Genomic DNA, 57,671 nt, shown 5'->3' with positions numbered 1-57,671 from the left:
AGCCTATAAGTTTGGCTATAAGAAAGTCCAGTTTCATAATTTTGATCCTTTTCAGAAGTAGGCCCTAAATAAAATCCATTTGAATATTGTCTATGACTAATAGTTTTAAGCTCAGCCAGCCAATCAGGATCATATTTATAATTTCCAGAATAATAATTATCTAATGCTCTCTTATATTGTTTTACAACAGTCGAGTTATAATAAATACTTTTCATTCTTCCCTCAATTTTTAATGAATCTACCCCTGTTTCAATTATTTTATCAATAAATTCTATCGAACACAAGTCTTTAGCATTAAACATGTATGTTCCTTCTTCATTTTCCACAATATCATGAGCTCCAGTTTCCTCATGCCCTTCTGCAATAACCTTATAGTTCCAACGACAATCCTGTGCACAAATTCCACGGTTCGCATCACGATTTGTAAAATAGTTGCTTAAAAGACATCTTCCAGAATAAGCCATACACATTGCTCCATGAATAAATACCTCTATTTCCACATCAGGCACTTTTTCACGTATAGTCTTGATTTCTTTAAGTGACATTTCCCTTGCCAAAATGACTCTTTTTGCTCCCATATCCTTCCAAGTTTTTACACTCATCCAGTTTGTATTGTTCGCCTGAGTACTTACATGAATCTTCATATTTGGAGCATGTTCCCTAACCATCTGAAAAACTCCCAGATCAGCTACAATTACTGCATCTACGCCAAATTCATCAAGTTTCTTTATAAATCTTGGCATATATTCAATTTCTGTATTATGTGCAAAAATATTTAAAGTTACATATATTTTTTTCCCCAGACTATGAACATAATCCACAGCTTCCTTTAACTCCTTATTTTTAAAATTTGAAGACATTCCCCTTAAATTAAATGCACTTCCTCCAACAAAACACGCATCAGCTCCAAAATGAAAGGCTGTCTTTAACTTTTCCATATTTCCAGCTGGTGCTAATAATTCTACTCTTTTTTTTGTTTCCATTCTTTAACTTTTTCTCCTTAATTCTTTTCTTATTTATAGCCATTCATAAAAGTATAAAAATTCCAATAGCCACAGTATTTTTAAATTTTTAACTTTATTATTTTTCTCCATACTTTGGCAAGAGGTATTGACCCTTTGTGATTATAATAAATACTGCTACTATTCAATCTTTATCACCTTTATTTTTATAATCGCCTATCTTTTTTTATTTATTTTACTCTGCAGACGGTGCAAATTCATCGTCCACAACATTTACAAATTGCTGATAATTCGGGAAAAATCCCAATTCTATCGTACCAGTCGGTCCACTTCTGTGCTTTCCAATTATCAGTTCAACTTTTTCCATTTCTTGTTTTTCTCCAGTCTTTGGCAAGTCCTGCGGTTTTTTAACATATTTTTCTGGAATATTTACATTGTTTACTTCTGTTGCAGTATCCTTGTTATAATAGCTTTCACGGTATAAAAACATTACCATATCCGCATCCTGTTCAATTGCTCCCGATTCTCGCAAATCTGATAAAATTGGTCTTTTATCAACTCTCTGCTCCACTCCACGGGATAATTGTGAAAGTGTCACAATTGGAATATTCAGCTCTTTTGCAAGTATTTTTAGTGAACGTGAAATTTCAGATATTTCCTGCTCACGACTTTTTCTCGAATTTGTCGAAGGGCTTATTAACTGCAAATAGTCAATTAGCATAAAATCCAGCTTCCCTTCAGCCTTTAACCGTCTTGCATTAGCCTTTATTTCCAGCATTGTCACACTTGCAGAATCTGAAATATAAATTGGCATCTCAGAAAGCCGCCCAAGCCCATCTCCCAAAGTTACAAGCTCTTCTGAAGTCAATGTTCCATCCTTTATTCCCTTTAACCTAACTCTCGACTCACTTGCCACAAGCCTGTCAAACAACTGCTCATTTCCCATTTCCAAACTGTATATAAGCACTCCTTTTCCTTGCTTTGCAACATTTATTGCAAGATTCAATGCAAAAGCAGTTTTTCCCATTGCAGGACGTGCCGCAAGAATTATCAGGTCAGACCCGTGAAACCCGCTTGTTATACTGTCATATCTACTAAATCCTGAAGAAATGCCAGTTATTTTTCCTTTAGCTTCCGAACCATCATCTAGCCGTTTTACTTTAGATTGAACTAATTCAGATAATTTTACAATTTCTTTTTTCTGTTTAGATTCTGCAATTTTAAAAATCATGCTTTCTGATTTATCAAGCATCGCATCTGTTTCCTCATACCCACGTGTAGCCATTCTTACAATTTTTTCCCCAATGGCTATTAATTGGCGCTGAACAGACTTATCCTTTATAATTTGGGCATAATTAACAGCATTTGCAGCAGTTGGCACAACTTCAGTCAAATCATAAATAACTTCTTCATCTCCAACCTCATCCATTAATTCCTTTTTTTTCAAGGATTCAATTATCAAAAGCACGTCAATTATTTTCCCAGAATTATAGGCATTTATCATTTCAGAAAAAATCAGTTTATAATTATTTTTATAAAAATCTTCAGCTGTTATAATATCAACAACATCTCCTATAACATTAGGATTTATAAAAACAGACCCAAGAAGTGCTTCTTCAGCTTCTATGCTATACGGTTCGCTATTTTTCCCATCTTCATCGTATAACCCCATTTTTTAATTTTCTCACTTTCCAATCTCAAATTTTATAATAAACCTGCTATTTAGCCTCAACCCTAACTTTTAAGTTAGCCTTTACTTCCGAATGAAGCTTCAATTCCACATTATGCACTCCAATTTCTTTCACTTTAGAATCTGCTGAAACTTTCTTTTTATCAATATCAATATTTAACTGCTCTTTTATAGCCTGCACAATTTCCTTGGCCCCAATTGAACCAAACACTTTATTATTTTCCCCAGCCTTCACTTTTAGCACGATTTCCTTTGAAGCCAAAGTTTCCTTCAACGCTTTAGCATTTTTTACATCTCTATCATGATTTTTTTGGAGTTTTTCATTTTTTGCCTTTAATTTATTAACATTTTCAGGCGTTGCAAGTATCGCCTTATTTTTACTTAACAAAAAGTTATTTGCATATCCATCTTTTACTTCTACAATTTCATCTTTTTTCCCTACACCTTTTATGTTTTCCTTCAAAATTACTTTAATTTTCATATTTACCATTCCTTTCTTTTTTTATTAATAAGTCATTATTAATAAATTTATTTTTTTTCTAAAATTTCACCATCAAAAAACTTTACTGCATCCTTCAAAAATTTATCCTCTCCATTTTTAGTATCATCATTTTCAAAAAAAGTTTTTATTTCAATATCTGAATTACAAATTTGATTAATAACTTTTTCAACTTTTACTTTCTTTTCTGGTATCATAAGCTGTTCACTATGAAATTTCTGATTACTTGGAAATCTTATAAAAAGCACTCCTTCTTCCACTCTATCTGGCTTGCATTCTATTGATAATGCCCCTAGCATTACACTTTCCTTTTTTATTCCAGATAAAATTTTTCTCCATTTTTCAGAAAAAACTGAAATATCGTAATTTTTGTCAGCTTTTTCCATGTTTTCTAATTCTTCTGCTCTTTTTATTTTTTTTACATCAGTCATTTCCACTGTAACAGCTGGATTTACAATTTCTGAGTTTTCTGAAATTTGACTCATAACTTTTTTATAAATATGATCTGACACATCTTTAATATAATTTTTATCAATAACAGATCTATTTGAAGTGAAATCTTCAGTTTTCAAAATTTTATTTTTATTTGAATTTTTCTTCTGATTTTTATAAAGTTCATACACAAGCACATACCCGAGCAATCTTTTATCCTCTTCATACTTAAATTCATTCAAAGTAAAAAAAATCGCACTTATTGTGTCCAGTAAAAAATCCACTGATAAATCTGTTTGCTTTTTAAACTGCTCTTTCAAATAATAGGAAAAATCCTTTAAAAAAGTTTCGATTACAAGTCCATCTTCCCAAATCTTGTCAATAAAATCAACAAGTTTTTCCTTATCACTTTTTTTTATCAAATTCAGAAATTCCTCTAAAATCACATAAGGCACCACTCCCAAGGCTTTCTGAGTCTTTTCAAGATTAATTTCCTCATTATTAAAATTTGATACAACTTGCTCAAAAATAGAAAAACTATCCCTTGCACTTCCTTCAGACTTCCGATAAATTAAATCCAGACTTGCATCATCAATCTTAATGTTCTCCTTTTTTGCCACATTTTGAAGCAATTTTTTTATATCCTTCTTATCAATTGGTAAAAAATCATAACGCTGACATCTGGAAATAACAGTATCTGGAATCTTATCAATCTCTGTTGTCGCAAGAATAAATATAACGTGTGCCGGCGGTTCTTCCAATGTTTTTAAAAGTGCATTAAATGCCTCCTTTGTAAGCATATGAACTTCATCAATTATATATATTTTTTTTCTTCCTTTAACAGGCTGATAATTTATCTTTTCCTTTAATTCACGAATTTCATCAATCCCACGATTAGAAGCTGCATCAATTTCAATCATATCCATCGAGATCCCAGAAGAAATTTCACGACAATTTTCACATTTTCCACAAGGATTATCCGTCACATTTTCACTATTCAAACAATTCACACCTTTAGCAATAAGCCTAGCAATAGTAGTTTTCCCAACACCACGTGGCCCTGTGAATAAATACGCGTGTGACAGCTTATTCTCCCTAAGGGAATTTTTTATAGCCCTCAACACAAATTCCTGCCCCGCAATTTCATCAAAATTCTGCGGTCGATATTTTCTATATAATGTAATATTCAACATTCTCTCCCTTTTTTCATAAACACATTGACTAAAATTCTAATTACCAGACATCATTAATAATCAGAATAACAAAACAAATTTGAATACATTTGATATTATAACATTTTTACTATGATTTGTGAACTGCCCCAAAACTTTTTTCAACATATAATTAATTTTTTCAAACATCAAATTATTTTAGATCAAATATATTATTTTATTTATTTGCTGACATGAAAATTTAATCCCTAATCAAAAACTTGGAATTTCAATCAAAATAAACTAGAGATAAAAAAATACACCTAAATAATATACTTTGGTGTACTTTTATCAGAATTACTCTACAATTATAACCTTACAATACAAAATCCTATTCTCAATTTTACTTAATAACAAAAATTCTCACCTTTGCTAAATAAAAAATAGCATTAATTAATGTAAAAACAAAAGATTTATAATTTTTTCAACATAAGGAATTTTAAATTCCTTTTCCAAAATTGATGAAATAGTTGCAATAATTTGCAATATAGCCAACACAATAAAAATTATAAAATATAAAATATTTCCAATAATTATAATAAAATTTAACACTCCTGAAACAATTAATAAAACCCATATAGCCATAGTTTGTTTTGCGTATGATCTCACAAAACTATTCTTATCTTCTAAAATCAATGCAAAAATTGGAACTATTAAGCCTCCAATTATTGTAAAAAAACTCAAATTTACAAGAAAAGCGGCAGCATTAGCCCTTAAACCTGCAATAGACTTCTGTTCGCTAATTCTATTATTATCCATAAACTCCTCCCAACATATTTTTAATACCATTAAATTGCTTATATTTATTTTTTTTAGTATATCATATATAATTATTTATTTCAAATTTTTTATTTCAAATCATTAGCACTAAAAAATAGAAATTCTATCTCACTTATTTACTGACAAGATTCAAGTACTCTTGTTAAGAAATTACTGTTCAAACAGGAAATAATGCAAAAAAAGCTATTTTATAAGAAGAATTCTAATTCCTACAAAATAACTTTTTTATTTTCATTCTTAACTTTTTAAAAAATAAACTCCAAAAACTTTTTATAAAGGATATTCTCCATCTCCTAAAGTTGCCACCATCACAGCCTTTATTGTATGCATCCGATTTTCCGCCTCATCGAATACAACAGAATTTTTACTTCTAAAAACTTCATCGGTAACTTCCATTTCCTTAATTCCGTACTTCTTCTCAATTTCCTTTGCAACTTTTGTATTCAAGTCATGAAATGCAGGCAGACAGTGCATAAACAAGTAATCATCCTTTGCGTGTTTTATAAGCTCGCTATTTACCTGATAATATGAAAGCCGATCTATTCTTTCTTCCCACACATCATAAGATTCTCCCATCGACACCCACACATCCGTATAAACAATATCCGCATCCTTCACTCCGCCAATTCTATCATCCGTAAATGAAATACGTCCTCCATTTTCCTCAGCCAGTTTCAAAGCAGTTTCAGCTAGTTCTTTATCTGGAAAATATTCTTTTGGAGCAACAATCGTAAAATCCATCCCAAATTTTGCTGCACCAATCATAAGTGAACTTGCCATATTATTTTTCCCATCCCCAAGATATGCAAACTTAATTCCTTTCAAAGTTCCCTTTTTTTCCAAAATAGTCAAAAAATCCGCTAAAACCTGTGTCGGATGAAACTCAGTTGTAAGCCCATTCCACACAGGTACACTAGAATGTTCCGCCAAAGTTTCGACCAATTCCTGTCCATATCCTCGGTACTCAATTCCATCATAAAATCTTCCTAAAACTTTCGCAGTATCTTCCATAGACTCCTTGTCCCCAATTTGTGACACAGAAGGTCCAATATAAGTAACATTTGCACCTTGATCATAAGCTCCCACTTCAAAAGCACATCTCGTTCTAGTAGAAGTTTTCTCAAAAATCAAAGCAATATTTTTTCCAGACATCATTTTTTTCTCAGTTCCATTTTTCTTATCTGCCTTCAATTTTTTTGATAAATCCAGTAAATACTGCAACTCCTCCGTTGTAAAATCTAATAATTTTAAAAATGATTTTCCTTTTAACATAATTTCTCCTTAATTTTTATTTTTTTAAGACATTTGTAAAAATACAAAAATTTCATTAAATATAGTATTTGTTAATATTTAATTTTCTTGTTTTTCTCTATTCTCTGACAAGGAATTTCAATCCTTGTGATTATAAATACTGCTGTTATTCAATTTTCATCAATTTTACTTTTACAGTTGCCTATTTTATTTTTTTATTCTAAAATATTCCTTCAACATATTTTTCTCAGTTTCCCTTAATTTTTTCCCATTCTCAACAATCTTTTTATTCTCATCAATATACCGAATTAATTTTTCATTTTCATCAAAATAGTATCGTTTTTCAAAAAAATTCGATTTTCTTTTATCAAAGATTTCTCCATTTTTTATCTCATTTTCTTTATACCATTTAGAATCCACATAATACGGCACATTATATTTTTCAGTCTTATCAAAAATAAAATAAACTTTCCCATTTTTTATATAATATTCTGTCAAGTTATTTCCACTTTCTCCAAAATATTCAGCCACAATTTTTTTAACAACTCCATCTTGCAAATAATATTTCACAACTCCACTATCTGTGCTTTGTTCTGAATCTTCAACTTCTTTAATCACATAATTTTTTACAGCATTAGTACTCGAAAAATCCTTCCTAATTTGAGCAATTTTCCCTTCAATATCCGATGCACCAAAATTTATTAAATCAGTTAGAATAAAAAGTACTGCAATATTTCTTAAAGTTTTCATGGAAATCTCTACTCTAAATTCTTTATTCTTTCGATATAATTTTACCTCAATAATTTCTAATTTACAATAATATTCCTAAAACTTTCTCCAAAATGCAAACAGCTTTGTCAATTTCTTCATTTGCCACATTAAATGGTGGAAAAAATCTTACAACATTATTCCCAGCTCCAACTAGCAGCAACCCATTTTCCAATGCTTTTAAAACAATATCTTTCGCCAAAATTTTCTTATCATCAAATTTTATTCCCAAAAGCAGTCCTTTTCCACGAATTTCTTCGATAAAATCGAATTTTTCCTTTAATTTTTCTAATTTTTTCACAGAATATTGTCCCTTTTCTACAACATTTTTTTCAACTAATTTATTGTCAATTAATTCGTGCAAAACAGCATTTGCAACGGCACAAACCAATGGATTTCCACCATAAGTTGAACCGTGATCGCCAGGAACTAGCACATCATTTGCCTTTCCTTTTGTCAGGCAAGCTCCGATTGGAACTCCGCCACCAAGAGATTTTGCAATCGTAATTACATCTGGCACTAAATCAAAATTCTCGTAAGCGAACAATTTTCCAGTTCTTCCCATTCCACATTGAATTTCATCAAAAATCACAAGCGTATCATATTTTTCACTCAATTCTTTTATAGTTCCGATAAATTCAGGTGTAGCACTCTCAAGTCCACTTTCTCCCTGAATTGGCTCCAAGATAATGGCAGCAGTTTTTTCGCTCACTTTCGCTTTTAAATCTTGAACATCATTAAAATTACATTCAGTAACATTTTTCATCAATGGTTTAAACGGTTTTTGGTACTTAGGCTGACCAGTGACTGCCAATGCTCCAGTACTTCTGCCGTGAAACGAATCTTTCATATAAATTATTTCTGTTTTATCAGTGATTTTATTCCCATTTTCATCACATGACAAATTATTCCCGTATTTTCTAGCAATCTTTAATGCCAACTCAATTGCTTCGGTTCCGCTATTTGTGAAAAAAACTCTCTCCATTTCACTATTATCCGTAAGTTTTTTTGCCAAATCCAACTGTGGCTGACTGTAATACAAATTAGAAATATGTACCAATTTTTGACTTTGCTCTATCAAAGCCTTTGTAATCACAGGACTTGCATGTCCCAGGCAATTTACAGAAATTCCCGACACAAAATCTAAATACTCATTCCCTTCATTGTCGTAGATGTATGTTCCTTTTCCCTTTTCAAAAATTACATTATATCGATTATACACATTTAATAACATCTTATCACTTCTTTCTTAATTTTCTATTGCAGATATTTGAAAATTTTCTAATTTTCAACTTTAGAATATTTTCGCTTTCTCAAATAATCTTAGCTTTTTGAATTTTCATGCTTTCTAATTAACGTTCCAGCCCCCTCAACCGTAAACAACTCAAGAATCATAGAATGTTCCAATTTTCCATTTAGAATAACGACGTTTTCCACTCCATTTTCAATTGCATTCAAGCAAGTCATAACTTTTGGCAACATTCCACCACTAATAATTCCTCGCTCGATTAAATCATTCACTTTTTTCACATCAATTTCATCAATAAGTGTCTGCTTATCATGGTAATCAAGCAATATTCCATCAACATCCGTCAAAAATACCAATCTGTCAGCTTGTAATTTCCCAGCAATCGCACCTGCCACATAATCTGCATTAATATTGTATGTCTGACCATTTTTATCAACTCCAATAGACGAAATCACAGGAATCACATCATTCGACTCCAACAATTTTATAACTTCCGTATTAATTTCCTTAATCTCTCCAACGAACCCAATATCAACCTTCTCTCCATCAACTTCAACAAACTTCTTCTCAACAAACAACATATTCCCATCTTTTCCACTAAGTCCAACAGCTTTTCCGCCATATTTATTAATATCCGCAACAATTCCTTTATTTACTTTCCCTGAAAGCACCATTTCCACAATCTCCATAGTTTCCTCATCAGTTACACGATTTCCTGCAACAAATTTGCTCTCTTTCCCAATTTTTTGAAGCATCTCGTTTATCTCAGGCCCGCCACCATGCACAATCACAGGATTTATCCCAACATACTTCATAAGAACTACATCTTGAATAAACTGCTCACGTGCAACAGGATTGACCATCGCACTTCCGCCATATTTAATTACAATCGTTTTACTATGATACTTTTTTATGAACGGCAACGCCTTTACTAAAATTTTTGCTTTATCTAAATTTGAAATCATATTTTTCCTTTCTTTTTATTAAAATTTTTCTCATTTTTTGAGTTTTTCAAAAATTTAATTTTAAAAAATATTAAGTATGATACTCCGCATTAATTTTCACATAATCATAACTCAAATCACATCCCCAAGCAGTCGCTTCAAACTCCCCATCATTTAACTCAATAATTATTTCAACCGTTTCAGCCTTCAAAATTTTCTCAGCCATCGGAACATCAAAATCTTGTGCCATCCCATTTTTCGCAACTTGAACCATATCATTTCCAGCTTTTAGAAAAATATTAACTTTATCAGTTTTTAAATTTGCCTCTGAATATCCGACCGCACACAAAATTCTTCCCCAATTAGGATCACCACCAAAAGCTGCCGCCTTGAAAAGACTTGAAGTGATAACTGATTTTGAAACTTTTTTTGCATCTTTCTGAGTTTCTGCGCCATTTGTCGTAACTTGAATTAATTTTGTAGCACCTTCGCCATCTTTTGCAATTAATTTAGCCAATTCCTCATTTACTTTATGCAATGCCTCTTTAAATTCAATATATCCATCCGTATTTTCATCAACAATTTTCTCATTTCCCGCAAGTCCATTCGCCAAAACACAAGCCATGTCATTTGTACTTGTATCTCCGTCAACTGAAATCATATTAAATGTGCTATCTGTAATTTCGGAAAATATTTTTTGCAGCAACAATTTTTCAATATTTACATCCGTTACTGTAAAAGCAAGCATTGTAGCCATATTTGGATGTATCATCCCAGAACCTTTTGCCATTCCTGCAACTGTTACTGTTTTTCCATCTATTTCAATTTCTGCACAAATTTGTTTTGTAAAAGTATCCGTTGTCATAATCGCAGTTGCCGCATCATTTCCCCCATTTTCCGATATTTCCTTGCAAATTTTACTAATTCCAGTTTCTATCTTTTTCATATCCAGCTGAACCCCAATAATTCCAGTAGACTGTACCAAAATCTCCTCTTTTTTGAGTCCCAGCTCATTTGCTGCAAATTCTGTCATTTTTTTAGCATTTTCAAGTCCAGTTTCTCCAGTACACGAGTTAGCATTCCCGCTATTTACAATAATCGCCTGTGTATTTCCATTTTTTATATTTTCCATATTTAAAATAATCGGAGCCGCCTTTACAAGATTTTTTGTAAAAACCGCAGCTGAAACTGCCTTTTTCTCGCTGTAAATCAATGCCAAGTCTTTTTTCCCGCTTTTTTTCAACTGTGCCGATATTCCTGCCGCCTTTATCCCTTTAACATTAGTAATTGTCCCATCTTTTATTATTTTCATAAACATCACTCCTTTTAAAAATTAACTTATATATACATTGATAAAAATTCCAGTCCCATATTTTCTTCAAGCTCAAACATAATATTCATACTTTGAACAGCTTGACCTCCTGCACCTTTTATAAGGTTATCAATCGCAGAAATTACAATAATATTCCCAGTTTTCGAGTCATAACGGACACCAATTTCACAAATATTGCTATTTTTTACATTTTTTATCTCGGGCAAATTTTCAGTAACCCTTATAAAATACTCATTTTTATAAAACTCATTATAAATTTCATAAATTTTTTCTTCAGTCAACTTCTCCTTCCATTCCTCATTCACTTCCAAATAAATTGTTGAAAGAATCCCTCTATTTATCGGTAATAAATGCGGAGTAAACACTACGTTTATATCGCTTTCTGACAGTTTATCCATTTCCTGCTTTATTTCAGGCGTATGTCTATGCTTTAAAACTCCGTAAGCCTTAAAACTTTCATTTACTTCTGTAAAAATTGTATCTATTTTCGCATTTCTCCCTGCTCCTGAAACCCCAGACTTTGAATCAATTATTATTTTATCTGTTTTTACAACTTTATTTTTCAAAAGTGGTGCTGTCCCTAGTATCGCCGATGTCGGATAACAGCCAGGACAAGCAATGACTTGACTTTTCTTTATTTTTCCCCTATTCAGTTCAGGTAAGCCATAAACTGCACTCTGATTAATTTCAGGAAACTCATGTTTAACATCATACCATTTTTCATAAGTTTCTGAATCATCTAACCTGAAATCTGCTCCCAGATCAAAAACTTTTACATCATTTTCAAGTGCCTTCTTAGTCATTTTTTCCGACAATCCATGTGGCAATGCCAAAAACAGCACATCAATTTTTCCAAAACTCTCTTCAGCCTCTTTCTGCGAAATCAATTTCTTCTCAAAATATTTTTTATAATTTTCATACACCTCGCTTATATTCTCTCCAGCATTTGAATACGAAGAAATAAATTTAATCTCCACTTCTTTATGATTATTCAATATCCATACAAGCTGCTGCCCAGCATACCCAGTCGCTCCAATAACTCCAACTTTTATCATAATTACCATCTCCCTACTTTTTTATAAAAAAAAGCCCTTTTTACAGGCTCTAAATAAAATTATACAAATTGTATATAAAAACAAAGAGCCAACAACCCAAAAGTCATTGGCAAAACTAAAATTTTTATGTAAAACAGGAATCCATTATAAAAATGATTATACACCATCTGACAAGGGTTTATAATTAAATTGTGCAAATTTATTATCCCTTATCCTTCTTATCATTTTCATAATCTTTTCCTCCTATCATTTTAATTTATTTTTTGATAAATCTATTATAGCAGAAAAATAATACAAAATCAATATATCAAATATATAAGTTTTTAATGATACCATTAACAAAATTAATGATTTAGATTTTATGAACAAAAAACTATCTTTTTTCTGATTTTACAATTTCAAAATCAACTAATATTGGCAGATGATCTGAAAGCTGAGTTTGTATAACTTTATAACTTTTTACTTTTATTTCCTCTGAACAAAGTATAAAATCAAGTTCTCGTTTTGGATTCCAGCTTGGAAAAGTAAAATCTTTCCTTATATTTATATTTCGTAAATTTGAAGCTTGCAAAAACATTTCAATCTCCTCTTCACCCCAGAACACATTAAAATCTCCAGCGACTATAACTGGCTTTTTGCAGTTTTTCACAAAATTGTAAAGCTGAACAATCTGTTTCTGTCGTGTTTTTCCCCCAAGTGCCAAATGAACCAGAAACACTACTACATCTTCCGTTTCCACCTCAATAATCAATTTTTTCATTCCAATATCCAGATAATGAAATTCTTCTCGTAAAACAGGATTTTTAGAAAGCAAAGCATTCCCCTGCTTTCTCACCATCGGAAATTTCATATAATTAGAATCTTCCTCATATTTATACTGATAAACATTATTATTTCTCGTAATTCTCCCAAGAAGCGTAGCCTGATTTCTGCTGTACATTCTAAATGAGCCAAGATCAACTTCTACAAGTCCCACAATATCAGGCTTATATTTATTAATAAATTTCCCAATGCGATATATATGCCTTACAGAGCGTCCCAAATACCCTCGCATATGCTTAAACGGCTGATTCAAATATTTTCCAGTCCCATATCGAATATTATACAAAAGAAATTTCATTTCTCCTCACTTCTCTTTCTTGTATCTTCACAAAATTATACAAATCACTTTAACATTAGACCTGTTAGATAACTATACAAACTTAGAATTTAATAAAATAAATATCTTGAAGCAAGGGGTCTTGACCCCTTGTATAGATAAAAAACTTAGGTTATCGAACATATCTATTAAATAAATATATTCGACAACTTTAATACTTTTCTTTTATTTTTGACAAGATGTTTGACTTCTTGAGTAATACTTTCCATATTTAATAATTGCCAAATATGTCTAACAGGATTTATTTTTTTACTATTCCAACTCCATCTCCAAACGGCAGAAGTACAAAATTATACTCTTCATTTAATTTTTCTATAAATTCTTTAAGTCTTTTTACAATTGTCTTATATCTTTTTGGAATTTCTTCCTTGTCTGCCGCAACTAGTCCACGAAACATGAGATTATCAATAAAAATAATTCCATTTTCATTGAGAAGTTCATAACTCATTTCAAAAAACTTCAAATACTGCCCTTTTGAAGCATCAATAAAAATAAAATCATACTTCATATTCTTATCAAGTTTTGGAATTTCTTTTAAAGCATCTCCAAAAACCATTTTATTCTTTTCAAATAATCCAAGTTTCTTAAAATTTTCCACAGCTTTTCCATAACGAATTTCATCAATTTCCATTGTTGTTAAAAATCCATCATTTTCATTAGCGATTTGTGCCAAAAAAAGTCCTGAATATCCTGTCGCCGTGCCAATTTCCAAAACATTTCTCGCTTTTATATTTCTTGCAGTAAAAATCATATACTTTAGCACTTCATCTGTAATAATCGGGACATTTTGTTCTAAACTCTCCTTTTTTATTTCCTGTACGATCTCATTTTTTATTTTAAACAAATTTTGTGTATATTTTGATGATTCTATAAAATTTTCTATCATAAATTTTCCTTTTTTCTTTTATTAGACCTGTTTGATAACTATACAAACTCAGAATTTAGTAAAATAAATATTCTGAAGCAAGGAATATTGATCCCTTGTAAAGATAAAAACTTAGGTTATCGAACATATCTATCGTCTATTAACATCCATTTAAAATTAAACCTATAAAATTTAAGTAACATGCTCATAACTTTTGAGTCTAATTTTAAACTTTACTATAATCCAAATTACTTTAGATAAACCAAACAACTTATTCCTCTTATTAAAAACATATATTATATTTTATTTATTTGCTTATAAGAAATCTTTCTTCCTCTTTACTAATAAAATTCATAATAAATTCTATATTTTAATAATGAAGAATAAAGTTATTTGTGTTAAATCCAAAATTCTAATTTTCAATTTTAATTTTTTATATTTTTCATTTGATATTTACAACATTTCCCCCATTTTAAAAATAGGCAACATAACTGAAAATACGATCAACCCAATAATTATTCCAATAAAAATTATTGAAAGTGGCTCAAACATTTTCAAAATCCATTTTATCTTTTCACTAACTTTTTCGTAATAAATTTCATTTAGGTTAAAAAATGATATTTTCATTTCCCCAGTCTTTTCTCCAATTGTGAGAAAACTTATGTACTCATTGTCAAAAAAAGTTGTATTTTTAAATGATTTTTGAATACTCTCACCTTTTTCTATTTTCAAAATAATTTTTTTCAGCTCTTCATTTAAAACATAGCTTTTAGAATTTGTACACATTTTTAGGGATTGAATTAACGGAACATTAGCATCTGTCAAAGAATACATATTTCTCGTAAAATTTAATATACAAATATTTTTATACATTTTTCCAATAACTTTTATTCCTAAAATTTTTCTTTCAAAAATCTTCTCATTTTGCTCTTTCCATTTTTTTAAACAAAAGAACAAAAAAACTATAGTCATCAATAAAATAATTCCATATTTATCAACTATTTTACTAATATTTATAACAATCTGTGTAACTTTCGGCAATTCCTGCCCAATATCTGAATAAATTAAGACAAATTTAGGTACAACAAACTTTAACAGTATAAATACAATAACTAACGCTGTAATTATAACTGTTAATGGATAAATACTTAAATTTTTTATATCTTTTTTTATTTTCTGATTAAATTCATACTTTTCATACAAATTCTTAAAAACTATTTCTAAATTCCCAGTTTCTTCCCCAATTTTAATCATTTCCATAAATTCTCTATCTAAAGTAATTTTAGAAAAAGCCCTATGAAGTGAAACTCCCTTTTCAATTTGCTGTTTTGTACGAATTATCCTGTTTTTCAAATCTCCATCATAATTCTGAGCAATAATTCCAAGTGTATCAATTAGTGAAATTTTACCATTTAACAAATAATACACGCTTTTAGTAAAAGATAGCAAATCTTTTTCGTTTATTTTGGTTTCGTTGCCCTTTATAATATTTCTCATTTTAATTAATCCCCCCTGATTAATTATCAATTAATTTTTATTTTTTACTATTTTCCAACGCAATTTTTCCTAATGCAATTGAACCAACAAATCCTGCTTCATCTCCAAGTCCAGGATAAACAATATAATCATCAATTTTTTCCAAAATTTCCTCTTTTTGAACATAACCATTCAAAAATTCTAATACGTATTTTCTAATTAATGGGAACAGTTGCTTTTGCTTCATAACTCCTCCACCCATAATTATTTTTTGTGGTGATAAAATCAAAATGTAATTTACTACAGCTTGAGCCAAATAATATGCCTCCATATCCCAAACTTCAGATCTGTCAGCAAGTTCAAATCCTTTTTTACCCCATCTGTCCTCTATTGCAGGACCTGCTGCCATTCCTTCCATACAGTCCTTATGAAAAGGACATCTTCCTTCAAATTTATCATCCTTATGTCTTTTTAAAAATATATGACCCATTTCAGGGTGTGTTAACCCTTGAAGCATTTTTCCATCGACAACTGCTCCAGCACCAATTCCAGTTCCTACTGTAATATACATAACATTTTTAAGATTTTCTCCAGCACCCCACCAGCTTTCCGCAAGTGCCGCTCCATTTACATCAGTATCAAATTCCATTGGAACATCATAATGTTTTTTTAATTCTCCTATTAAATCATAATCACTCCAGTAAGGTTTTGGAGTTTTTGTAATATATCCATAAGTTTTAGAACCTTTTACAGGATCAATTGGTCCAAAACTTCCAACTCCTATTACATCAAATTCCTTGTCCTTAAAATATTCGACGACTTTTTCCATAGTCTCTTTTGGCGTTGTAGTTGGAATACTTATTCTGTCTATAACCTTTCCATCTTCTGTCCCCAATCCACAAATAAATTTAGTTCCCCCAGCTTCAACTGCTGCAATAATTGCCATAACTTCACTTCCTTTTCTTTTTATTTTTATCTTAATTTCTATAACTGTTAATTTTTATATACTTTTTAATATACTATCATTATCCTTATAAAATTCTAATATTTCATCTTGTGTCGCAGCAGCTGTTCCTATTTTTGCAACTACAATTCCAGATGCCATATTTGCAATTACCCCAGCCTCATATAAATCCGCTCCAGCACATATTGAAAGTAAAAATGTTGATATAAATGTATCTCCAGCACCTGTCACATCGTAAACTTCCCTTGCCACAGTCGGTATTCTCTTATGTTTAGTCTTAAATAATGAAACTCCCTCTTCACTTCTAGTAAGCACAACACTATCCAATTTTAGTTCTTCCTTTAATTGTGCCATTTTTTCAGCGATCTGCTCTTCACTTGTAAATTTTTTCATTCCAAAATAATCCAGAATTTCTTTTCTATTTGGAGTCATTGAAGTTGCTCCAACATAATTTTTAAAATTTTGCGGTTTTGGATCAACCATTACCCTTTTATTATGTTTCTTAACTATTTCAATTACTTTTTTAGATAAATTATTCGTAAGCAATCCTTTGTTATAATCTGAAAGCAATACTGCATCAATATTTTCAATATTCTTTTCAAAATTTTCTAAAATCTTATTTTGAATATCTTCTGAAATATCAGTATCCTTTTCCCAATCTAACCTTAACAACTGCTGTCCTTGAGATAAAACTCTGCTTTTAATAATCGTTGGACGTGTATCATCTTTAACAATTCCATCAGAATTTACATTTTTGACTTCAAGTTCTTTAACAAATTTTTCTCCATTAGCATCATTTCCAATAACCCCATAGACATAAGCCTTTCCTCCAAGCGAAGTCAAATTATTTGCTACATTTGAAGCTCCTCCAAGTACAAATCTTTCCTTTTCTATGTTCACAATCGGAACAGGAGCTTCTGGAGAAATTCTGTTTACTTTTCCAATCAAATATTCATCTAACATCATATCACCAATAACAGCTATTCTAATATCATTAAATTTTTTTATTATTTCTTCAATCCTTTGAATTGAAACCATTTTTTTCCTTTCCTAAATTCAAATTAGTTAATTTATAATTATATTCATTAAAAACACGCTTCAAAACTAAATTTAAAAGTTATGACAAATTTGCTATTTTTAAATAAGAAATAATATGACAGTTCAATATTAAATTTAATATTAAAAGAATTCGATTATATTTTTAATTTCATACTCGAACCTATTTAAAATCAAACTATTAAAATTATATAAACTCAGGGTTTGAATAAATAGTCATAACCTTTGTATTCTGTTTTAAAGTAGTTTTACTATAGTCTTTACTTAATATTATACTACATATTTTTGAAATTTCCAGTATAATTTATAAATTTTTTATATGATTTGAAAAAAATCAAAAAAATTATTTTATCTATTAAGTTTTATCTTGTATAATCGCTTCAATTTCAATATAAATATCCCGCACTTCCCTATTATTTCTGCGATACTTAAATAGTGGACCAATTATAGGGATTTTTGATAGAAATGGAACTCTTCTTATTGTCTCCTTACTTACATCCTGCTTTAATCCGCCAATAAAAGTCGAACCTCCATTATTTAATGTAATTGTTGTTTTTGTCTGGTTTTTTTGTTTAGCACCAGAAGAGGCATTGTAACTTGAAGTTAGTCTAAAATTACTTATTTCTGTATCAATTTTAAGCAAAATTTTCTTCACTCCATTAATTTTCCTAATTTCAGGATTTATTCTAAAAACAATTCCGGCTTCAGAAAAAATTGGCTCTACATATTCAGTATCATTTTTCGTAGTTTTCTTTTCTCCAACCAGTACTTCTTCCGTAACCTTCAATTCTCCTTCCTCATTTTCCATAATCATCAGTGTCGGCATAGCCTCAATCCGTATATCCCCATTTTCCTTCAATAAATTAAAATCTATCCCTAAAAACTTTCCTCCTTTAGAAAAAATTGAGGCAATTGAAACTTCTCCATTCAAAAATTTTGCTACTAAATTATCCTTGCTTGTATTTGCATTATCACCATTTATGCTCCAGTCAATACCAAGTCTCTCAAATAAATTAGAACTTGTATCAATTATAGTTCCCTTTATTATAACTTGCTCCTTTTCTTTATCTAGTGATTTTATAATTCTTCTCATCTCTTCGATTTTATTCTCATCTCCGCTAAAGATTACCTTATTATCAATTCCAATCACTTCAAACCCAAAAAAACCATTAAGTGCCTCAGTAATATCCTTCCCATTTCTATATTCCAAATCAACTTCTCCAGTTTTCTTTTTTATTTCCTTCACAGTTTGCTGTACTTGATTTTGAATTTGACTCTGGTTACTTCCTTTATTTTTATTTTCTTCTTTTTTATTGGCAGAATTATTATTTTTATTTACATTCTGACTATTTTTACTATCTTGATTACTATTGTTTTTAGCTTTATTCCCATCATTTGTCTTTTTTTTATTATCAGTTTGCACTTTCTTTGGAACTTCATAAATAAATATTTTTCTAGCATTTTCAACATCACTTTTATTAACATAATCAGCTACTTTTGCTCCAAAAATATTATTTCCTGAAAAATAAAAAAACAAAATTAAAGCAGTTATAAACCTAAATTTTTTCTTTCCCTTCAAAATTTTAATTCCTCCCCTTTTTTCAATTTTGATCTTTTTATTCTTTATAATTTTTTAATAATAAATCGTTCCTCTATATCTAACTTCTACATTTTTTGCAATAAAAAATCTCACTAAATACTAATTTTACTTTTATTTTCAACCTTCTCTATAAATCCCAGTGAGATTTTAAATCCATCGCTCGTAAGTTCCATAAATATTTTAGATGTGTCAATATATTTTTTACTTTTGTTCACAAAATAAATAAATTTTCCAAAATTATTTAAACTTCCATATACTGTAAAATGAATATACTTAAGTCTGTACCCATTTCTTTCCCATATATTCTCAGACTTTGAGATTTCCTTCATTTTCAGTCCACTGTCGTGTGAGAATACATAAATCATTTTCTTAAATTCCGATTCATTTTTTATTGACAAAAACGACAATTTTTCTGCAATTGCGATTATTTCGTTATATTCTCTCATAATTTTGCTTCTTTCGGCATTTTTACTTTCCACCACATTCACAATTTTATTTTCCAAATTCCTTTTATTTTCAATTAAAATTTTTCTATTATTCAAAATTTCCTTATATTTTCCATACTTTTTATTAATACTTACCAACATAAAAACAATTCCAACTATAAGTATCATTATCTTAAAATTTAATTTTATCATTTTTCTCTTCCTATTATTTTTTAATTTTAAAATGGCTCAATCACATATTCAAAAACCGTTGCTGTATCATTATCTTTCAAATACCCCAATTCAGAATTTGGATATCTTCTCAAAATATTATTCTCAAGTTTCTCAAAATTATTAAAATTTTCCATTTCCCCCTGTACAGTCCATTTTGCCTTTTCATAATTAATTTTCGTATAATCAATACCATTTTTACTATTTTCAACTAAAAATTTTATAACTGAATAATACTCCCGCCTCTTTATTCCGTTATCAATTTCACGAAGAGTCGTAAGTTCCTTTGAATAATTAGGAAGTTCTTCAGCCTTTCTTTTCAAATAATCCTTTTCTAGCGACTTTATCTCCTTCTGAATAATTTCATTTTCCACAGTTTTTTTCTGAAGCGGAATTAAATTGTAAATCAGGAAATATGCAAATATAAAAATTCCAGCAATAGCAATATCCAAAACCTTTATACTTTTCACACTTTCCCCATCAAAAACAGCCCTTTTCTTCATAAAATCAACATTATCCGAAAACTCTGCCCCTGAAAATATAATTTTTACATCATTTTCTCCATCTCCGACAACTATCATATCTCCAAAATCAAAATTTTCAACATCATCCACATCTTCAATTTTCAATTCAATTTTTTCAATCTCAATAATTTTCTCGTTCTCGATCAAAATTCTAAGGCTATTTTCTTCCCCCAACTGCAAAATTTCAATTTTATCATTTTCATTCTCTAAGTTATTATTCTCATTTATATCAATTTCTTCAATCTCAGCAAAATCTCTATTCACAGCTTTATTTTCAAAAACTTCCATTTCTTGATTTTTTTTTACATCCTCATTTTTAAAAATCTCTATTTCTTGAATCTCTTCAATATTCCCATTTACATCTTGAAAATTTCCTTCGTTTTTAAAAATATTATTTTCATTTTCAAACTTCTCTCTCTGATTTGCTTCAAAATTTTTATCCTTAAAATAACTATAAACAGTTTCAAAATCAACTTTCAGTTCTGAAACTACTGCCGAATATTTTTTTAAGCAATTTTTTATTTTAAAAATTTCCCTTTTGTCCAAATAAATATCTAAAAACTGCTTTTCAAAATGATTTATAACCATTTTTCTTTTTACAAAATTAATTTTTTTCTTTAAAATTCCTGAAATATCTTCAAATTTTATAGATTTTTTCCCTGAATCTTCAACACTATTTTCCTTCTTGCTAGATTCTGCCACATTTCCATTAAAATTATCAAACAAAAAATACGAATAATGCAAAATTACAGCCAATTTTAAATTTTTTCCAATGTTATTTTCCTCAAAAAACGACTCCAGAGCCATTTCCAACTCTTGATTTTCAAAAAAATATATTTCATTATTAAAATATATATAAACTTTATTTCTGCTTCTTATATATATTTTTATTTTTTCTTCCATCACTCCCCCTTTAATATTTTAATTATTAATCTTTTAAATAATATAGTATTTTTTATTTTTATAATTTTTTAAATTCTATAATTTTACCCAAAAAAACATTGGATACAACCCTATAAAAATTCTGATTCCACAACCCTCATCTCCACCTCCAGCGGACTTCCCCTCCTAAACCCAACTTTTTCCTGAAACAAAATTTCTTCACCTAAAATTTTCCTTGCAAATACAATTTTTAATTCACTATAAACTTTATTTTCCTCAAGCGGTAAAGAATATTCATTATTATTTTCATCACTTATAGATTTAATCCTATAATTTCCAATGCTTTCAGTATCTTTTACTAAAAATATTAAATTTTTAAATTCGATATTCTTTCCATCTTTTTTTAAAATACTATCAAAATACCGTTCTTTCTTCCCCATCAAAATCAAATTTCCATCAAAATTAATCCCTCTTTCCAAAATTTTTTCCACATTCTTATTTTCCATCTGAACCAAAATTTTTTTCTCTATTTTATTTTCTTTATGGCTTTTCAAAAATACCATATCTTTCTTTTGTTGCACATAATACACAAAATTAATTGAAAATGCTGATATTATTGACAAAACCACTAGAACATAAACTAGACTTGCTCCTACATTTCTTTTATTATTTTTTGTTATTTTATTATCTGATTTTGATTTTTTCCTATTCAATTTTTTACTTCTTATCAAACTAAAATATCTATTTTTCATTATCTAAAACCTCAATTTACATTGAATTTAATTATTCAAACACAAAAACTTAACTTTCTTATAAAACTAAATCTTATTTAAAGAATAAAAATTATAACAAAACTATTATTCTTAACGAGAAACAGTGTTAAAGAAAAAAATATAAATAATATTAAATTTTTATAATCCTAATATCTTCATTTTTATTTTCCTTTAATCGAATAATCAGTAATTTCCCTGCCTTTTCAAATTTTACTTCATTAAATTTTCCAATTTCCACTTTACTTCCAAATTTTCCAATATTTTCAGCATCTGAAACGAAAAGTTTTCCTTTGTCATATTCAATTTTATAAAAAATTTCATTTAATTTAAAAACTATCAAATTTTCCCTAACCAAAATATTATTATTTTCTCCTTCATAAGAAAATTTCTGCGAATCCCTATTTTTTATATCCAAAACCATTTTATCCATTGAAAAATACATTTTCTCATATATTTTCTGATTATCTTTCTTAGCCTTTTCTACAATGATTATCCGTTTTAAAAATACAGAGATGACAAAAACAAGCACAGAAAATATAAACATACTTATCAATATTTCTACCAATAAATATCCGCTTCTTCTATTTTTTACCTTTCCAATCATTTTCCCCCTTAATTTTTGTTCTTTTTATAAATTTATACAATCAATACAATATTATTCCATTTTATTTTTTTACATTTTTTCTATTTTTTGATAAAAGATCTAGTTTTATAAATACCATTATTCCCTAATTTTTAAAAATCTACAAAATTCAATTAATGGAAAATTTTTAAAATTAACTCTGTTCATCAAAATCAGGAAAGTAATAATCCTTTACTTTATCAATATTTATTTCAAAAACATACTTCTTATTTCCATATTCATTAATAAAATACCCATCCGTTCTCTTTATTTCCACATTCATTTTATTCTCTTGAATTTTTCCATTTTTATCCTGCCTTTGCTCCAAATTTTTTAAAACTTGATACTTTTTTTCAATTGCAAATCTATCATAAAAATCATCCACTTTTAAAATCTCATATTTTTCACTAAAATTCAATATTTCCTCATATTTTTTTGCCTTTATTATTTCAATCATATTTTCAATATTTACATTTTTTTTATTTAAATCATCTACTTTCACATCTGTTTGAAAAGTTTTTAAAAATAAATTTGAAATTGGAATAATGGCAACTGTAACAAAAAACATTGAAATAAGACTTTCAATTAACGTTTCTCCCCTATTTTTTTCCATTTTTTCACCAGCTTTCACTTTTTAAAAATTACAAAAATAACATAACTTGCGATAATAAACGGTGCAAATGGTATATATTCATATTTCTTCCATTTTTTCAAAAATAAAAATAAAAAAGCAATAATTCCTGAAAAAATATATAGAATCATATAAAAATTCAATATTTTCTCTATCCCAAAATATCCCAAAAGTCCACCAATCCCCATCATTAGCTTCACATCCCCAAAGCCTATCAGCGTTTTTCCAAAATAATCTTCTAAAATATAAAGCACTATCATCGGCATTGAATAGGCACAAATTCCCAAATAATACTTTTCCAAATTATCATTTTGAATTGCCGATATTAATCCTAAAACAATTAAAACAACAACACTCTCTTCAGGAATTATCCTCTTTTTTATATCAACCCAAATTATTCTAAAAAAAATACAATATTTAATAACTTCGACTATACTATTTATTATTTCAAGTTTCATTATTTTCTAATTTCTTCCCCTGCAAATGCCTTGCTTCCTGCAGAAATTTTTGCAAAAATTTCTCCATTCTGATAAACAACATTTCCTTCAATATTCCCAATTTTAAATTTTCCACTACTATCTAACCCAATTCCAAGTTTATTTAAGTTTCCATGTTCTGTCAAAATATCCTGAAGATTTTTAGGCGAATCTCCTCCATGGTCAATACTCCAAGAAGTTGATGTGTTATTAAGCTCTGCAACTGCTCCAATAACTTTACTTCTATTAGCCTTATTCAAATATTTTCCAACTTGAGGTACAGCAATTGCTGATATTATTGTAATAATTGCTACTACTAAAATCACTTCCACAAGTGTAAATCCTTTTTCACGTTCTCGTAATTTTTTATTTCCCTCCCTTCTTTTCATCTTTCCAATCTTTTTTTGATTATTTTTTATAACCTTATCCATAACTACTCACCTCTTTTATTAATTTTTATTTAATTATTTATACTATATTTTTAAAAAAATGTCAATATTAAATTAAATTATTTTTAAAAAATATTAAAAATTTTTATTTTAAATTTATACTTAATACTAAACTTCATTTAAAAATAAAAGTTATATTTTATATTATTTGCAAAAAAATTTATAATCAATTCGCTATTTAAATGGAAAATAGCATATAATATATCAAAAAAAAGACTATACTTAAAAATTCTCTTTTTAAGTCAGTCTTTTTCAATTTACATTATAAATAAAAATTACAAACTTTCTACATTTTCAATATTAATAACTTCTATTTCTTTATTAATCTTTTTAATTAATCCTGCCAATACTTTTCCTGGTCCAATTTCATAAATCTTTGTAACTCCATTTTCAGCTAGCTTATTTATTGTGTCAACCCATTTTACTGGACCGAATGTCTGATTATACAATTCATTTTTTATTTCTTTAGCTGAAGTTAAAATATTTGCTGTAGTATTTGCAATAATTGGAATTGCTGGATCATTCCAAGTATAATTTTCAAATTCTTTTTTTAAAGTTTCGGCAACAGGCTTCATCAATGATGAATGGAAAGGTCCTGAAACTGCTAGTGGCAATGCTCTTCTTGCACCTTTTTCCTTAAATAATTCAAGATTTTTTTCAATTGCTTCTTTTTCTCCAGCAATAACAGTCTGCTTTGGCTCATTATAATTTACTGCTTCCACAGTTCCATCAATTCCATTGCAGATATTTTCAACATCTGCTGCACTAAGTCCTAATATTGCAGCCATTCCCCCGCTAACATTAGCATGGCTCATTATTTCCCCTCTTTTTGCAATCAATTTTAATGTATCAATTTCATTTAAAACTTGAGCCGCATATAAAGAACTGTATTCTCCCAAGCTATGTCCAGCCACAAAATCTGCATTTATACCTTTTTCTTTTAATAATTTAGTTAAAATAACTGAAAATAATGCAATTGCAGGTTGTGCATATTTTGTATTTTTTAATTCTTCGTCAGTTCCTTCAAAAATAACTTTCTTTACATCTTCATTATTTTCAAAAATTTTATCAATTAATTTTTTATTTTCATCATTTACTTCATCGTATAATTTTTTCCCCATTCCAGCATACTGTGTACCTTGTCCTGGAAATACAAAAGCAATTTTTGACATACAACTTCTCCTCTTAATTTTTTCTAAAAATCTTTTCCAAAGTTTAAAAAATTATTTCTTTTCTTCTTCTGCTTCAATTACTTTTTCTTTTGGTTCTTTAGTATTTTTATTACTAAATTTAGTTAATTGTCTTTTATCAACAATTTCTTTTATACCAAGTCCCATAACAGCTAGTCCTAAGAGTAACGGAACTATAAATAGCGGCAAATCTCCCCATACATAGTGAGTAATATACAAATATACCCCTACACCAAGAAAAATCCATCCATGTTTTTTCTTTTTAACCAAGAAATAAACACCCACAAGACTCATTACTACCTGATAATTTACAATATACTTCATGATATCTTCAGGTATGAACTTAAATAAACTTAAAACGACTATTACCAGTCCCCAAAATATTTTTGAATTCATAACTTTCCTCCTTCAATATTTAAAAATTTGTATTTTTTGTATATTTAAACTCTTGTTAAAATCTCTTTGCTTTATAATATTTATTTTATTAAATTCCAAATTTGTATCAAGTTTAAACATCTTCTAGTATATTATACTCCGAAACTTTTAAAATTACAAGTTTTCACCTTATTTTAGATTGTCTATTTCACTAAAAATAAATTATTACTTTGAAATCTCGACCATAATTGAACCATAAGTCAATCCTCCACCAAATCCAGTAGCGACAAATTTATCTCCTTTTTTCAGTTTTCCTTCCTTTATAGCTTCATCGAGTGCTATTGGAATTGAACCAGCTGAAGTATTTCCATATTTATTAAGGTTTACAAAAAATTTATCTAGTGGTTGTTTAAATCTTTTGGCAATTGATTCAATAATTCTGATATTTGCTTGATGCGGAATAAACAAATCAATATCATCTGCAGCAATCCCAGCCTGTTTTAAAACATTTTCCACTGTTTCAGGAAATACTCTTACTGCGAATTTAAATATTTCTCTTCCGTTCATCTTTAAATAAATATCTTTAGCCTCAATCTTTTCCTTTGATACAGGTTCTTTAGTTCCTCCAGATGGTACTAAAAGCTCTTTTGCCCCTGAACCATCAGCTACAAGATGGCTTGCTAAATAACCTCCAGTTTCTACTTCTCCAAGCACAACAGCCCCTGCACCGTCTCCAAATAAAATGCAAGTTCCTCTATCTGTCCAGTCAATTACTCTTGACATAGTTTCTGCCCCAATAACTAGCACCTTTTTATAAAGTCCTGCCTTAACAAAGCTATGACCAGCCGAATAAGCATAAACAAATCCAGTACAAGCCGCACTCAAATCAAATGCTGCCGCATTTATCCCCAATTTATCCTGAACTAACGCTGCAGTTGACGGAGTCCCGTAATCAGGAGTCATAGTTGCAACAATAACCAAATCAATTTCATTTTTATCTATCCCTGCAGTTTCAATTGCTCTTTGTGCAGCTCTAAATGCCAAATCAGATGTAGCTTCATTTTCATCTGCAATCCTTCTTTCTTTGATACCAGTTCTAACTGTTATCCATTCATCATTTGTATCCACAATCTTTGCTAAATCATCATTTGTCATTATCTTTTCAGGTACATAAGATCCTGTTCCTAAAATTCCAACTTTCATATCTCACCTCGGATTTATTTTTATTTTTTTGTATTTATATTTCTTTTTTCTACATAATTTTATACTTTTCAAATTTAAAATTATTCTACTAAAGTCTATCATAAAAAAGTTAAAAATACAACTAAAAACATTCAAAGATATAGTAAAAATTTTATGAGTATAATCTTTTTTCATCCAAGTAAAATTCATCATTTCTTTTCATAATTTTTATTCATAATAGGTCTTTATATAAATTTTTTAAACTTTTACCTTTATCATATTCAAATTAATAAATAGCTAAGAGCAAAAAAAAGCAAGACATAAAAAATCCTGCTTTGACAAACTACTCAGCTTCTGTAGCTTCGTTAGCTATTACTTGTCTGCCTCTGTAAACTCCTGTTTCAAGGTTTAATCTGTGTGGTCTTCTTATTGATCCATCAGCTTCTACAATAATATTTGGAGCTTTAATTGAATCATGTGATCTTCTCATGTTTCTTTTCGCTTTAGAGGTTCTTTTCTTAGGTACTGCCATTATTTATCGACTCCTTTCTAATTTTTATATTTTTAATATTTTAATTTAATATTGTAAAAACAATTATAGAAAATCATAATTTTTTACACTTATACAAATTATTATAATAAATCTAAAGCCATTTGTCAAGGCTTTAATCTATTTTTTACATTTATTCATAAAACTTTTTATTATTTTATCAAATCTTATCACATTTTATTATGCAATTTATGTTACAAAAAAATTATTTTTATTTTATTAAATTCTAAATACATATAGTTGCCAAACAGGTCTAATGTTTAAATTTCTTGTTTTTCTCCACTCTTTGAGAGAAGAAATTCCGCTCCTTATAATTATAAATACTACTGTTAGTCAATTTTTACCTCTTTTACTTTCACAGTCACTTAATTTTTTTCAACAATAATTTTATAATTTTTCTCAGTATTAAACTCAAGATTTTTTATTTTTTCAGCAATTTCATCTGTCATTGTTTCATTTCCAATAATTAAAACAACAAAGTTTTCATTATTATTTGCATCTATCAGTTTCCCAATTTTAACTTCACTAATGTTATTTGAAAAATTTTTATATAAAATATTTTCAACAGTTTTTAAATCATTTTCCAAAATTTCTTGATTTTTATTTTCAATCGGTAATGAAACATCTTCAGCATTTTCTTTTATTTTTTCTTCGTTCAGATATTTTGATAAGTCCTGTGCTGTTAAGTACTTTTCATTGGATAACTGCTGTATTTTTAATTTATAGTTTTTTAATTTATATTTTTCCAGTTTTTTTTCTAATTTTTCAATATCCTGTTTTTTAAAAGCCTCTCCTACAATTTTTAAAGTAACAGTTTTATCTTTTTTATTAACAGAATTATCAAAAACATAATGATTATTTAATTCCTTTGAAATAAATTTTTTTAATGAATTTTCTCTCGCTGTATCTTGAACTAAAGTTATTGCTGTATATATACTTGGAATAATTATGATTAAACTTACTATATAAAATATTATTTGTTTTTTTATTGAAATTTTATGTCCTGCTTCAAAAATATTTCCAGAATAAACTATCAAGCCAACTAATGTTGCTATCATTATAAAAAATACATTTATTATAAACAAATATCCTGCTCCAAGAAAAATTTTCAGATTCCCATGAGCAATCCCAAATCCTACTACACACAAAGGAGGCATTAATGCTGTTGCAATAGCTACTCCAGGAACTACATTTCCACCATCTTCTTTTGTTTTTCCAATTACTCCTGCAGTTCCACCAAAAATTGCGATTAAAACATCCCATAAAGTAGGATAAGTTCTTGCTAGTATCTGTGGTGTTGCATCATTTATAGGGCTTACTAAAAAATAAAAAGTGGAACTTACTACACTTATTAATATAAAAATTCCCAATCTAAAAAGTGACACATAAACTCTTTTTAAATTTCCATTTGATAATCCCAATCCTAGCGACTGAATTGGCGACATTAGTGGCGAAATCAACATTGCTCCAATAATTACTGCAACAGAATTTGTATTTAATCCTATTGAAGCTATAATCATTGCACAAATCAGAATAAACATTGTTTCCTTTGTAAAATCAGAATCTTCAATAATATTTCTTTTTAAAATCTTGTATTTCTCATGTTTTATTTTTTCTATCATTTTACTATATCTCCTTTATATTTTTATAAATTAGTAACTTATTTAATTTCTATTTCAAAAAATTTAATCATCTTCATAAACAGGCTCAATATGAATCAAAAGCCTTTTTATATTTTTATATTTATGCTTAATTTTTTTTGAAATTTTATTTGTAATATCGTGTGCTTCTTCAATCGTCTTATTTTTATCCATTCGTACATCCACAAACATATAAATGTCTTTTCCAGAAGTAGTCATGCGAAAATCGTGTGCATTTTCAATTTCTTCAAATTGTAATATTTCTGAACGAATTTTTTCAATCAGAGCATCATCTTGTGAATCCAGCAATATCAAAGAATTTTCCTTTATCAGTTCATAACCGCTCTTTATAATATACATCGACACAATAAATCCTACAACTGTATCAAATGCAGGATGAATCTTTGACAAAAGAAGTCCAGCAAGAACCGAAATAGAAATCACAATATCTGTCTTATAATCTGTAAGAAGTGAATTTATCAAGGCATTATTATATTTTTTAGCTCTTTTTTTCATAAAAGCTAACTGAAAAATTTTTATTAAAACTGCCAAAACTGTTATAACTATTGGAATAAATGTAACATTCAAATTATTTTCACCGCTAAAGGAAATCAGCTTTGAAAAATTATCTTTTATCAGCTCAAAAGCCGTTATCATTATAAATGTACCAATTATCACACTAAAAACCGACTCTATCTTTCCATGTCCAAACGGATGCTCCTTATCCTCAGGATTGCTTCCAACCTTTAATCCCACAATAACCAGCACATTCGTAATTAAATCAGAAAGTGAATTTAACCCGTCAGAAAGCAGCGACATACTGTAAAAAATCTTCCCAGCCACAATTTTGAGTACAGCCAGAACAATATTTATACAAATCGCAAACTTGGAAAGATATAACATATTTTTTTCCTGCCTTTTAACTTCTCTCAGATTATTTAATATGTACCCGTCTTCTGTTTTAATAAATCTTTGTTTTTCAAGAAAATTGTTCATTTTTTTATGATTTGTTATAATTAGTGAGTCAAAATTTTTCCTTGTAATCCAATTAATTATATATTTTAAAAGAAATGTTCCATATCCGTTATTTCTCAATTTTGAACTAATAAATATTTTTTTTAATTTTGCAGTATCATTCAGAATAAAAACTGCATATCCGTATAGTTTTTTTCCATTGTATAAAAAAAATATATCTTCGTTTTCTTTATCAAAAGAAAATTTCGGATCTATCTCCAATGCATCTATTATATATTTTCTAATATTCTCCTTTCTATCCCATTCGACTACTTTCATTATAAAGCCTCCATTTGTAGCAAAAGAAATTAAAACTTCGAATTTTTAAACTAAAAAATAAAAAGTCATACGTCAAATTCTCGAAAACATTCTACCATCCGTTTCTTAATCTAAAAGCTCAAAAACAGCTACCCTGTAAACCTAAAGAAACTAACTTAGTGCTGCTTCGTTCCCGACCTGACACATTTCGCTAGCCCTCTACAATACAGGACTATTTTCTCAACACTTTTAAAATAAGACGTTGACACTAAAACTTCCCTCAAATTTGACGTCACCTCTACTAAAGCGGGTTGTAGATACAGGGCACCGCTAACTCCCCGGCTAGTATGACTAAATTAGTATATCACTTTTTCTTAAAATTGTCAACATTATAAGAAATTATTTTTTTTATTTTATTAAATAAATTATTTCTCAAAATTCAAAAGTTCCATCAATTCCTTTTCATCCATCTCAAAAATCTCTTTTGAATCTTTATTATTATTTCCATTATTTTTTCCTAAAATATTTTCACTTAAAGTTCGTTTATTTTCCTGAATTTTTATTATTTTTTCCTCAATTGTTCCTTCTATTATAAGTTTAATAACTTGAACACTCTTTTTCTGACCGATTCTGTGAGCTCTATCACTAGCCTGATTTTCTACAGCAAAATTCCACCACGGATCATAGTGAATTACGACATCTGCTCCAATTAAATTTAGTCCTGTTCCTCCAGCTTTTAGGGAAATTAAAACAACTTGCCCTTCGCCTGAATTAAATTTTTTAGAAATTTCCATTCTTTCTTTGGACTTTACACTTCCATCAATGTAAAAATATTCTACTTTTTCTTTTTCCAATTCTTCCTTTATTTCTTCCAATGTTCCTAAAAATTGTGAAAATATAAGTATTCTATGTCCATTTGATAAAATATCAGGCATTAATTCCTTTAACAACTCAATTTTAGCAACTTCCCCAGTATAATTTTCATCAAATAATTGTGGTGAATTACAAATTTGCCGTAATTTTGTCAAAATTGCCAAAACTTTTAAATTGTTATTTTCCTCCTTGTCAAATTCCCTAAGCTCCTTCTTCGCCCTTTTAACATAAGCCATATACAGCTTTTTCTGCTCTTTGCTCAATTCTACAATCATATTATTTTCAACTTTTTCAGGCAATTCTGTTAGCACTTCATCTTTTGTTCTTTGCAGAATAAATGGAGAAACTATATTTTTCAAATTAAATATTTTTTTTGAATCTGGATTATTTAAGGAATTTTTATATTTTTTTCTAAATTTTGTTATATTATCAAGATAACCAGGCAAAATAAAGTCAAAAATTGACCAAAGTTCCATAATGCTATTTTCAATCGGAGTTCCTGTCAAAGCAAAGTTTACAGCACTTTCTAACTTGCTTGTCGCTTTTTTTACAAGAGAAGACACATTTTTTATATTTTGTGCTTCATCCAATATCGCCACATCAAATTTTTTATCCTTATAATTTTTCACATCATTTCTAAAAGTCTGATAAGTGGTTATTAGAATCCCTTTTTCAGTTTTTTTAACTAATTCTTTCCTTGTCTCAGCATTCCCTTCTACAAGAATCGGCTTTATATCCGAAAATTTATAAAATTCCTCCTTCCAGTTATGCAAAAGTGAAGTTGGAACAATAATTATCCCAAGCAAATCTTCATTTTCCAACTGAATTTCCGAAATAAGCGAAATTGCCTGTAAAGTTTTCCCAAGCCCCATATCATCTGCCAAAATTCCGCCAAATCCAATATCATACATATTTTTAAGCCAATTAAACCCAATTTGCTGATAAGGAAAGAGTTTTACTTTTATGATTGACGGCTCTTTATTTTCACGTTTTTTTATTCTTTGAAAAAGTTGCTTAAATTCCTCTATTTCATTCAATTTCTCATTAATACTTCTAGAAACTTGTGCCAGCTGCAGAGCCTTTATTTTAGAAATTTTATTTTCACCAACTCGCAGATCACTCATTACATCAACAATTCCAGCCATTTCTTCAGCACTTCTATTAGCTATTTTTACAAGTTCGCCACTCGACAATGTCACAAATTTTTCTTCATTTCTCACTGATTCTAAAACTGTTTCAACATCATCTTCATCAATTCCTTCAATATTAAAATTCACACTAAAAAGTTCATTTTCAGCAGATCTTATATTAATATCCACACCAATTTTACGAACTTTTTTTATTTTATCACTCACATTAATATTCACCTTTTCTGAATACTTTTCATCAATAATATCAGCCATTGTTAAAAATTCATTTCTATCAATCACTAGCACAATGTCATCTGATTTTAACTGCTTTGCCCTAAATCCAACATACATTCTATACTCTAAATCAATAATCTGAGCATCTGCATATTTTTGAAAATCTTCAGAAATTTCCCTTTGAAGTTTTTTATTTTTTTTAGGAATAAAATAGCCATCATCTGTCCTAATACTTTCCTCAAGGCAGGAAATCGTTACTTGAAGTTTATTTTTCCCATTGCCTTCCTCTACAAAAATATTTACTGCTCCGTACTTTTTCGTAACCTTAGCAATTGGAATTTCATATTTTGATAGCACTTCCTTTATTTCATCAAACAGCTTTCCTGACATTTCATTCAGATATTCTGTCCCCTTCCTAGTTCCATCTGTAAGAGCATTCATTATTTCCCACTCTGCATCACTCATTTTATGAAATTTTTCAATATTTGACACACCGTTTTTTAAGGTAAAATAACGACTTGCTGATGATAAAACTACAAAATCCCTTAGAATTATTTTCTCTTTTCCAAATTTATCTTTTTGAAACGCAAATATTGGCTCGTATTCTCCAGTCACATAAATTGTCTTGCTACCAGATCTTATCGTCTTTTTATTTTCTATGGCTGAAAATATCTGTTCTGCCAGCATTGGATTCATTATTTCACCTTGCGGATTTCCATAATAATAATTATTATTATTATTAAAATTCATTCCAAACTCATTTTTTTTCTTAAAATAGTTGCTAAGGTTTTTTATGACCTTTTTATCTGTTTCATTAAAATAATGCAAATCTGGATTATAAATATTTTTTTTAGTAACTTCATAAAACTGCTCATTTTCTACTGAATAAATAAAAGATTCTAAATCCTTTACATAATGCAAACTTTTTTCTCCTGCCTTTACTCTCAATGCTGATACTGTAGACGATAATTGCTCTATTTCAAGTGCCAGTTTATACTCGTTTTTTTCTGAATCTGAAATCTTAGTTTTATCAATTCTTTTTTTTAATTTTTCCAGCTTTTCGCTAAATTGTTTAATTTCTTCTTCTTCAATCTTCTCATAAATATTTTCTTTTTCTTCTCTTAAAAATTTTTCAGCCTCCTTAAAAATTTCATCATACTCTTCATCTTCTGCAATTTTTATATGATTACTGCAATTCTTACCTTCTTTCTCTCTTTTAAATTCCCTATTTTCCTTAAAATAAATATTCCTAGCCTTAATCTCAGCATCCGCAGCCATCCCAGTCGCAATAATATGCTTACAAGGCTTTTTTTTATCTTTAAAGTTAGGACAATCACAACTATATATAATTCTATTATCTAACTTTCCGTCTTCATAAAAATAAGTTATATTAACATTATAAACATTTTTATAATTTCCATCAACTTGTGATTCCACCTCTATTTTATTACCTTTTTTCATAAACATCATTAATTTTACTTTTTGCTCATTAAAATACTCAACTCCCCTACCCACAATAAACAAAGGAGTTGATTTTCTCAATCTGTCAAATATTCTTTCCAACCTTTACTTTCCTTTCAAAAAATATTCTCAATTCACACTAAATATTATCTTACCAAAGAATTCTGGTTTTTTCAACAAAAAAACAGCAAAACCAAGATTTTGCCGTAATTTTAAAATATTTTATTAAGTTTGAACAAATAATTTTCCATCTTTTATAAACATATTTTTTACTTTAACTTTTTTATCGTCATCATAAGTATAAACTTCATTAGTTTCCAAATAATTTGAAACGAGTGCTTTCAGGGATTTTGCCATAACTGAATCATCTATTTTATTACCTTTTTCATCAGTAATTTTAGTGATGTCCAAATCTACTAAATACAGCTTATTTGTTTTTGGATCAAATTTCACTTGACTGTTTAAAAAGATTGACCCTTTTGCTTTCCCAGCCAGAAGTGAAACATCATAATTAGATGAAAAATAAAGCCTATCTCCCGCAAAATTTATCACAGGACTTTTAAGTCCAACTTTTCCTAACAAAAAATTCTTTTCAATTGGAAATTTTTTATCCAATTCCTTTGTAATCATTGATTTTGGGACTCTTAATGTCTTATTTGCCAAAAAATCGCAAGACACTATTCCAAATACAATTACAAGCATAAATAATACTATTTTTAAAAATAAATTTTTATTTTTCATAACCAACTTACTCTCCTTTTCCTTTTTTACAGTCAGTTGTAAAAATTCATTGATATAATATTTTTAAACTTTTATAACTAGACAATTCTAACTTAATCATACAAAATTTTATTTATTATTTCATATTTTTAAAATTAGTTTTACCTTTTAAATACAAAATTTTATTTTATTTACTTTAAATACTTTCTCAAAAATTTTCCAGTCCAAGATCCCTCATTTTCCGCAATTTCCTCAGGTGTTCCTTCTGCAATTATCTGCCCACCTTTGTAACCACCTTCAGGCCCTATATCAATAATATGATCCGCAACTTTAATTACATCTAAATTATGCTCAATTACTAAGACTGTATTCCCTTTATCAACCAATCTGTTTAACACTTCTAATAATTTTCTGATATCTTCAAAGTGAAGTCCTGTCGTAGGTTCGTCCAAAATGTAAATGGTTTTTCCTCTTGACATTTTTGATAATTCAGTTGCAAGTTTTATCCGTTGAGCTTCCCCTCCTGAAAGAGTTGTCGCAGGTTGTCCTAATTGAATGTAATTCATTCCTACATCCATCAATGTTTGTAATTTTCTCTCAAGTGATGGAATATTCTTGAAAAATTCGTACGCTTCCTCAACAGTCATATCTAGAACATCTGAAATATTTTTCCCCTTGTAATGCACTTCCAGTGTTTCCCTGTTATAACGTTTTCCTTTACAAACTTCACATTCCACATAGACATCTGGCAGGAAATTCATTTCAATTTTATTAATTCCAGCACCACTACACGCTTCACATCTTCCACCTTTCACATTAAACGAAAATCTCCCCTTGCTGTATCCTCTCACTTTTGCATCATTTGTCTGAGCAAATAAATCTCTTATATCGTCAAACAATTTTGTATAAGTTGCAGTATTTGAACGAGGAGTTCTACCAATCGGCGACTGGTCAATATCAATCACTTTTTCCAAGTTTTCAAGTCCATCAATTCCACCATTTTCAAGTGGATACAGTTTTCCTTTATTCAGCCTGTTGTGAAGCTCTGGGAACAATGTCTGATTAATCAATGTCGACTTACCACTTCCTGAAACCCCCGTTACGACTGTCAAAACTTCAAGTGGAATATGTGCTGTCACATTTTTCAAATTATTTCCTTTTGCATTTTTCAAAACAATTTCTTTAGTCGCTTTTCTTCTTTCTTCAGGCACTTCAATTTTAATTTTTCCGTTCAAATATTGTGCTGTCAATGATTTTTTATTTCTCATAACTTGTTTTGGCGTTCCTTGTGCTACAACTTTTCCTCCATTAATTCCAGCACCTGGTCCTATATCAATCAAATAATCAGCTTCTCTCATCGTATCCTCATCATGCTCTACAACTATCAAGCTATTCCCGATATCACGCAAATCCTTCAAAGTTGCAAGTAACTTGTCATTATCCCTTTGATGAAGTCCTATACTCGGCTCATCAAGCACATAAATCACGCCAGTAAGCCTGCTTCCAATCTGAGTTGCAAGCCTAATTCTTTGCGATTCTCCACCAGACAGCGTTTTTGTCATTCTAGCAAGACTCAAGTAATCAAGCCCAACATTTATCATAAATTTTAACCGTTCTTTTATTTCCTTTAGTATTTCAGACGCAATTTGCATCTGCTTTTCTGTAAGCGTAATATTTTCATAAAATTTCAGTGCATCAACAACACTTACTTCTGTCAAGTCAATAATGCTCTTGTCATTTACATTTATCGCCAAAACAACATCTTTCAGTCTTTTTCCCTTACAAGTTTTACAAGTTCTCTCCGTCATATATTTGGCTTCCATCTCTTCCTTTGCCGACTCCGAAGCAGTTTCTCTATATCGACGCTCAATGCCATTCACAATTCCCTCAAAATCCCTATTTCCATTATAACTAAAACTATCTCCGCTCCAAGAAAACTTAAATTTCTTATTACTTCCATAAAAAATTATATCCTTCTCTTTTCGAGTCAATTTAGACACCTTTTTATCCAAATCAATTTTATGCGCCTTTGCCATCGCTATAAATAAATCCCAGTTCCATCCCTTTTTAGTCGTCGCTCCTGGAAAAATTATCCCACCTTCATTAATTGATAAATTTTCATCTACAATTAATTTATTTTCATCCACTTCCAATCTTGAACCAAGCCCATTACAAACTTCACAAGCTCCATACGGTGCGTTAAATGAAAAAAGTCTTGGCACAACATCTGGAAATACAACATCTGGATGGTCTGGACAAGAAAAATTCTCACTAAATTTGTTATCTTCTCCATTAATATTCACAATTATTTTTCCATCAGAAAGCTCACTCGCAGTTTCAATCGCCTCTGTCAATCGACTCAAAAACTCCTTATTATCCGCCTTAAACACAACCCTGTCAACAACAACTTCAATATGATGCCTTTTATTCTTATCCAAAACAATTTCATCACTCAAATCAAGAATATCGCCGTTCACTCGAACCCTTTGAAACCCTTTTTTCTGCAAATTCAAAAACAAATTTTTATGAGTTCCCTTTTTATCAATCACAACTGGCGACAAAATTATCATTTTATCCTTTTCTTTCCGAGAACTCATCAAATTATCAACAATTTCCTGAATTGACTGTTTTTCCACTTTTCTATGACAAATTGGACAATGCGCCTCTCCAATATGTGCCCACAAAAGCCGCATATAGTCATAAATTTCAGTAGTTGTACCAACAGTCGAACGAGGATTTTTTGACACACTTTTCTGCTCAATCGAAATCGCAGGAGAAAGCCCTTCAATACTATCCAATTCAGGCTTCTGCATCTGCCCAATAAACATTCTCGCATAAGCCGACAAGCTCTCAACATACCTTCTCTGCCCTTCTGAATAAATCGTATCAAACGCAAGTGAAGACTTCCCACTCCCAGAAACCCCAGTAATTACAACCAGTTCATTCTTTGGAATCTCAATATCAATATTTTGTAAATTATGCTCTCTAGCTCCAGTAATCTTTATTTTGTTGTCTTTCATTTTCTTCAATGTTCCTCTCTAATTTTTCTCCTCAATTAACTTAAATCCCTCTAAATCAGCTTTTTTAAATTCTTCAATCAATTTTTTTCCATATATCCAAACTTTTTGTTGCCAAGGATGTCCTAAATATCCAAAGTGAAAATTAACATCTATAAAAAAATAATAATCTCCATTTGGACAATATGTTGGAAAATATGCAGTATACCCGCCACCCCAGTAGCGTTCATCTTTAACTTCTATAATTTTAGGCTCATCTTTAATACGAGGATTATATCTAAAACAAGAATGTTGCCAATCCAATGCATACAATTCCGCATTTTCCTTAGTACATTTTAAAAAAATTTCTGTTATTTTATCGCGAATTTCTTTTTTAAATCCCCAATCTACAAACCCTTCAATTTTCTCTAGATTTCTATAATGATAACTAATATCATAAACTATATATGGTTCTTTAAATTCAAACGCTATTTCTTTTTTATCAACACTAGGATTAAAATTAAATCTATCATAAACTATATCCCAGACTTTATCATATTCTTTATTATCTAATATTACCATTTTTTTATACTCCAGTCCATAAAAATTTTTTACAAAAAAAAAGACTGCTTCATAAGTCAGTTATTTTTGAAAAACTTACAAAACAGCTTTTTCATTTTTATTCTTTTATTGCTCTTGTTGCCACAAAACTTGCAATATTAAGTTCATGCAACCTTCCAAATCCATTTGTATCATCATAAATATCTGTTAATCTAAATCCAGCTTTCAACTGTCCACCTATCTGTTCTGATATTGTGTGGGAAAATTGAATTCCACAGTCCTGTTCTTCCAACTGTTTTCTTTGCTCTTCGTTGACTAATGGATTGAATGGAAGACTATTAATGAGTTTTTCTTCCTTTTCATCTACAGTATAATTTGTTCCAATATCAAGACCACACAATAAAATTCCACCTTTTTTCAAGATTCGGTAACATTCTTTAAAAACTGGTTCAACTTTTTCGATATAGGAGTTGCTTACTGGATGAAAAATTATGTCAAAACTATTGTCTGCAAATGGTAATTTTTTTGTCATATCGGCTTTGATAATCTCTATTTCATATTTTTCACGTTCTGCAACCATTTTTTCAGCTTCCAGCTGTTTATCTGAATAATCCAGTACAGTACAATTTGCACCCAAAGCTGTAAATATAGGCATTTGCTGTCCACCACCAGAAGCTAGTCCTAATATTTTTTTATCTTTTAAGTTTCCAAACCATTCGTGAGGTACAGGATTTGTTGGTGTTAGGAGAACATTCCAATTACCATTTTTAGCATTTAAATAAGTTTCATGACTAATTGGCTGTCCCCATTCCCAGCCTTCTTCAACCCAGCGGTCAATTGTTTTTGCATTTATTTCCTGATAAGATTTTATCATTTTTATTCCTCTTTTAAATCATTTAATTTTATTTTTCATACGGCAATCCCGAAGCCTTCGGCGCTTTCGATTTTCCTACAAATCCAATTAATGCCAACAATGTCAAAATATACGGTATCATTGTCAAAAATTGCTGAGATATTGGGAGTCCTATTGTTTTTGAAACGTCCGCGAATGCTTGTCCGAAAGCAAATAATAAACTTGCTAAGATTGCTCCTAGTGGATTCCATTTTCCAAAGATCATTGCAGCCATTGCGATATATCCACGTCCTGCTGACATGTTATTTGAAAAGGCTGGGAGTAGGACTGCTGTAAGGTAAGCTCCTCCTAATCCTCCCAATGCTCCTGATATAAGTACGCTTATATATCTTGTTTTGTAAACGCTTATTCCTACCGTGTCGGCTGCTAGCGGATGTTCTCCAACTGAACGGATTCTTAAACCTAAAACTGTTTTGTATAAGAAGAAATACATTACGATTGCGATTCCGTAGATTACAATTATCATTAATGGACGGTTTGCCAATGATTTTGCTAATGGAGTATTTCCAGCTGTTTTGTAAATCGCTTTTATTAGGTATGATGTTGTTGCTGCTGCGAATAGATTAATTGCAACTCCGCTTATAATTTGATTTCCTTTCAGGTTAATACTGATTACTGCGTGAATTAGTGAAATTAAGATTCCTACTATTACTCCAAAAATTATCCCTAAATATGGATTTCCTGTGGCAATATTGACAACTGCCGTTGCAAATGCTGAACTTAGCATAATTCCTTCTAGTCCAATATTAATGACTCCACTTTTTTCAGAAATACACGCTCCTACGGCTGTTATAAGAATTGGAGGTGCTATTACTATTGTTTGCTGTATTAAATCGAATATTTGCTTTATAATCATTTTAATTTTCCTTTCTGACTTAATATTTTTTATTTGATAACCAATTTACGCTGCTTTCTTTTTATTAAGCATAAATTTAAATAAATTTTCTGATGCTACAAAAATGATGATTAATGCTTGTATAATAAATACAATTTCCTTATCAATCTGATATCTTTGCTGCAACATTTGTCCCCCAACTTCAAGTGCCGCATAAAATATTGCCGCAACTAATATTCCAAATGGATTATTTTTTCCAAGAAGTGCTACCGCAAGTCCTGTAAATCCATAATCTCCCATTATAAGTTCAGTGTATGAATATTCTGAAGCTCCTCCTAAAACACGTTCAGCTCCACCAAGTCCAGCACAAGCTCCAGCGATTCCCATTGCTAAAAACATGATATATTTTGGATTAATTCCTGCATTTTCAGCAACTGTATCACTTTGTCCAACTGCTTTTATCTCATATCCTTTTTTGAAATATTTGAAAAAGAAAAATATCCCTATTGTCAAAAGAATTGCGATTATAAAACCAAAATTTAAGTTTTGTCTTGTAACATTTGCAAAAAGTAACGGTAATCTTGCCCCTTCAAAAACACGTGGAGATTGTGTATTTTGTGAAGCTGGATCCTTTAAAGGCCCATTTAATAAGAAATTTTGTAATTCTAGCATAATATAGTTTAACATAATTGTACTAATTACTTCACTTACTCCAAATTTTGCACGTAAAAATCCTGCTATTCCAGCCCACAAAAATCCAGCAATTAGAGCCACTATTATTACAACAATCACATTTCCGAAAACATAATTTTTAAATGTGATTGCCCAAAAAGTCGCAGCTAATCCTCCAGCAATCATCTGTCCTTGCATTCCTATATTAAATAATCCCGCTTTAAAGGCCACCATTGTTGCAAGTGCAGAAAATATTAACGGAGTTGCGATAAATAATGTATTTGCAAGTCCACTAAATAACGGAGATCTTGGATAAGGCTGATAAAAAGCCGCCCGCATCACATCAATGTAGGCTGTAAATGGATTTACACCCTTTGTTATCATTATTATTCCACCAATAATTAATGCAATTAATACTGCAATTATAGATGGTAGAAAATCCTTTATCTTATTTTTAATCATTTATTTTCCCTCCTGCCATTAATATTCCTAATTTTTCTGTTGTTGCATCTTTTCTATCCAAAATTCCTACAATTCTTCCTGAATACATTACCGCAATTCTGTCACTTAACGCCATTATTTCCGATAACTCAGCCGAAACAAGCATTATCGCCTTTTTCTGAGTTTTTTCATTCAAAATTGTATTGTGAATCATCTCAATTGCACCAATGTCGACTCCCCTTGTAGGTTGTGCCGCAATAATAAATTTATTTTCACGTTCCAGTTCTCTTGCTACAACTACTTTCTGCTGATTACCACCAGACAGTCCGCCAAACTTGATTTTCCCATCTGTTGGTCTAATATCGTATTTTTCTATATATTCATTAGTTTTTTTCTCAATTTCGCTATAATCCAGCAATGCTCCTTTAGAATACTGATCCTGAAGTCCCAAGGCCATATTTTCTTCCATTGTAAAATCATCAATAGTCGCCCTTTTGTGTCTGTCTTCAGGTATGTGTGAAAGCCCCTTTTCCTTAATAAGTTTTGGTGTCTTGTTTTCCAGCTCATCATTATCTATAAAATATGTTCCGCTATCAACTTTTGCAAGTCCTGCCAAAGCCTCAATAAGTTCAGTCTGTCCATTTCCCTGCACTCCAGCTATTCCCAGCACTTCACCTTCACGGATTTCAAACGAAACATCCTTAACTTTCTCGATGCCTCCACTTTTTACTGTCAAATTATCAATTTTTACAACCACATTTCCCAATTTCACATCTGGACGTTTCACTTCAAACAGTACAACACGCCCAACCATAAGATTGGCAATCTTTTCCTTCGTAGCTTCATTAGTTTTCAATTTTCCAACATCACTTCCACGTCGAATAACCGTAATATTATCAGATAAATCAAGCACTTCCTGTAATTTATGTGAAATAAAAATAATTGTTTTTCCTTCTTTTATAAGATTTCTCATAATTTCATAAAGTTCCTTCACTTCCTGCGGAGTCAGCACCGCACTCGGCTCATCAAATACCAGAAGTTCCGCACCCTTAAATAATATTTTCAAAATCTCAATTCTCTGATGAATCCCAACTGATAAATCCGACACCTTTGCATCTGGATCAATGTTTAAGCCATATTTTTCAGAAACTTCCCTAACCTGCTTTCTAGCAGTATTCAAGTCAAAAAATACTCCACCTTTTTTAGGCTCAAATCCCAGAACCATATTTTCGGCAACTGTCAAGGTATCAATTAGCATAAAATGCTGATAAACCATTCCAATTCCCAAATTTGCCGCAGTTGTAGGACTGTCAATGTCAATTTTCTCTCCCTTGTAAAAAATCTCACCAGAAGTCGGAGAATACAGCCCGTTCAAAATCTTCATAAGCGTAGACTTCCCAGCCCCATTTTCCCCAACAATCGCATGAATTTCCCCCTTTTTAACCTTCAGCGTAATATCATCATTTGCAACAATCTTCCCACCTAAAAATTCCTTCCGTATATTTTTCATTTCCAAAATATATTCGCTCATTTTTCCTCCTGCTTCTCTAAGATTTATCCTTATTCAATATTTTTTTATCCATAAATCATTCATCCAAAAACTTTTTTCTAAATTTATATTTTCAAATTATTTTTATAAATAATTATCACTTCTTTTTTATATATTTTTTTATTTTAAATATTCAAAGAGAATCATTCGCCATTCCCTTTGAACCCTCCGCTCATCTAAGCATTTTTTGAAAACGAAATCGAAACTCGCTTTACTCAAACAGTCGATTTTATTTCCAAAAAATCACGATAATTTTAATTTGACTACAAATATTATTTTGAAAAAATTATAATTGTTAGGATAACCTTCTTAAAAATTGATAAGCAAAATTTTGTTAAAGAAAAAAGAACTGTTTGAGCTTTTGGAATATATTTTAAATTGAATTAATTTCTACCTATCAATATTATCTATATTCAAAAGCGAGTTTTCTTTTTTCTTTATAAGAAAGTTTTGCGTAAAGCGGGGATGCAAGGGCATGGCGTTTGATGCCCTTGCGTTAAAAAAGTTAAAAAGTAAAAAGTAAAGAAAAAACTATTATTAATAAAAATAACCTAAAATAAAAAAGTCTTTTAGATGAATGATTTAGGATTCTATATTTTATACCAAAAATAAAATTTTAAAAAAAGTCTGATACATAATAATTTGAACTTGTTTTTAACAAATTAAGTACTTCTATTGGCTTTTTAACTACATTTATTTTATAATCATTATAATAGTATTTGGGCTTTTCTCCTCCTATAAACACTACTGTATTATTTTCATTATAAGTATACCCATGATATTCGCTATTTTCAAGAAGTAACGGTGTTCTTTTTAATTTTAACTGATTTTTTGCAAGTTCTTCAATAATTTCATTAGGAAAACCTGTCAAATAAACGTTTCTTTGAAGTTCTGGCAATACAGCCTGATCTTCAAGTTTATCAGAAATTAAGATATCTTTGTCAAATTTATATACTGAATCATCCTTAAATTTATTTAATCCTGAGTTTTCATAGGTTTCTTTTATAAAAAATTCAACGTTTGATTTCTCAAAGTTTTCTACAACTTCCTTACGGTTATTTTTTAACTCTTCAATTAAAAATTCCTTATCTAATTCAGAATAGACATTTTTCGGATTAAAATCAATTTTATTCAAAAGTTCATAAAGCACATAAATTTGTCTATTCAAATATTCCTGATCTGTCCCAACATATTCCTTCAAATTAGCACCGCTAGACATTGAAATTATCTGCTGTCTATAATATTCATCCAAAGAAGATGCTGGCAATTCAAGTATTTTTTCCTCTTCGGATAATTGATCAACTTTTATATCTTGCATTTCCTGATAAAATCTTTCTTCCAAAAGCAATGAATACTTTTTACCTTTTCTTATATTCTTCAAAAAAGCATTAAATTCATTATAAAATCTATTTTTCCCAAACAAATCTGTCGGATATGTAATTTCAAACAATTTAATTTCATAACGTCCTGGAATTACCTTACGCATTTTTTCCTTTCCATCAATCATCACTTTTACCTGGTTAAATCGAGGCTTTTCCTCTTCCCTCCATTTTATCTCCTTTTTTATTTTATCAAAAAGAGCAAAACTTGTCATACTGCACCCAAGTAACATTAACATTATTAATTTCTTCAAGTTTTTCCTCCTGAAAGTTTTTATTTTTTGTTTTTTTAATTTCAATCTTTATATAGATATGTTCAATAACTTGAGTTTTTTTATCTCTACAAGGGGTCAAGACCCCTTGCTTCAGAATATTTATTTTAAATTCTGAACTTGTATAGTTATCGAACGGATCTATTAGAAAAAATAATTTATCTAAATATTTTAAATTTAATTTATAAATTTTCTTTTATAGAAATAGCAATATTTTCTGGCACAACCTCCATTAGTTCCGCAAGTGTCGCATTCCGTATATTTTTTATCAATCCAAATTTTTTTATCAATTCCTTTTTCCTTTTCGGTCCAATTCCAGAAATGCCATCTAACGCACTTTTGACATTCCGCTTACTTCTCAATTTTCTATGATGTGTAATTCCAAATCTATGAGCTTCATCTCTTAATCTTTGCAAAATCTTTAACGTTTCATCCGTTTTTTCAAATAAATACGGCTCACTTTCATAACTTTTAAAAATTTCTTCTTCTCTTTTTGCAATTCCAATTACATCAGTATACTCCATTTTTCCAAGTTTTTCCAATACATCCACAGCCACTCCAAGCTGCCCTTTTCCACCATCAATTAGAATCAGATTGGGCATTTTCTCGTTTTCTATTTTAGAATATCTTCGTGTTAATGCTTCCCTCATCATCAAAAAATCATCTGGCGTATCTTTTACAGTAATTTTAAAATGCCTATATTCCTTAGGCGTTGTTTCTCCGTCAATAGCTACAGTCATTGCCGCAACCGCATCTTTCCCTTGAATATTTGAAATATCAAAGCAATCAATTCTATGAGGCAAACTTTTTAATCGCAGTTCTTTTTTCAAATTTCGCAACCCTTCCTGAACCATACGCCGTTTTCTATAATATTTATCAACTTCTTCCCGTAAGTTCAAATATCCCATTTCTAAAAGCTGCAATCTTCGGCTATTAATCTTTGGAAAATGAAGTTTTACTTCCTTATGTTTTTCAATTTTTGCCCATTCCTTTATCAAAAATTCACTTTGCACAAATCGTTCATCACAAATAATATGCTTTGGAATATTCCTTTTTTCATAATATGAAGTAATCAACCGCTCAAAAAGACTTTCCTCTTGACTTCTTTCCATTGAAATTATTATGTGATTTTTATTAATAACCTTCCCTTCCCGAATGTTCAGCACACATAAAAACACATTTTCTCTTTTTTCCTCAAATACAAACACATCCTCGTCAATTTCCTTGCTATACTCGATAATTTGTGTTTCCAGCATTCTTTTTAACACAGCCAATTTTTCACGCTCGTTAATCGCACGCTCAAATTCCATTTCATCACTAAACTGTTTCATCCTATTTTCCAGCATTTCAAGAACTTTATCAGAATGTCCCTTTAAGAAATTTTTGAAATTGCTTACATTCGTACTGTATTCATCTTCAATATCTTTGTATCTACAAGGTCCAGGGCAAGTTTTCATATAATACTTCAAGCACGGCTTTGTAATTTTGTCCATATTTCGGTTGCAATCTCGAACAGGAAATATTTTAATAAGCGACTTCATTGCAAAAAATATTCCCATTGGGTAAGGCCCAAAATATTCGGCATTCTCATTTAATTTTTTTGTACTTCTCACAATTTCCACCTTTGGAAATTTTTCCTTTGTAAACTTTATATACGGATAAGTCTTTTCATCCTTTAACAAAATATTATATTTTGGCTTATTCTTTTTTATCAGATTATTTTCCAGAATAAGTGCCTCAACTTCTGATTTACAGATAAAAAACTCAATATCCCTAATATTTTTAACCAATTCCAGCGTTTTTTGATTATGCGAATTTACATTTGTAAAATAAGATTTTACCCTATTTTGCAAATTTTTTGCCTTTCCCACATAAATAATCTTTCCTCGCTCATTTTTCATCAGGTAAACTCCTGGATTTGTGGGAATATCCTTATATTTAACTGGCGATTTTATTTCTTTTTCTATTTTTTCTGTCTTTATTTCTTCTTCCATTTTCGTATCTTTTTATTCTTTCCTTTTAATTATATAAATTAAGTAAAACTAAATTTCCTTTTTATCTCCCACTTCCCTATGAAATTTTCCAATATGATAATCTATTTTTTGTGAAAGATCATCATAAAGTTTATTTACAAAAGTAGCCGAACGATGCTGTCCGCCTGAACATCCGATCCCTATACGTAAATGTGATTTTCCTTCCTTTTCATATTTTGGAATTAAGTACAAAAGCATATTTAAAAGCATTTTATAAAACTCCTGACTTTCTGGAAGCCCCATAACGTAATCTTGCACTTCCTTATGATTTCCAGTTTTATTTTTTAAATTATCAATATAATAAGGATTTGGCAAAAATCGTAAATCAAACATTAAATGTAAATCCAAAGGAATTCCATATTTAAATCCAAAGGAAGTTAAATTAACACTTATTTTTTTTCTTTGCCCTGAAAATTCCTTTTCTAAAATTTCCTGCAACTTCTTCACTGTCAATGTACTAGTATCAATTACCAAATCAGCTTTTACCATAAAATCCTTTATAATTTTACGTTCTGCCTTTATATTGGCAAGCAGCGTGTCATACATATTCAATGGGTGCTTTCTTCTGGAAAGCTCATATCTACTTAGTAAAACATCTGTTCTTGCATCTAGATAGATCATAGTATGAGATATTTCCTCTTTGTCCAATATTTCCAGCTGTTTTGTCAACTGTTCGATAAATTCCTGATTTCTAACGTCTATTGCTATTGCCACCTGATTTCTTTTTCCACTGCTAATAAATATTTCATTCAAATACTGAAACAAATTAATAGGAAAATTGTCAATACAAAAATATTCCCTATCCTCAAAAAATTTCATCGCCTCAGATTTCCCAGCTCCACTCATTCCAGTTATTATAACTAATTCTTTTTTCATCTTATCCATAAAAAATTCCTCTTTAAAAAATAAATTTACTTCTCTAATTTCCCTTGAAATTATTATAGCATATCTCCAGACAAATATAAATAATTTTTGATAGACAAAATTTTTATATTTTTTTTAATTTTTTATTTCACAAGGAATCAAGACTCCCTTGTTTCAAAATATTTGTTTTATTATATTCTAAATACATATAGTTTCCAAACAAGTCTAATATTGAATTTTCTTTAAAAATTCATTCCTTAGGATCAAATTAAAAATTTAAATATTGACAATTTTAAAAATTTGTATTAAAATAAATTGTAATGATTACAAAATTAAATAAATTTGTATAAATAAAATTTGGAGGTATAAAAAATGGATTTTAGTTTAAATCTTGGGGCTTTAGATGAAGGAAAACTGGCAAAAATTGATGAAAATAAACTTTACGATGTAACCGTAGTAGGTTCTGGACCTGCAGCTGTTTCAGCGGCAATTTATGCAGCTAGAAAAGGTCTTAATGTGGCAATGATTGGTGTGAAAATTGGAGGACAAGTTCTTGATACAAATGAAATTGAAAATATTATTGGAACTATTTCGACAACTGGAGCTAAATTTGCCCAAACTTTGGAAAAACATCTGAAGGAATATGAAATTGCATTTAAAGAAGGACATTTGGTAAAAGAAATAAAGGAAGATGGAAAAGATAAAATTTTGGTAACTGATGATGGAAAAAGTTACAAGACAAAAACAGTTATTATGGCAACTGGAGCAAAACCAAGAAGTCTTAATATTCCAGGAGAAGCCGAATATGTTGGAAAAGGGGTACATTACTGCTCAACTTGTGACGGGCCTTTCTACAAAGGACTGGATGTTGCTGTAATCGGTGGCGGAAATTCAGGTGTTGAAGCGGCTCTTGATTTATCTGGAATTGCAAAATCAGTTACATTAATTGAATTTATGCCTGAATTAAAGGCTGATAAAGTTTTACAGGAAAAACTGGCTGAACAATCGAATATAAAAGTAATTTTAAATTCTGCAACTACTAAAGTAAATGGAAATGAATTTGTGGAAAACATCGTTTACAAAAGCCGAGAAACTGAAGAAGAAAAAATATTAAATGTGGAAGGAATGTTTGTAGAAGTGGGATTATCACCTAGAAGTGAAGTCGTAAAAGATTTAGTTGAAACAAACAAAATTGGAGAAATTATAATCAATCCTGAAAACAACTCAACTTCCGCAGCAGGAATCTTCGCAGCAGGAGATGTTACAAATATCAAGCAAAAACAAATAATCATTGCAATGGGAGAAGGGGCAAAAGCAGCACTTGGAGCATTTGATTATTTAATTACAAAATATTAATTTTATTGTATTTACTTTAATTAATTACTAACAAGAAGTCTTGACTTCTTTCTAAAAAATTTATAATTTAGTATACGATGGAGCTGTCTTATAATTTAAAAATAATTTTACTAACATAAATATTATATATTTTTAAAGATCAATAGATACTATTTTTATTGATTCTATAAATATAGTAAAATATATAAAATTTATGATTCTGGAATTTTATTTATTTTGTAAGATAGCCCCATTTTTTTACTGTATTTATAAAAAATATAAAAGGTTGACATTCAATTTATAATTGAGTAAAATACTATTAATTTAAGAATTTTTTTAATACTAAATTTTTTTAAAAATCAAAAATATTTTTTATTTGAAAATAAGAAATTTTAAATTCTCTTTAAATAAATACTATTTAATGCTATTTCCCATTTAAACAGCAGAATAGTTATAAATTTCTTTACAAGAAGCCAAGACTCCTTATTTAGTAAACATTATGAAATATAATTTCTATTTTTTAAAAGAGGTTTAGTATAGATGTGAAATTCTAAAAGGAGGAAAATAGTGAAAACCTTAATAAGATTAATACAGTTTGTATTAAGTGAAATTGCTGAATTATGTAGTTTAATTTCATTGACAATAATGGCTATAGGATTTTACATGATATTGCCAATTTTAGTATTTTTTGCTCTTCTTGCTTTTATTTTTGCTGGAAATTGGAGCTGGCTTTTAGGTGTTCTTATTTACGTTTTAATTGCTTGTGCAGTTTTTCTAATTTTTAAATTCATCCCAGCATTTTTGAATTTTATTGTAGGAATTCTTTTAAATGAAAGAGGAGAAAACAAAAGAATTTATAAAAATTATGAAAAGTGGTATGAAAATGTAAAAAATCAAGAATATGAAAGAAGAAAAAAAGCTCAAGAAGAATATCAAAAACAGCAATACAAAGAACAGCAGTACTGGAAAGAACAATCTCAAAAATGGCAGCAATATCAAGAGTATTCAAGACAGCAAAATAAAAAACAAGACAACAGCAATTCACGTTTTGATTATCAAAATACAAATGATGGAGGAATTATTCAGAAATTTGAAGAATATCTAGATATTTTGAAAATTGATAAAAATGGAGAAATAAATGAGGATGTAATAAAAAAAGCATACAGAAGGGAAATAAAAAAAGTGCATCCAGATAGAAATTCGGATCAAACTGCTAATGCTAAAGCTCAAGAATTAAATATGGTAAAGGAATTTCTAGATAACCAATTGGAATATTATCTAATGCAAAGGAGAAAAGGATAATGATTATAAAAAATTATAAATATATAAAATTAGCTTATACAGCAAGATTTCTGATTTTTTTAGCCTGTATATCAACACCAGTTCTTTTAAAACTTGGAATATTTGTTATTGGTATCTGTTTTGTAATTTCATCTTCTATAGTTTTTGGCACTAATGCCTGTGAAAATATAGTTAGCAAGGAAATTAACCGAAGAATGTCAAGACTTCCAGTTCCAAAAAATCAGATTTTCAAATGGAAGAAAAGCAACAGTATCGGTTACGCATTTACAGATTTATCAAAAGGAACGATTTGGATTTGCAGCACACAGACAAAATTTGAATTGCACATATATTTTCTTTCAGAATTTGATATAACAGAATCTTTTAGAAAAATTCAATTTAAAAAGCACCCAGATACACTTAAAGAAAATGAACTTAGAGAGTTTACGATATTTACTAACTTATAATAATTTGATTTGTTTTCTGATAAGAAATTTTTGCCCTTGCTAAAAATTTTGTTTTCAAAAAAAAAGAAGTTATCTGAGTTAAAGTAACTTCTTCTTTTTTATTTAAACTAGTTCATAAGCCCAAAAGTTAAGATTTTGAAAAATTCTTCATTTTCATCGCTCATTTCCCATTCTTTTCCATTTTTTACATACTTAACATCTAAAGTCTTTTCTGTATATTTCAGGTCTTTGCTACTAAATTTTTCATTAAAAAATTTTTTCCCAAGTTCTGATATTTGGGTTTGTAATTCCTCATTATTTTTTGGCATAGCTTTTGAAAGTTTTTCAGACATTCTACTTTGAAGCTCTGGCATATATGGTTTCAAATCTGGAGATTTTATAGTAACGTTAATTGTAGCTGTATCTCCTTTTGCTTCAACTTTATTAATTTTGTAAGTTATCTTTTTCATTCCTTCACCATACATTTTACTAAACTGATCCAAAATAATAGCTACATCTCCTCCTGCTTTACCAAATTTTGATAAATTTCCTGACTGTATTACTTTCATTTGTCTCTCAAATTCCTTTTGTGCTGGATGAGTTCCACAGCTTACTACAAATAGAAGCATACTTAATAAAATTAATATTTTAACCTTCATAAGATTACTTTCCTCCTTAAAAATTTACTATATTATACCATAAAATATATATAGATATATCCAGTATTTCATTAGATTTACATTACTTATAAACTGCTTTTGTTTATATTTACTAAAGTTTTAAAAACATTGTTGCAAAATTAAAATAAATTATAAGCGTCACAGCATCTGAAATCGTTGTTATCAAAGGTGTCGCCATAACCGCTGGATCAGCCTTCACAATTTTTGCCCCAAGCGGAAGCAATGCTCCAACCAGCTTTGAAATAATTACTGTAAATACAAGTGTCAATGAAACGACAAAAGCAATTATAAAATTAGTTTTTTCAAGTGTTACAAGTCTTATAAAATTTAATAGCGCCAAAACTACTGATACCATTATTCCAATTGAAAATTCCTTTTTAATCACCTTAAAGGCATCTTTTGGAGAAATTTCTCCAAGTGCAAGAGAACGGATTACCACCGTTGAAGATTGTGAACCAACGTTTCCACCACTTGACATAAGCATTGGAATAAATGCGGTTAAAATAATAGACTTTGCCAGAACTTTTTCATAACCTTGTATTATATTTCCTGAAATTGTGTCGGAAATCATAAGAACTGCAAGCCACCCGATTCTTTGTCTTGCCATCGTAAAGACACTTGTTTTTAAATAGGAATCATCTGTAGGCGAAGTAATTCCAGCCATTCTATGAAAATCTTCCGTAACTTCCTGATCCACAACATCCAGAACGTCATCCACTGTAATTATTCCCAAAAGCCTATTTTCGTAGTCAACAACTGGCATAACGATAAAATCATACTTTTTAAATAAATCTGCAACTTTTTCCTGATCATCATTTGTATTTACACTTAAAAAATTTGTATTCATAATATTTTCAATTACAGTATTGTCCTTTTTAGAAATCAATTCCTTTAGTGAGAGTACGCCTTCCAATTTCCCGTTTTTGTCAGTAACATAGCAAGTATAAATATTTTCCTTGTCTTTTCCAGTTTTTTTAAGCTGTCCTATCGCCTCTTGAACTGTCATATTTTTCTGAAAATCCACATATTCAGTCGTCATAATGCTTCCAGCTGAATTATCTGGATATTTTAGAAGCTGATTTATCAAGTGTCTATCTTTTCTATCTGTATTTTTCAAGATTTTTTTTACAATATCCGATGGCATTTCCTCGATAATGTCGACAATATCGTCAAAATACAGCTCATCAAATATTTCCCGTGTTTCAACATCAGTTGAAGCATGAATAATCATTTCCTGATGTTCGCTGTCCAAATATGAAAATACATCCGCTGCTTTATCTTTTTTTAAAAGTCTAAAAATCATTATTACAAGCTCTGGCAGTTTAAATAAGTTTATCACATCTGAAATTTCAACTGCATTTAATTTATCTAATTCTTTTTTTATTTCAAAATATTTTTTTTCCTTCAAAAGATCTTCAATTATTCTTTTTATTTTTTTCACTTTTTTCTCACCTCATTTTTCTTATATTAGTTATCATATAACTTCGATTAGACAATCAATTTTTATATTCTTAAATTTTATAAAAATATTTACTTTATAACATTACTTAAAAACATAGTTGCAAATCTAAAGTAAATAGTAAGAGTAAGCGCATCTAAAATCGTTGTTATTAAAGGCCCTGCCATTATTGCCGGATCCATTTTAAAAGTTTTAGCGATAACTGGTAAAAAAGCACCTATTATTTTAGAAATTATAACTACAAAAATTAAAGTTACTGAAACTGTCATTGCAACATTTAAAGGTGTTTTTGTCAAAGTTATAATTCTTAAAAAATTTATTGCCGCTAAAACAACAGCTACTATAAATGAAATAAGAAATTCTTTTTTTAATATTTTAAAAGTATCTTTTGTATCAACTTCCCCCAATGCCAAAGCACGGACTACAATTGTCGAAGACTGTGCGCCTGCATTTCCTCCAGTGTCCATCAGCATTGGAATAAATGAAGAAAGTATAACTACAGACTGCAGCACATCTTCATATTTGCTTATAATTCTTCCAGTAAATGTAGCAGAAATCATAAGCACGATAAGCCAGCTAATTCTTTGTCTTGCCATTGTAAAGGCGCTTGTTTTTAAATAAGACTCCTCCACAGGCGAAATCCCGGCCATTCTATGAAAATCCTCTGTCGCTTCCTGTTCCACAACATCCATTACATCATCAATCGTAATGATTCCTAAAAGTCTATTTTCATCATCAGTCACAGGAAGTACGATAAGATTATATTTTTTTATTATTTCCGCAACCTTTTCCTGATCATCATTTACATGAACACTTATTACATTTTTATTCATAATATCTTGAATTGGCTCATCATCTTTACTCGTAATAAGCTCCTTTAGGGAAATTACTCCTTCCAGCCTTCTACCTTCATCAATCACATAGCAGGTATAGACATTTGCCATATCTTCCATAACATCTCTAATTTTAAAAATTGCAGAAGACGCTGTCATATCCTTTTTCAAGTCCATATATTCAGTTGTCATAATACTTCCAGCTGAATTATCTGGATATTTTAACAAAAGATTTATTGTGTGTCTATCTTTTGCATCAGTATTCTTTAATATTTTTTTTACCACATTCGATGGCATTTCTTCAATAATATCGACAATATCGTCAAAATAAAGCTCATCAAATATATTTTTAGTTTCCACATCTGTCATGGTTTTAATAATCATTTCCTGATGTTCACTGTCCAGATATGAAAATACATCGGCTGCCCTATTTTTAGAAAGTAGTCGAAAAATCATTATTAATTCAGAAGATTCAAACTGATTTAATAGTTCTGAAACTTCCACTATATTTAAGTCATTTAGATATTTTCTAATTTCAAAATATTTTTTTTCATCTATAAGTTTTTGAATAATGTTATTTTCCATTATTATCTCCTTTCTTTTTTCTTCTTTGCACTTTTAATTTTTTAAAATTTTTCTGCAAATAAAAATCAGGAGAATAACAGCAACGAAGATATTCCCTTTATCGATATTTGCACAAATTTTTAAATTTTAAATTACTTAAATCTTTAAATCTCTCTTCCGGGACTTCCTCGTTCAAAACATCCACCTCCAAAAAACATTAAAATTAGCATAAATTTCAAATATTTATATCCATTATTTTTATTATATCCAAAATCAAAACAAAAATTAAGATAAATAACTAATAAAACTTATGCCTACAGAAATTTTACCAAACAAACCAATGATTGTCAATAAATTTTGAGAGATTTGATAAATCTCTGATACTAAACATCATTTAAATATCATAAATTATTTTATTAAAAAAATTTGACTTTTTAGATTTTATGAGGTATATATATGATTAAATATTCATATAACTAAATTTAAAAACTTCAAAATTGAAAATAAATAAAAAAGGAAGGGAAATAAAAGGAAAGCAGTAGTAGTTAATAAAGAAGGAACAGGAATAGAAGTTGTAGAAAAAGAATTAAGAGGATTAAAAGCTGGAGAAGCATTAGTTGATGTGGAATATTGCGGTGTCTGCCATACTGATTTGCATGTGGCTCATGGTGACTTTGGGAAAGTTCCGGGAAGAGTTTTAGGGCATGAAGGAATTGGGATTGTAAGAGAAGTTGCTGAAGGTGTGACATCACTCAAACCAGGAGATAGAGTAAGTATCGCTTGGTTTTTTGAAGGATGTGGAAAATGTGAATACTGTATTAATGGACAGGAAACACTATGTAGAGATGTAATAAATGCTGGATATTCTGCAGATGGCGGAATGGCTGAACAATGTATTGTTACAGCTGATTATGCAGTAAAGGTACCTGAAGGACTGGATCCAGCTCAAGCCAGCAGTATCACTTGTGCAGGAGTTACAACTTATAAAGCGATAAAAGTTGGAAAACCTCAACCAGGACAATGGGTAGTAATTTACGGTGCAGGAGGATTGGGAAACTTAGCAGTTCAATATGCTAAAAAAGTGTTTAACACTCACGTAATTGCTGTTGATATTAATGATGATAAATTGGCACTCGCTAAAGAAGTTGGAGCAGATTATGTTATAAATGGCAAAAAAGAAGATCCGGTTGCAAAAATTAAAGAATTAAGCGGAATTGGAGCTCATATTGCTGTAGTTACTGCTGTATCAAAAGTTGCATTTAACCAAGCTGTTGATTCGGTAAGAGCTGCAGGAAAAGTTGTTGCAGTTGGACTTCCATCAGAAACTATGGACTTGCCAATCGTGAAAACTGTATTGGACGGAATTGAAGTAATCGGATCGCTTGTTGGAACAAGAGAAGACTTGAGAGAAGCATTCCAATTTGGAGCAGAAGGATTAGTTGTGCCAGTAGTTCAAACTAGAAATATCGAAGAAGCCCCTGAAATCTTTAAGGAAATGGAAGAAGGAACAATTCAAGGACGTATGGTAATTGATATGCATTCACATTCTTGTGGTTGTGGACATAAACATTAATCAATTTAAAATTATAGTAAAACTTACTTAAAACTGATCTCAAAAACTATAATTATTTTACTCAAATTCTAAATTTATATAATTTTTATCAGTTTAATTTTAGATGTGTTCAAGTATATTTAATGATTTTAAGTCATCTATGTAAATAAAAAAATGTAATTAACTTAAATTGTTAGTTACATTTTTTCTTATTTTTTACTTTTTAATTTTTATCATTTTAATAAGATACTAATTTATCATTTATCAAAACTCTCGGATTTTTTGAACTAAACAAAGGATAGCCTCTGTCATTTAATTTTGCATCATAAACTGCTATTTTTTGAACATTAATTTCATTTTTTAAAATATGTTTTGCCAATTTACCATCTATATAAATTTTCCTTTTAGAAACTTCCTTTTTATATTCATTTTCCTTCTTTTCATAACACTTTTCCACTCCTGAACTAATTTCATATACAGGAAAATCAGCATATCCATAAAAAGTCCTAAATCCTATTATTGATAAAAAATCTTTTGAATTTATTGTACATTCATAATAAAAAGTTTTACTTGATGAATTTTCAAATTTTCTATAGTCACTTTGGGAATTTTCTCTTTCATCTTTCATTTTTTCAACTAGTCTATATTCTCTATTATCCTTTGGATTATAAATTTTACCATCTACAATATTTTTATCACTTGAGCTTGAACTCGAACTTGAATAATTATCGCCACCTATAAAAGCATCTCTTAATTTTGACCAAAAATCTGCTTTTATTACTGGTGTTACCATCATAAATGCCAATAGAATTAATATTAAAACTTTTTTCTTTTTCATAAAAATCATCTCCTAAAACTTATTTTTAATTTTTAAACCAAACTTTTATTTAAAAAATATCTTATTAATGAAAAATGATCAAATATATAATTTAAAATTCATAAAAAATCTATAAATTTATTATTCAAAAAAGTCTATCAAAAATTAACTCTCACACCAGCTGTAAACACATTATTTTTAGCCTTTTTATCAATTTTTTCATCATAATTCAAATACCAGGCAAATTTTGAACTAACTTCATTTAAAACTCCAGCTCCTACCCATGTTTGACTCTTTGAAAGCCCTATTCCCTTTACTTTAAATTTTGCATCTGGTAGTCCTGAATACGATGCTTTAAAATTCAAATTTTCATTATTAAATGCCCTTTGATGTGTTATGTATCCTTGTAATGTAGTTTTTGAACCATTTTCAAAATTAAATTTCTGACTAACTCTAACTCCAGCAAGTCCACTTGTTTGCTTGTAAGTCTTTTTATCCGCCTTTAATCCAAATTGGCTATTTTCCTCATGAAATGCTCCTCTTTGAACTGTATCGTGCGAGATTCCAGCAAATGGTGTCAATACAAAATCACCTTTTTTCACATCATACCCTGTTTCTAAATATCCTGAAATTACTTTATCATTATGCTCAATTTTTCCTCGTGAAATATCATTTTCAGATAAAATAATATCCCTTTTAACTTCACTATTTACAAATCCAAGTCCAACTCTTCCTTGCAAATACATCGGATTATCTTTATTTCCAACTCTTCCATACAATGAAATTCCAAAATTATCTGCATCTGACTTTCCACCATGTCTATCAAATTTCACATTTCCTTTTGAATAAGCTAAAGCCGTTCCTAAAATCAAATTTTCTCCAAATTGCTTATCAATTCCAACCTGTCCTCCATAAACTTTAGTTTTTCCTTCAGCATACCCATTTTGTTTTAATTTCCCATTAGCTCCAATGGAAGAAATCCATAATCCAAATTTATCACTAGTATTATCAAGCGTTCCGAGCATTACAAGTCTATTTGATAAATCCTTATTTATTGTTTGCGATTGTTGAAATGTTAAAGCTTGAGCTGAAGCATAAATTTGTCCTGATAAACTATCTAATATATTTGAACTCAGAGATAGGGAATTTTTTTGAAGTTTTGCCGCACCTAAAGCAAAATTAGAAACATTTGTATTTCCTTCAGCTATTTTTTTATCTAATTCTTTAAAAGAAACCTCTAAATTTTTAGCAGTAT

49 protein-coding genes, 1 other RNA gene and 1 pseudogene (2 of these 51 running past the window's edge) are annotated in these 57,671 nt (G+C 29.5%); 4 read left to right on the top strand and 47 right to left on the bottom strand.

Features of this window, described 5'->3' with window-relative positions; genetic code table 11:
- From F1564_RS03160 to rapZ, 42 genes are all read right to left on the bottom strand, one after another.
- Positions 1 to 983: the 5' portion of a peptidase U32 family protein gene (locus F1564_RS03160; RefSeq protein ID WP_018451500.1), read on the bottom strand. Its footprint begins 286 nt before the window's first position; the window shows 983 of its 1,269 coding nt (coding positions 1-983); the start codon lies at positions 981 to 983; its stop codon lies off the left edge, out of view.
- A gap of 214 nt (positions 984 to 1,197) precedes the next feature.
- Positions 1,198 to 2,634: a replicative DNA helicase gene (dnaB, locus tag F1564_RS03155; RefSeq protein WP_018451499.1), complete on the bottom strand. Its 1,437-nt coding sequence runs from the start codon at positions 2,632 to 2,634 to the stop codon at positions 1,198 to 1,200.
- A gap of 46 nt (positions 2,635 to 2,680) precedes the next feature.
- Entirely contained in the window at positions 2,681 to 3,133 is a 453-nt protein-coding gene (rplI, locus tag F1564_RS03150) for a 50S ribosomal protein L9 (protein ID WP_018451498.1), read from the bottom strand.
- A gap of 47 nt (positions 3,134 to 3,180) precedes the next feature.
- Complete coding sequence (dnaX, locus tag F1564_RS03145) at positions 3,181 to 4,776, bottom strand: DNA polymerase III subunit gamma/tau (RefSeq protein WP_018451497.1); 1,596 nt, start codon at positions 4,774 to 4,776, stop codon at positions 3,181 to 3,183.
- 411 nt (positions 4,777 to 5,187) lie between these two features.
- Positions 5,188 to 5,553: a DUF4870 domain-containing protein gene (locus F1564_RS03140; protein WP_018451496.1), complete on the bottom strand. Its 366-nt coding sequence runs from the start codon at positions 5,551 to 5,553 to the stop codon at positions 5,188 to 5,190.
- Positions 5,554 to 5,844: 291 nt separating this feature from the next.
- Positions 5,845 to 6,846 carry an ornithine carbamoyltransferase gene (gene argF / locus F1564_RS03135; protein WP_018451495.1) on the bottom strand — a complete coding sequence of 334 codons (1,002 nt, stop codon included), beginning with the start codon at positions 6,844 to 6,846 and terminating at the stop codon, positions 5,845 to 5,847.
- 186 nt (positions 6,847 to 7,032) lie between these two features.
- The gene (locus F1564_RS03130; protein ID WP_018451494.1) at positions 7,033 to 7,575 is read right to left on the bottom strand and encodes a hypothetical protein; all 543 of its coding nucleotides are present in this window, start codon (positions 7,573 to 7,575) and stop codon (positions 7,033 to 7,035) included.
- 61 nt (positions 7,576 to 7,636) lie between these two features.
- Positions 7,637 to 8,827, bottom strand: a complete 1,191-nt coding sequence (locus tag F1564_RS03125; protein WP_018451493.1) for an aspartate aminotransferase family protein — start codon at positions 8,825 to 8,827, stop codon at positions 7,637 to 7,639.
- 89 nt (positions 8,828 to 8,916) lie between these two features.
- Positions 8,917 to 9,807 carry an acetylglutamate kinase gene (argB, locus tag F1564_RS03120; RefSeq protein WP_018451492.1) on the bottom strand — a complete coding sequence of 297 codons (891 nt, stop codon included), beginning with the start codon at positions 9,805 to 9,807 and terminating at the stop codon, positions 8,917 to 8,919.
- Positions 9,808 to 9,877: 70 nt separating this feature from the next.
- Complete coding sequence (gene argJ / locus F1564_RS03115; protein WP_018451491.1) at positions 9,878 to 11,098, bottom strand: bifunctional glutamate N-acetyltransferase/amino-acid acetyltransferase ArgJ; 1,221 nt, start codon at positions 11,096 to 11,098, stop codon at positions 9,878 to 9,880.
- Positions 11,099 to 11,124: 26 nt separating this feature from the next.
- The gene (gene argC, locus F1564_RS03110; RefSeq protein ID WP_018451490.1) at positions 11,125 to 12,174 is read right to left on the bottom strand and encodes an N-acetyl-gamma-glutamyl-phosphate reductase; all 1,050 of its coding nucleotides are present in this window, start codon (positions 12,172 to 12,174) and stop codon (positions 11,125 to 11,127) included.
- Between the two features lie 373 nt (positions 12,175 to 12,547).
- The gene (locus tag F1564_RS03105; protein WP_018451489.1) at positions 12,548 to 13,294 is read right to left on the bottom strand and encodes an endonuclease/exonuclease/phosphatase family protein; all 747 of its coding nucleotides are present in this window, start codon (positions 13,292 to 13,294) and stop codon (positions 12,548 to 12,550) included.
- Positions 13,295 to 13,574: 280 nt separating this feature from the next.
- Entirely contained in the window at positions 13,575 to 14,219 is a 645-nt protein-coding gene (locus tag F1564_RS03100) for an O-methyltransferase (protein ID WP_018451488.1), read from the bottom strand.
- Between the two features lie 432 nt (positions 14,220 to 14,651).
- A complete protein-coding gene (locus F1564_RS03095) occupies positions 14,652 to 15,695 on the bottom strand; it encodes a type II secretion system F family protein (RefSeq protein ID WP_018451487.1) in 1,044 nt (347 codons plus the stop codon).
- 37 nt (positions 15,696 to 15,732) lie between these two features.
- On the bottom strand, positions 15,733 to 16,620 hold the full coding sequence (locus tag F1564_RS03090; protein ID WP_018451486.1) for an ROK family protein: 888 nt from the start codon (positions 16,618 to 16,620) through the stop codon (positions 15,733 to 15,735).
- A gap of 54 nt (positions 16,621 to 16,674) precedes the next feature.
- Complete coding sequence (rfaE1, locus tag F1564_RS03085; protein ID WP_018451485.1) at positions 16,675 to 17,676, bottom strand: D-glycero-beta-D-manno-heptose-7-phosphate kinase; 1,002 nt, start codon at positions 17,674 to 17,676, stop codon at positions 16,675 to 16,677.
- Positions 17,677 to 18,049: 373 nt separating this feature from the next.
- Positions 18,050 to 19,273, bottom strand: coding sequence for a type II secretion system protein GspD (locus F1564_RS03080; protein WP_018451484.1), 1,224 nt, complete (start codon positions 19,271 to 19,273; stop codon positions 18,050 to 18,052).
- A 113-nt stretch (positions 19,274 to 19,386) separates the two neighbouring features.
- Positions 19,387 to 19,932 (bottom strand): hypothetical protein, encoded by a 546-nt coding sequence (locus F1564_RS03075; protein WP_018451483.1) that lies wholly within the window; start codon positions 19,930 to 19,932, stop codon positions 19,387 to 19,389.
- Positions 19,933 to 19,958: 26 nt separating this feature from the next.
- The gene (locus F1564_RS03070; protein WP_018451482.1) at positions 19,959 to 21,377 is read right to left on the bottom strand and encodes a hypothetical protein; all 1,419 of its coding nucleotides are present in this window, start codon (positions 21,375 to 21,377) and stop codon (positions 19,959 to 19,961) included.
- Between the two features lie 110 nt (positions 21,378 to 21,487).
- Complete coding sequence (locus F1564_RS03065) at positions 21,488 to 22,108, bottom strand: hypothetical protein (protein WP_018451481.1); 621 nt, start codon at positions 22,106 to 22,108, stop codon at positions 21,488 to 21,490.
- A 151-nt stretch (positions 22,109 to 22,259) separates the two neighbouring features.
- Positions 22,260 to 22,733: a prepilin-type N-terminal cleavage/methylation domain-containing protein gene (locus F1564_RS03060; protein ID WP_018451480.1), complete on the bottom strand. Its 474-nt coding sequence runs from the start codon at positions 22,731 to 22,733 to the stop codon at positions 22,260 to 22,262.
- 172 nt (positions 22,734 to 22,905) lie between these two features.
- Positions 22,906 to 23,364: a type IV pilus modification PilV family protein gene (locus F1564_RS03055; RefSeq protein ID WP_018451479.1), complete on the bottom strand. Its 459-nt coding sequence runs from the start codon at positions 23,362 to 23,364 to the stop codon at positions 22,906 to 22,908.
- A 14-nt stretch (positions 23,365 to 23,378) separates the two neighbouring features.
- Positions 23,379 to 23,840, bottom strand: a complete 462-nt coding sequence (locus F1564_RS03050) for a prepilin peptidase (protein ID WP_018451478.1) — start codon at positions 23,838 to 23,840, stop codon at positions 23,379 to 23,381.
- Positions 23,840 to 24,289, bottom strand: a complete 450-nt coding sequence (locus tag F1564_RS03045; protein ID WP_018451477.1) for a prepilin-type N-terminal cleavage/methylation domain-containing protein — start codon at positions 24,287 to 24,289, stop codon at positions 23,840 to 23,842. Before F1564_RS03045 ends, F1564_RS03050 begins: the two co-directional genes overlap by 1 nt.
- A 293-nt stretch (positions 24,290 to 24,582) precedes the next feature.
- Positions 24,583 to 25,479, bottom strand: a complete 897-nt coding sequence (gene fabD / locus F1564_RS03040; RefSeq protein WP_018451476.1) for an ACP S-malonyltransferase — start codon at positions 25,477 to 25,479, stop codon at positions 24,583 to 24,585.
- Positions 25,480 to 25,530: 51 nt separating this feature from the next.
- A complete protein-coding gene (locus F1564_RS03035; RefSeq protein WP_018451475.1) occupies positions 25,531 to 25,893 on the bottom strand; it encodes a hypothetical protein in 363 nt (120 codons plus the stop codon).
- Positions 25,894 to 26,097: 204 nt separating this feature from the next.
- Positions 26,098 to 27,075, bottom strand: a complete 978-nt coding sequence (locus F1564_RS03030; RefSeq protein WP_018451474.1) for a beta-ketoacyl-ACP synthase III — start codon at positions 27,073 to 27,075, stop codon at positions 26,098 to 26,100.
- 322 nt (positions 27,076 to 27,397) lie between these two features.
- A complete protein-coding gene (gene rpmF, locus F1564_RS03025; RefSeq protein WP_018451473.1) occupies positions 27,398 to 27,586 on the bottom strand; it encodes a 50S ribosomal protein L32 in 189 nt (62 codons plus the stop codon).
- Between the two features lie 383 nt (positions 27,587 to 27,969).
- Positions 27,970 to 29,226, bottom strand: coding sequence for a TIGR00341 family protein (locus F1564_RS03020; protein ID WP_018451472.1), 1,257 nt, complete (start codon positions 29,224 to 29,226; stop codon positions 27,970 to 27,972).
- A gap of 63 nt (positions 29,227 to 29,289) precedes the next feature.
- Positions 29,290 to 30,537, bottom strand: coding sequence for a GNAT family N-acetyltransferase (locus F1564_RS03015; protein WP_018451471.1), 1,248 nt, complete (start codon positions 30,535 to 30,537; stop codon positions 29,290 to 29,292).
- Positions 30,538 to 30,602: 65 nt separating this feature from the next.
- An RNA gene (gene ffs / locus F1564_RS03010) (signal recognition particle sRNA large type) lies at positions 30,603 to 30,867 on the bottom strand.
- 74 nt (positions 30,868 to 30,941) lie between these two features.
- A complete protein-coding gene (locus tag F1564_RS03005) occupies positions 30,942 to 34,316 on the bottom strand; it encodes a DEAD/DEAH box helicase (protein ID WP_149201889.1) in 3,375 nt (1,124 codons plus the stop codon).
- A gap of 123 nt (positions 34,317 to 34,439) precedes the next feature.
- Positions 34,440 to 34,955: a DUF1439 domain-containing protein gene (locus F1564_RS03000; protein WP_018451469.1), complete on the bottom strand. Its 516-nt coding sequence runs from the start codon at positions 34,953 to 34,955 to the stop codon at positions 34,440 to 34,442.
- A gap of 170 nt (positions 34,956 to 35,125) precedes the next feature.
- Entirely contained in the window at positions 35,126 to 37,954 is a 2,829-nt protein-coding gene (gene uvrA, locus F1564_RS02995; RefSeq protein WP_018451468.1) for an excinuclease ABC subunit UvrA, read from the bottom strand.
- An 18-nt stretch (positions 37,955 to 37,972) separates the two neighbouring features.
- Positions 37,973 to 38,512: a DUF2716 domain-containing protein gene (locus F1564_RS02990; RefSeq protein ID WP_018451467.1), complete on the bottom strand. Its 540-nt coding sequence runs from the start codon at positions 38,510 to 38,512 to the stop codon at positions 37,973 to 37,975.
- Between the two features lie 97 nt (positions 38,513 to 38,609).
- Complete coding sequence (locus tag F1564_RS02985) at positions 38,610 to 39,365, bottom strand: class I SAM-dependent methyltransferase (RefSeq protein ID WP_018451466.1); 756 nt, start codon at positions 39,363 to 39,365, stop codon at positions 38,610 to 38,612.
- 28 nt (positions 39,366 to 39,393) lie between these two features.
- Positions 39,394 to 40,260, bottom strand: coding sequence for an ABC transporter permease (locus F1564_RS02980; protein ID WP_018451465.1), 867 nt, complete (start codon positions 40,258 to 40,260; stop codon positions 39,394 to 39,396).
- A 45-nt stretch (positions 40,261 to 40,305) separates the two neighbouring features.
- A complete protein-coding gene (locus F1564_RS02975) occupies positions 40,306 to 41,373 on the bottom strand; it encodes an ABC transporter permease (RefSeq protein ID WP_018451464.1) in 1,068 nt (355 codons plus the stop codon).
- On the bottom strand, positions 41,366 to 42,883 hold the full coding sequence (locus tag F1564_RS02970) for an ABC transporter ATP-binding protein (RefSeq protein WP_018451463.1): 1,518 nt from the start codon (positions 42,881 to 42,883) through the stop codon (positions 41,366 to 41,368). Before F1564_RS02970 ends, F1564_RS02975 begins: the two co-directional genes overlap by 8 nt.
- A gap of 634 nt (positions 42,884 to 43,517) precedes the next feature.
- Positions 43,518 to 44,534 (bottom strand): hypothetical protein, encoded by a 1,017-nt coding sequence (locus tag F1564_RS02965; protein ID WP_018451462.1) that lies wholly within the window; start codon positions 44,532 to 44,534, stop codon positions 43,518 to 43,520.
- 200 nt (positions 44,535 to 44,734) lie between these two features.
- Positions 44,735 to 46,546 carry an excinuclease ABC subunit UvrC gene (gene uvrC / locus F1564_RS02960; protein WP_018451461.1) on the bottom strand — a complete coding sequence of 604 codons (1,812 nt, stop codon included), beginning with the start codon at positions 46,544 to 46,546 and terminating at the stop codon, positions 44,735 to 44,737.
- Positions 46,547 to 46,594: 48 nt separating this feature from the next.
- Positions 46,595 to 47,470 (bottom strand): RNase adapter RapZ, encoded by an 876-nt coding sequence (rapZ, locus tag F1564_RS02955; RefSeq protein WP_018451460.1) that lies wholly within the window; start codon positions 47,468 to 47,470, stop codon positions 46,595 to 46,597.
- Positions 47,471 to 47,821: 351 nt separating this feature from the next.
- Here rapZ and F1564_RS02950 point away from each other — a divergent pair, with 351 nt between their 5' ends.
- The 3 genes from F1564_RS02950 (at position 47,822) to F1564_RS02940 (ending at position 50,532) form a co-directional block, all read left to right on the top strand.
- On the top strand, positions 47,822 to 48,805 hold the full coding sequence (locus F1564_RS02950; protein ID WP_018451459.1) for an FAD-dependent oxidoreductase: 984 nt from the start codon (positions 47,822 to 47,824) through the stop codon (positions 48,803 to 48,805).
- A gap of 546 nt (positions 48,806 to 49,351) precedes the next feature.
- A complete protein-coding gene (locus tag F1564_RS02945) occupies positions 49,352 to 50,086 on the top strand; it encodes a J domain-containing protein (RefSeq protein ID WP_018451458.1) in 735 nt (244 codons plus the stop codon).
- Complete coding sequence (locus F1564_RS02940) at positions 50,086 to 50,532, top strand: hypothetical protein (protein WP_018451457.1); 447 nt, start codon at positions 50,086 to 50,088, stop codon at positions 50,530 to 50,532. The genes F1564_RS02945 and F1564_RS02940 overlap by 1 nt, the downstream gene beginning before the upstream one ends.
- Before the next feature lie 107 nt (positions 50,533 to 50,639).
- Here the strand turns inward: F1564_RS02940 and F1564_RS02935 are convergent, their stop codons facing one another.
- The 3 genes from F1564_RS02935 to mgtE (F1564_RS02925) form a co-directional block, all read right to left on the bottom strand.
- The gene (locus tag F1564_RS02935) at positions 50,640 to 51,170 is read right to left on the bottom strand and encodes a hypothetical protein (RefSeq protein ID WP_018451456.1); all 531 of its coding nucleotides are present in this window, start codon (positions 51,168 to 51,170) and stop codon (positions 50,640 to 50,642) included.
- A 112-nt stretch (positions 51,171 to 51,282) separates the two neighbouring features.
- Positions 51,283 to 52,632: a magnesium transporter gene (gene mgtE / locus F1564_RS02930; RefSeq protein WP_018451455.1), complete on the bottom strand. Its 1,350-nt coding sequence runs from the start codon at positions 52,630 to 52,632 to the stop codon at positions 51,283 to 51,285.
- A gap of 89 nt (positions 52,633 to 52,721) precedes the next feature.
- A complete protein-coding gene (gene mgtE / locus F1564_RS02925; RefSeq protein WP_018451454.1) occupies positions 52,722 to 54,068 on the bottom strand; it encodes a magnesium transporter in 1,347 nt (448 codons plus the stop codon).
- 523 nt (positions 54,069 to 54,591) lie between these two features.
- Between mgtE (F1564_RS02925) and adhP the strand changes: the two are divergent.
- Positions 54,592 to 55,620: pseudogene (gene adhP / locus F1564_RS02920) on the top strand (alcohol dehydrogenase AdhP); the annotation flags it as partial.
- A gap of 217 nt (positions 55,621 to 55,837) precedes the next feature.
- Here the strand turns inward: adhP and F1564_RS02915 are convergent.
- Both F1564_RS02915 and F1564_RS02910 read right to left on the bottom strand, forming a co-directional pair.
- Positions 55,838 to 56,437, bottom strand: coding sequence for a hypothetical protein (locus tag F1564_RS02915; RefSeq protein WP_018451452.1), 600 nt, complete (start codon positions 56,435 to 56,437; stop codon positions 55,838 to 55,840).
- A gap of 137 nt (positions 56,438 to 56,574) precedes the next feature.
- Positions 56,575 to 57,671, bottom strand: the 3' portion of a protein-coding gene (locus F1564_RS02910; protein ID WP_018451451.1) for an autotransporter domain-containing protein. 1,639 nt of this gene lie beyond the right edge of the window; the window shows 1,097 of its 2,736 coding nt (coding positions 1,640-2,736); its start codon lies off the right edge, out of view; the stop codon is at positions 56,575 to 56,577.

Origin of the sequence: Leptotrichia shahii (assembly GCF_008327825.1) — a bacterium.
Lineage (GTDB): Bacteria > Fusobacteriota > Fusobacteriia > Fusobacteriales > Leptotrichiaceae > Leptotrichia > Leptotrichia shahii.
This window is presented reverse-complemented; position numbering and strand designations above follow the sequence as displayed.

Excerpts from the sequence above, each read along its gene's own strand:
- F1564_RS03105 (WP_018451489.1), bottom strand. The coding sequence starts at position 13,294 with ATGAAATTTCTTTTGTATAATATTCGATATGGGACTGGAAAATATTTG.
- argF (WP_018451495.1), bottom strand. The coding sequence starts at position 6,846 with ATGTTAAAAGGAAAATCATTTTTAAAATTATTAGATTTTACAACGGAG.
- rapZ (WP_018451460.1), bottom strand. The coding sequence starts at position 47,470 with ATGGATAAGATGAAAAAAGAATTAGTTATAATAACTGGAATGAGTGGA.
- rfaE1 (WP_018451485.1), bottom strand. The coding sequence starts at position 17,676 with ATGGTTTCAATTCAAAGGATTGAAGAAATAATAAAAAAATTTAATGAT.
- uvrA (WP_018451468.1), bottom strand. The coding sequence starts at position 37,954 with ATGAAAGACAACAAAATAAAGATTACTGGAGCTAGAGAGCATAATTTA.
- F1564_RS03000 (WP_018451469.1), bottom strand. The coding sequence starts at position 34,955 with ATGAAAAATAAAAATTTATTTTTAAAAATAGTATTATTTATGCTTGTA.
- F1564_RS02940 (WP_018451457.1), top strand. The coding sequence starts at position 50,086 with ATGATTATAAAAAATTATAAATATATAAAATTAGCTTATACAGCAAGA.
- rplI (WP_018451498.1), bottom strand. The coding sequence starts at position 3,133 with ATGAAAATTAAAGTAATTTTGAAGGAAAACATAAAAGGTGTAGGGAAA.
- F1564_RS03075 (WP_018451483.1), bottom strand. The coding sequence starts at position 19,932 with ATGATAAAATTAAATTTTAAGATAATGATACTTATAGTTGGAATTGTT.
- F1564_RS03140 (WP_018451496.1), bottom strand. The coding sequence starts at position 5,553 with ATGGATAATAATAGAATTAGCGAACAGAAGTCTATTGCAGGTTTAAGG.
- dnaX (WP_018451497.1), bottom strand. The coding sequence starts at position 4,776 with ATGTTGAATATTACATTATATAGAAAATATCGACCGCAGAATTTTGAT.
- mgtE (WP_018451454.1), bottom strand. The coding sequence starts at position 54,068 with ATGGAAAATAACATTATTCAAAAACTTATAGATGAAAAAAAATATTTT.
- argC (WP_018451490.1), bottom strand. The coding sequence starts at position 12,174 with ATGATAAAAGTTGGAGTTATTGGAGCGACTGGGTATGCTGGGCAGCAG.
- F1564_RS03125 (WP_018451493.1), bottom strand. The coding sequence starts at position 8,827 with ATGTTATTAAATGTGTATAATCGATATAATGTAATTTTTGAAAAGGGA.
- fabD (WP_018451476.1), bottom strand. The coding sequence starts at position 25,479 with ATGTCAAAAATTGCTTTTGTATTTCCAGGACAAGGTACACAGTATGCT.
- dnaB (WP_018451499.1), bottom strand. The coding sequence starts at position 2,634 with ATGGGGTTATACGATGAAGATGGGAAAAATAGCGAACCGTATAGCATA.
- F1564_RS02985 (WP_018451466.1), bottom strand. The coding sequence starts at position 39,365 with ATGATAAAATCTTATCAGGAAATAAATGCAAAAACAATTGACCGCTGG.
- F1564_RS02975 (WP_018451464.1), bottom strand. The coding sequence starts at position 41,373 with ATGATTAAAAATAAGATAAAGGATTTTCTACCATCTATAATTGCAGTA.
- F1564_RS02970 (WP_018451463.1), bottom strand. The coding sequence starts at position 42,883 with ATGAGCGAATATATTTTGGAAATGAAAAATATACGGAAGGAATTTTTA.
- F1564_RS02990 (WP_018451467.1), bottom strand. The coding sequence starts at position 38,512 with ATGGTAATATTAGATAATAAAGAATATGATAAAGTCTGGGATATAGTT.
- F1564_RS03030 (WP_018451474.1), bottom strand. The coding sequence starts at position 27,075 with ATGAAAGTTGGAATTTTAGGAACAGGATCTTATGTACCTGAAAAGATA.
- F1564_RS03095 (WP_018451487.1), bottom strand. The coding sequence starts at position 15,695 with ATGAGAAATATTATAAAGGGCAACGAAACCAAAATAAACGAAAAAGAT.
- F1564_RS03035 (WP_018451475.1), bottom strand. The coding sequence starts at position 25,893 with ATGAATTCAAAAATATTTTGGGGACTGGTAATAGTCGTTTTAAGTTTA.
- F1564_RS03045 (WP_018451477.1), bottom strand. The coding sequence starts at position 24,289 with ATGGATAAGGTTATAAAAAATAATCAAAAAAAGATTGGAAAGATGAAA.
- F1564_RS03015 (WP_018451471.1), bottom strand. The coding sequence starts at position 30,537 with ATGAAAGTAGTCGAATGGGATAGAAAGGAGAATATTAGAAAATATATA.
- F1564_RS02950 (WP_018451459.1), top strand. The coding sequence starts at position 47,822 with ATGGATTTTAGTTTAAATCTTGGGGCTTTAGATGAAGGAAAACTGGCA.
- F1564_RS02980 (WP_018451465.1), bottom strand. The coding sequence starts at position 40,260 with ATGATTATAAAGCAAATATTCGATTTAATACAGCAAACAATAGTAATA.
- F1564_RS03130 (WP_018451494.1), bottom strand. The coding sequence starts at position 7,575 with ATGAAAACTTTAAGAAATATTGCAGTACTTTTTATTCTAACTGATTTA.
- uvrC (WP_018451461.1), bottom strand. The coding sequence starts at position 46,546 with ATGGAAGAAGAAATAAAGACAGAAAAAATAGAAAAAGAAATAAAATCG.
- argB (WP_018451492.1), bottom strand. The coding sequence starts at position 9,807 with ATGATTTCAAATTTAGATAAAGCAAAAATTTTAGTAAAGGCGTTGCCG.
- F1564_RS03100 (WP_018451488.1), bottom strand. The coding sequence starts at position 14,219 with ATGATAGAAAATTTTATAGAATCATCAAAATATACACAAAATTTGTTT.
- F1564_RS03050 (WP_018451478.1), bottom strand. The coding sequence starts at position 23,840 with ATGAAACTTGAAATAATAAATAGTATAGTCGAAGTTATTAAATATTGT.
- F1564_RS03065 (WP_018451481.1), bottom strand. The coding sequence starts at position 22,108 with ATGAAAAATAGATATTTTAGTTTGATAAGAAGTAAAAAATTGAATAGG.
- F1564_RS03090 (WP_018451486.1), bottom strand. The coding sequence starts at position 16,620 with ATGGCAATTATTGCAGCAGTTGAAGCTGGGGGAACTAAATTTATTTGT.
- F1564_RS02935 (WP_018451456.1), bottom strand. The coding sequence starts at position 51,170 with ATGAAGGTTAAAATATTAATTTTATTAAGTATGCTTCTATTTGTAGTA.
- rpmF (WP_018451473.1), bottom strand. The coding sequence starts at position 27,586 with ATGGCAGTACCTAAGAAAAGAACCTCTAAAGCGAAAAGAAACATGAGA.
- F1564_RS03020 (WP_018451472.1), bottom strand. The coding sequence starts at position 29,226 with ATGATAGAAAAAATAAAACATGAGAAATACAAGATTTTAAAAAGAAAT.
- F1564_RS03060 (WP_018451480.1), bottom strand. The coding sequence starts at position 22,733 with ATGATTGGAAAGGTAAAAAATAGAAGAAGCGGATATTTATTGGTAGAA.
- F1564_RS03055 (WP_018451479.1), bottom strand. The coding sequence starts at position 23,364 with ATGGAAAAAAATAGGGGAGAAACGTTAATTGAAAGTCTTATTTCAATG.
- F1564_RS03070 (WP_018451482.1), bottom strand. The coding sequence starts at position 21,377 with ATGGAAGAAAAAATAAAAATATATATAAGAAGCAGAAATAAAGTTTAT.
- argJ (WP_018451491.1), bottom strand. The coding sequence starts at position 11,098 with ATGAAAATAATAAAAGATGGGACAATTACTAATGTTAAAGGGATAAAG.
- F1564_RS02915 (WP_018451452.1), bottom strand. The coding sequence starts at position 56,437 with ATGAAAAAGAAAAAAGTTTTAATATTAATTCTATTGGCATTTATGATG.